The 56,775-nt window shown below is 57.5% G+C and carries 55 protein-coding genes, 1 tRNA gene, 2 pseudogenes and 1 riboswitch (1 of these 59 only partly in view); of the genes and pseudogenes, 20 read left to right on the top strand and 38 right to left on the bottom strand.

Annotation, left to right across the window (positions count from 1 at the left end; genetic code table 11):
• Positions 1–114: pseudogene (locus ACR0IU_RS18695) on the bottom strand (Na+/H+ antiporter NhaC family protein); the annotation flags it as partial.
• Positions 115–382: 268 nt separating this feature from the next.
• Here ACR0IU_RS18695 and ACR0IU_RS18700 point away from each other — a divergent pair.
• The 8 genes from ACR0IU_RS18700 to thiD all read left to right on the top strand — a co-directional run bounded on the left by ACR0IU_RS18700 (position 383) and on the right by thiD (position 7,104).
• Positions 383–754: a hypothetical protein gene (locus tag ACR0IU_RS18700; protein ID WP_480717292.1), complete on the top strand. Its 372-nt coding sequence runs from the start codon at positions 383–385 to the stop codon at positions 752–754.
• A gap of 145 nt (positions 755–899) precedes the next feature.
• Positions 900–1,020: riboswitch (TPP riboswitch) on the top strand.
• Positions 1,021–1,121: 101 nt separating this feature from the next.
• Positions 1,122–2,921, top strand: coding sequence for a phosphomethylpyrimidine synthase ThiC (gene thiC / locus ACR0IU_RS18705; RefSeq protein WP_480717293.1), 1,800 nt, complete (start codon positions 1,122–1,124; stop codon positions 2,919–2,921).
• Complete coding sequence (locus ACR0IU_RS18710) at positions 2,918–3,886, top strand: FAD-dependent oxidoreductase (protein ID WP_480717294.1); 969 nt, start codon at positions 2,918–2,920, stop codon at positions 3,884–3,886. The genes thiC and ACR0IU_RS18710 overlap by 4 nt, the downstream gene beginning before the upstream one ends.
• On the top strand, positions 3,855–4,052 hold the full coding sequence (gene thiS / locus ACR0IU_RS18715; RefSeq protein WP_170475699.1) for a sulfur carrier protein ThiS: 198 nt from the start codon (positions 3,855–3,857) through the stop codon (positions 4,050–4,052). The genes ACR0IU_RS18710 and thiS overlap by 32 nt, the downstream gene beginning before the upstream one ends.
• A gap of 1 nt (position 4,053) precedes the next feature.
• Positions 4,054–4,821: a thiazole synthase gene (locus ACR0IU_RS18720; protein WP_480717295.1), complete on the top strand. Its 768-nt coding sequence runs from the start codon at positions 4,054–4,056 to the stop codon at positions 4,819–4,821.
• Positions 4,821–5,414, top strand: a complete 594-nt coding sequence (locus ACR0IU_RS18725; RefSeq protein ID WP_480717296.1) for a thiamine phosphate synthase — start codon at positions 4,821–4,823, stop codon at positions 5,412–5,414. The genes ACR0IU_RS18720 and ACR0IU_RS18725 overlap by 1 nt, the downstream gene beginning before the upstream one ends.
• Complete coding sequence (locus ACR0IU_RS18730) at positions 5,411–6,376, top strand: ThiF family adenylyltransferase (protein WP_480717297.1); 966 nt, start codon at positions 5,411–5,413, stop codon at positions 6,374–6,376. Before ACR0IU_RS18725 ends, ACR0IU_RS18730 begins: the two co-directional genes overlap by 4 nt.
• Entirely contained in the window at positions 6,373–7,104 is a 732-nt protein-coding gene (gene thiD, locus ACR0IU_RS18735; RefSeq protein WP_480717298.1) for a bifunctional hydroxymethylpyrimidine kinase/phosphomethylpyrimidine kinase, read from the top strand. The genes ACR0IU_RS18730 and thiD overlap by 4 nt, the downstream gene beginning before the upstream one ends.
• Before the next feature lie 80 nt (positions 7,105–7,184).
• Here the strand turns inward: thiD and ACR0IU_RS18740 are convergent, their stop codons facing one another.
• From ACR0IU_RS18740 to ACR0IU_RS18770, 7 genes are all read right to left on the bottom strand, one after another.
• A complete protein-coding gene (locus tag ACR0IU_RS18740) occupies positions 7,185–8,696 on the bottom strand; it encodes a mannitol dehydrogenase family protein (RefSeq protein ID WP_480717299.1) in 1,512 nt (503 codons plus the stop codon).
• Positions 8,696–9,469 (bottom strand): L-iditol 2-dehydrogenase, encoded by a 774-nt coding sequence (locus ACR0IU_RS18745; RefSeq protein ID WP_480717300.1) that lies wholly within the window; start codon positions 9,467–9,469, stop codon positions 8,696–8,698. Before ACR0IU_RS18745 ends, ACR0IU_RS18740 begins: the two co-directional genes overlap by 1 nt.
• Positions 9,466–10,470, bottom strand: a complete 1,005-nt coding sequence (locus ACR0IU_RS18750) for an ABC transporter ATP-binding protein (RefSeq protein WP_170775173.1) — start codon at positions 10,468–10,470, stop codon at positions 9,466–9,468. Before ACR0IU_RS18750 ends, ACR0IU_RS18745 begins: the two co-directional genes overlap by 4 nt.
• Before the next feature lie 12 nt (positions 10,471–10,482).
• Entirely contained in the window at positions 10,483–11,313 is an 831-nt protein-coding gene (locus ACR0IU_RS18755) for a carbohydrate ABC transporter permease (RefSeq protein ID WP_480717301.1), read from the bottom strand.
• A 12-nt stretch (positions 11,314–11,325) separates the two neighbouring features.
• Positions 11,326–12,192, bottom strand: a complete 867-nt coding sequence (locus tag ACR0IU_RS18760; protein ID WP_010443327.1) for a carbohydrate ABC transporter permease — start codon at positions 12,190–12,192, stop codon at positions 11,326–11,328.
• Between the two features lie 107 nt (positions 12,193–12,299).
• Positions 12,300–13,604 (bottom strand): ABC transporter substrate-binding protein, encoded by a 1,305-nt coding sequence (locus tag ACR0IU_RS18765; RefSeq protein WP_170775169.1) that lies wholly within the window; start codon positions 13,602–13,604, stop codon positions 12,300–12,302.
• A gap of 94 nt (positions 13,605–13,698) precedes the next feature.
• Positions 13,699–14,724: a LacI family DNA-binding transcriptional regulator gene (locus ACR0IU_RS18770; RefSeq protein ID WP_170780687.1), complete on the bottom strand. Its 1,026-nt coding sequence runs from the start codon at positions 14,722–14,724 to the stop codon at positions 13,699–13,701.
• Between the two features lie 283 nt (positions 14,725–15,007).
• Between ACR0IU_RS18770 and ACR0IU_RS18775 the strand changes: the two genes are divergently transcribed.
• A complete protein-coding gene (locus ACR0IU_RS18775) occupies positions 15,008–15,838 on the top strand; it encodes an FGGY family carbohydrate kinase (RefSeq protein ID WP_480717302.1) in 831 nt (276 codons plus the stop codon).
• Positions 15,826–16,281, top strand: a complete 456-nt coding sequence (locus ACR0IU_RS18780) for an FGGY-family carbohydrate kinase (protein ID WP_480717303.1) — start codon at positions 15,826–15,828, stop codon at positions 16,279–16,281. The genes ACR0IU_RS18775 and ACR0IU_RS18780 overlap by 13 nt, the downstream gene beginning before the upstream one ends.
• A 290-nt stretch (positions 16,282–16,571) precedes the next feature.
• Here ACR0IU_RS18780 and ACR0IU_RS18785 read toward each other — a convergent pair whose 3' ends face one another.
• Positions 16,572–18,167 (bottom strand): GMC family oxidoreductase, encoded by a 1,596-nt coding sequence (locus ACR0IU_RS18785; protein ID WP_480717304.1) that lies wholly within the window; start codon positions 18,165–18,167, stop codon positions 16,572–16,574.
• A 109-nt stretch (positions 18,168–18,276) separates the two neighbouring features.
• Here ACR0IU_RS18785 and ACR0IU_RS18790 point away from each other — a divergent pair, with 109 nt between their 5' ends.
• The 4 genes from ACR0IU_RS18790 to ACR0IU_RS18805 all read left to right on the top strand — a co-directional run bounded on the left by ACR0IU_RS18790 (position 18,277) and on the right by ACR0IU_RS18805 (position 22,395).
• On the top strand, positions 18,277–19,515 hold the full coding sequence (locus ACR0IU_RS18790; RefSeq protein ID WP_319546398.1) for a TRAP transporter substrate-binding protein: 1,239 nt from the start codon (positions 18,277–18,279) through the stop codon (positions 19,513–19,515).
• A 65-nt stretch (positions 19,516–19,580) separates the two neighbouring features.
• Complete coding sequence (locus tag ACR0IU_RS18795) at positions 19,581–20,246, top strand: TRAP transporter small permease (protein WP_319546399.1); 666 nt, start codon at positions 19,581–19,583, stop codon at positions 20,244–20,246.
• Positions 20,246–21,604: a TRAP transporter large permease gene (locus ACR0IU_RS18800; protein ID WP_480717305.1), complete on the top strand. Its 1,359-nt coding sequence runs from the start codon at positions 20,246–20,248 to the stop codon at positions 21,602–21,604. Before ACR0IU_RS18795 ends, ACR0IU_RS18800 begins: the two co-directional genes overlap by 1 nt.
• An 11-nt stretch (positions 21,605–21,615) precedes the next feature.
• On the top strand, positions 21,616–22,395 hold the full coding sequence (locus ACR0IU_RS18805) for an IclR family transcriptional regulator (RefSeq protein ID WP_480717306.1): 780 nt from the start codon (positions 21,616–21,618) through the stop codon (positions 22,393–22,395).
• Positions 22,396–22,702: 307 nt separating this feature from the next.
• Here the strand turns inward: ACR0IU_RS18805 and ACR0IU_RS18810 are convergent.
• The 9 genes from ACR0IU_RS18810 to ACR0IU_RS18850 form a co-directional block, all read right to left on the bottom strand.
• A tRNA-Phe gene (locus ACR0IU_RS18810) sits at positions 22,703–22,777 on the bottom strand.
• Between the two features lie 79 nt (positions 22,778–22,856).
• Positions 22,857–23,039: a DNA gyrase inhibitor YacG gene (locus ACR0IU_RS18815; RefSeq protein ID WP_170475659.1), complete on the bottom strand. Its 183-nt coding sequence runs from the start codon at positions 23,037–23,039 to the stop codon at positions 22,857–22,859.
• Positions 23,036–24,058: a ribonuclease E/G gene (locus ACR0IU_RS18820; protein WP_480717307.1), complete on the bottom strand. Its 1,023-nt coding sequence runs from the start codon at positions 24,056–24,058 to the stop codon at positions 23,036–23,038. Before ACR0IU_RS18820 ends, ACR0IU_RS18815 begins: the two co-directional genes overlap by 4 nt.
• Positions 24,055–24,633, bottom strand: a complete 579-nt coding sequence (locus tag ACR0IU_RS18825) for a Maf family protein (protein ID WP_480457260.1) — start codon at positions 24,631–24,633, stop codon at positions 24,055–24,057. The genes ACR0IU_RS18820 and ACR0IU_RS18825 overlap by 4 nt, the downstream gene beginning before the upstream one ends.
• Before the next feature lie 10 nt (positions 24,634–24,643).
• Positions 24,644–24,862: a translation initiation factor IF-1 gene (infA, locus tag ACR0IU_RS18830; protein ID WP_005978431.1), complete on the bottom strand. Its 219-nt coding sequence runs from the start codon at positions 24,860–24,862 to the stop codon at positions 24,644–24,646.
• A gap of 90 nt (positions 24,863–24,952) precedes the next feature.
• On the bottom strand, positions 24,953–25,828 hold the full coding sequence (locus ACR0IU_RS18835) for a carbon-nitrogen hydrolase family protein (protein WP_480717308.1): 876 nt from the start codon (positions 25,826–25,828) through the stop codon (positions 24,953–24,955).
• A gap of 292 nt (positions 25,829–26,120) precedes the next feature.
• Complete coding sequence (locus ACR0IU_RS18840; protein ID WP_480717309.1) at positions 26,121–26,465, bottom strand: DUF427 domain-containing protein; 345 nt, start codon at positions 26,463–26,465, stop codon at positions 26,121–26,123.
• Positions 26,466–26,528: 63 nt separating this feature from the next.
• Positions 26,529–28,319: an aminopeptidase P family protein gene (locus ACR0IU_RS18845; protein ID WP_480717310.1), complete on the bottom strand. Its 1,791-nt coding sequence runs from the start codon at positions 28,317–28,319 to the stop codon at positions 26,529–26,531.
• A gap of 71 nt (positions 28,320–28,390) precedes the next feature.
• Positions 28,391–29,563: an alpha/beta hydrolase gene (locus ACR0IU_RS18850; protein WP_480457264.1), complete on the bottom strand. Its 1,173-nt coding sequence runs from the start codon at positions 29,561–29,563 to the stop codon at positions 28,391–28,393.
• 139 nt (positions 29,564–29,702) lie between these two features.
• On the opposite strand from ACR0IU_RS18850, the gene ACR0IU_RS18855 reads away from it, so the two are divergent.
• Positions 29,703–29,864, top strand: a complete 162-nt coding sequence (locus ACR0IU_RS18855) for a hypothetical protein (RefSeq protein ID WP_480717311.1) — start codon at positions 29,703–29,705, stop codon at positions 29,862–29,864.
• On the opposite strand, the gene cobT is transcribed toward ACR0IU_RS18855, so the two are convergent.
• From cobT to ACR0IU_RS18895, 8 genes are all read right to left on the bottom strand, one after another.
• Entirely contained in the window at positions 29,861–31,738 is a 1,878-nt protein-coding gene (gene cobT / locus ACR0IU_RS18860) for a cobaltochelatase subunit CobT (protein WP_480717312.1), read from the bottom strand. The two genes, ACR0IU_RS18855 and cobT, sit on opposite strands and share 4 nt — an antisense overlap.
• On the bottom strand, positions 31,735–32,436 hold the full coding sequence (locus tag ACR0IU_RS18865) for an aspartate/glutamate racemase family protein (protein WP_480717313.1): 702 nt from the start codon (positions 32,434–32,436) through the stop codon (positions 31,735–31,737). Before ACR0IU_RS18865 ends, cobT begins: the two co-directional genes overlap by 4 nt.
• A 13-nt stretch (positions 32,437–32,449) precedes the next feature.
• Entirely contained in the window at positions 32,450–33,436 is a 987-nt protein-coding gene (gene cobS, locus ACR0IU_RS18870; RefSeq protein WP_010437533.1) for a cobaltochelatase subunit CobS, read from the bottom strand.
• Between the two features lie 145 nt (positions 33,437–33,581).
• Positions 33,582–36,929, bottom strand: a complete 3,348-nt coding sequence (locus tag ACR0IU_RS18875) for an error-prone DNA polymerase (protein ID WP_480717314.1) — start codon at positions 36,927–36,929, stop codon at positions 33,582–33,584.
• Entirely contained in the window at positions 36,926–38,401 is a 1,476-nt protein-coding gene (locus ACR0IU_RS18880) for a Y-family DNA polymerase (protein WP_480717315.1), read from the bottom strand. The genes ACR0IU_RS18875 and ACR0IU_RS18880 overlap by 4 nt, the downstream gene beginning before the upstream one ends.
• Positions 38,402–38,501: 100 nt before the next feature.
• Positions 38,502–39,233: an amino acid ABC transporter ATP-binding protein gene (locus ACR0IU_RS18885; protein WP_480717316.1), complete on the bottom strand. Its 732-nt coding sequence runs from the start codon at positions 39,231–39,233 to the stop codon at positions 38,502–38,504.
• Positions 39,233–40,066, bottom strand: a complete 834-nt coding sequence (locus tag ACR0IU_RS18890) for an amino acid ABC transporter permease (protein WP_010437538.1) — start codon at positions 40,064–40,066, stop codon at positions 39,233–39,235. The genes ACR0IU_RS18885 and ACR0IU_RS18890 overlap by 1 nt, the downstream gene beginning before the upstream one ends.
• A gap of 1 nt (position 40,067) precedes the next feature.
• Positions 40,068–40,883, bottom strand: coding sequence for an ABC transporter substrate-binding protein (locus tag ACR0IU_RS18895; RefSeq protein WP_480717317.1), 816 nt, complete (start codon positions 40,881–40,883; stop codon positions 40,068–40,070).
• Positions 40,884–41,122: 239 nt separating this feature from the next.
• Here ACR0IU_RS18895 and ACR0IU_RS18900 point away from each other — a divergent pair.
• Positions 41,123–41,659: pseudogene (locus tag ACR0IU_RS18900) on the top strand (AAA family ATPase).
• A 234-nt stretch (positions 41,660–41,893) separates the two neighbouring features.
• Here the strand turns inward: ACR0IU_RS18900 and ACR0IU_RS18905 are convergent.
• The gene (locus ACR0IU_RS18905) at positions 41,894–43,285 is read right to left on the bottom strand and encodes an aminotransferase family protein (protein ID WP_480717318.1); all 1,392 of its coding nucleotides are present in this window, start codon (positions 43,283–43,285) and stop codon (positions 41,894–41,896) included.
• Positions 43,286–43,504: 219 nt separating this feature from the next.
• Here ACR0IU_RS18905 and ACR0IU_RS18910 point away from each other — a divergent pair, with 219 nt between their 5' ends.
• A complete protein-coding gene (locus ACR0IU_RS18910) occupies positions 43,505–45,133 on the top strand; it encodes an acyl-CoA synthetase (protein WP_480717319.1) in 1,629 nt (542 codons plus the stop codon).
• Here ACR0IU_RS18910 and ACR0IU_RS18915 read toward each other — a convergent pair.
• From ACR0IU_RS18915 to hmgA, 9 genes are all read right to left on the bottom strand, one after another.
• A complete protein-coding gene (locus ACR0IU_RS18915; protein WP_170475707.1) occupies positions 45,130–45,462 on the bottom strand; it encodes a DOPA 4,5-dioxygenase family protein in 333 nt (110 codons plus the stop codon). The genes ACR0IU_RS18910 and ACR0IU_RS18915 overlap by 4 nt on opposite strands.
• 88 nt (positions 45,463–45,550) lie before the next feature.
• On the bottom strand, positions 45,551–46,189 hold the full coding sequence (gene maiA / locus ACR0IU_RS18920; RefSeq protein WP_480717320.1) for a maleylacetoacetate isomerase: 639 nt from the start codon (positions 46,187–46,189) through the stop codon (positions 45,551–45,553).
• Positions 46,190–46,196: 7 nt separating this feature from the next.
• A complete protein-coding gene (locus tag ACR0IU_RS18925) occupies positions 46,197–46,739 on the bottom strand; it encodes a VOC family protein (protein ID WP_480717321.1) in 543 nt (180 codons plus the stop codon).
• A gap of 4 nt (positions 46,740–46,743) precedes the next feature.
• Positions 46,744–46,941, bottom strand: coding sequence for a DUF2783 domain-containing protein (locus ACR0IU_RS18930; RefSeq protein WP_480717322.1), 198 nt, complete (start codon positions 46,939–46,941; stop codon positions 46,744–46,746).
• 5 nt (positions 46,942–46,946) lie between these two features.
• The gene (locus tag ACR0IU_RS18935; protein ID WP_480717323.1) at positions 46,947–48,557 is read right to left on the bottom strand and encodes an FAD-dependent oxidoreductase; all 1,611 of its coding nucleotides are present in this window, start codon (positions 48,555–48,557) and stop codon (positions 46,947–46,949) included.
• Between the two features lie 134 nt (positions 48,558–48,691).
• The gene (locus ACR0IU_RS18940) at positions 48,692–49,642 is read right to left on the bottom strand and encodes an MBL fold metallo-hydrolase (RefSeq protein WP_480717324.1); all 951 of its coding nucleotides are present in this window, start codon (positions 49,640–49,642) and stop codon (positions 48,692–48,694) included.
• 3 nt (positions 49,643–49,645) lie between these two features.
• Positions 49,646–50,002, bottom strand: a complete 357-nt coding sequence (locus tag ACR0IU_RS18945) for a VOC family protein (RefSeq protein ID WP_480717325.1) — start codon at positions 50,000–50,002, stop codon at positions 49,646–49,648.
• A gap of 3 nt (positions 50,003–50,005) precedes the next feature.
• Positions 50,006–51,262 (bottom strand): fumarylacetoacetase, encoded by a 1,257-nt coding sequence (fahA, locus tag ACR0IU_RS18950; protein WP_480717326.1) that lies wholly within the window; start codon positions 51,260–51,262, stop codon positions 50,006–50,008.
• A gap of 66 nt (positions 51,263–51,328) precedes the next feature.
• Positions 51,329–52,684, bottom strand: coding sequence for a homogentisate 1,2-dioxygenase (gene hmgA / locus ACR0IU_RS18955; protein WP_480717327.1), 1,356 nt, complete (start codon positions 52,682–52,684; stop codon positions 51,329–51,331).
• Between the two features lie 58 nt (positions 52,685–52,742).
• On the opposite strand from hmgA, the gene ACR0IU_RS18960 reads away from it, so the two are divergent.
• Complete coding sequence (locus tag ACR0IU_RS18960; protein ID WP_480717328.1) at positions 52,743–53,195, top strand: MarR family winged helix-turn-helix transcriptional regulator; 453 nt, start codon at positions 52,743–52,745, stop codon at positions 53,193–53,195.
• A gap of 62 nt (positions 53,196–53,257) precedes the next feature.
• The gene (locus tag ACR0IU_RS18965; RefSeq protein ID WP_480717329.1) at positions 53,258–54,493 is read left to right on the top strand and encodes an adenylate/guanylate cyclase domain-containing protein; all 1,236 of its coding nucleotides are present in this window, start codon (positions 53,258–53,260) and stop codon (positions 54,491–54,493) included.
• 64 nt (positions 54,494–54,557) lie between these two features.
• Here the strand turns inward: ACR0IU_RS18965 and ACR0IU_RS18970 are convergent, their stop codons facing one another.
• Together ACR0IU_RS18970 and ACR0IU_RS18975 are read right to left on the bottom strand one after the other, a co-directional pair.
• The gene (locus ACR0IU_RS18970; protein ID WP_480717330.1) at positions 54,558–55,355 is read right to left on the bottom strand and encodes a class II glutamine amidotransferase; all 798 of its coding nucleotides are present in this window, start codon (positions 55,353–55,355) and stop codon (positions 54,558–54,560) included.
• 153 nt (positions 55,356–55,508) lie between these two features.
• Positions 55,509–56,318: a division plane positioning ATPase MipZ gene (locus ACR0IU_RS18975; RefSeq protein WP_010437571.1), complete on the bottom strand. Its 810-nt coding sequence runs from the start codon at positions 56,316–56,318 to the stop codon at positions 55,509–55,511.
• A 217-nt stretch (positions 56,319–56,535) separates the two neighbouring features.
• On the opposite strand from ACR0IU_RS18975, the gene ACR0IU_RS18980 reads away from it, so the two are divergent.
• Positions 56,536–56,775 carry the beginning of an AEC family transporter gene (locus ACR0IU_RS18980; protein ID WP_480717331.1) on the top strand. The gene runs 648 nt beyond the window's last position, so 240 of the gene's 888 nt are visible here — the first part of the coding sequence; its start codon is at positions 56,536–56,538; its stop codon lies beyond the right edge, outside the window.

Raw genomic sequence — 56,775 nt, forward strand, 5'->3', positions numbered from 1 at the left:
CGCTCCGCCAAACCCCAAAGCCAGCAGCACCAGTGAAATCGTCCACATCATAGACTGAATACCGCCGCGGTTCAGCAAGGGATCGATCTCCGGAACCCCAGTATCGATCGAGTAAAGCCCCAGATGGAAAACCCCGTCTGGCCGATAGGGCTGTTACTGTCCGGGATGCAAGACCTCAAGTAAATCGACGGTCAAGATGCACAGCTCGCACGGCGGGTTGGTCCTCGACGCTTTGGTAGCGCATTGGCGCGCAGCAGGCAAAACCGCCCGGTGACCAATCCATCCGAAAGCGGCGCTTGCAATCACTGCCCCCAAAGTCCCCCGTGTGAAATTTCGTCGCATCTTCAACAACTGGCGCATTTGCTGGGACACGCAGATCAAAATGCCCACTCAGGCCAACAAGACCTTCGCTGCCAAACAGAAGGAAGCAGGTATCGATGTAGCCGAAAATGACGCGCTCATTGACGTTTACAGGGACGCCGACGGAAAACGGCACAAACTGACCCTCAATTTGGACCATATTGATCGATTGGCAGACGCGCCGCAAAAGGCTCTTAGCCCACGCAATCTACACCTAACTTCCCCGCGGGAGAACTTGGTGGTGTTGGAAGCAATGTGCAAGATGTTTCGCAAATTAGGCCAAGAAATCCCGCTTGAGCAGATCAGGAGAGTATTGGGCGACAAAATCTTGGATGTTTTGGAAGAACCCGTCGAGAAAGTCCTACACAATTTTGGTCGTATACGTGACCCGTGAGCGACCTAACAAGCAACTCCGTTGATTGCTGACATTCGCGGCACTAAAGTCGAACTGTTGTTCAGTAGACGGAGTGCGCTTTCACTACCATTGCGCGAACGGTCGCCTCTTGAGGCTTTACAAACGCTCTGTTCCATCCTATCGCAAACCTACGCAGGGGAGTCCCGCCCAAGGGACTGAGAGGCTGATTGGGTGAAAACCCGGTGATGCGACCCTTTGAACCTGACCCAGTTGACACTGGCGTAGGAAGCTAAGGTCGCACAGCCCATTCTGGCTTGCGCAACCGGAACACAAGGCACGTTTTGCCTTTGCCTCCTCCCAAACTCTTCTGGTGTCTTTTTGAGACCTGAGCTTGAGGAGCGCCAAAGTGAACGTACCAAACCCAAAAATTACCACCGATGAAATGCCCGCATCGCGCAAAATCTACGTCGCTGGCGAGTTGCATTCCGACATCCGCGTACCGATGCGCGAAATTTCGACACATCCGACAGCCGGTGAAGCTCCGCTACCTGTCTATGACAGTTCAGGCCCTTACACCGATCCGAAAGTGCTGACGGACATTAGGCAGGGTCTGGCACCAGTGCGCGCCGAATGGATCAAGGCGCGCGGGGATGTCGAAAAATATGAAGGGCGCGAGATCACTGATGCCGATAACGGCTTTGTTCACAAGGACAAGCTGACACCTGAATTTCCAATCAAGCCACGACCGCTGCGTGGTAAGGATGGGTTGGCTCCGACACAGTTGGCCTACGCACGGGCCGGGATCATCACCCCGGAAATGGAGTTTGCAGCGATCCGCGAAAACCAGTTGCGGGAAACGTCTCCTTGCCATCGGGACGGGAACGATTTTGGGGCCAATATCCCCGACTATGTGACGCCGGAATTTGTCCGCTCTGAAATTGCCGCAGGGCGTGCGATCATCCCGGCCAATATCAACCACCCAGAAACCGAACCGATGATCATCGGTCGAAACTTTCTGGTAAAGGTGAATGCCAATATGGGAACGTCCGCCGTGACCTCCAGTATGGAGGAAGAGGTCGACAAGATGGTCTGGGCCATCCGCTGGGGTGCCGATACGGTTATGGATCTCTCAACCGGGCGCAACATCCATAACACCCGCGAATGGATCATTCGCAATTCCCCAGTGCCGATCGGGACTGTCCCGATGTATCAGGCGCTGGAAAAGGTGAACGGTTTTGCCGAGGATCTGACCTGGGAAGTCTTTCGCGATACTCTGATCGAGCAGGCCGAACAGGGCGTGGACTATTTCACCATCCACGCGGGTGTACGCCTGCATATGGTCCCCATGACGGTCAACCGTGTGACTGGCATTGTCTCGCGCGGCGGCTCGATCATGGCCAAGTGGTGCCTGCATCACCACAAGGAGTCGTTTCTTTATGAACACTTCGAAGAGATTTGCGACATCTGCCGTCAGTATGATGTTGCCTTCAGCTTGGGTGACGGGTTGCGCCCTGGCTCGATCGCCGACGCCAATGATGAGGCGCAATTTGCTGAGCTAGAGACCTTGGGTGAGCTGACGAAAATTGCCTGGGCCAAAGACTGCCAGGTGATGATCGAAGGGCCGGGCCATGTGGCCATGCACAAGATCAAGGAGAACATGGATAAGCAGTTGGAATGCTGCCACGAAGCGCCTTTCTATACGCTTGGGCCGCTTACCACCGATATCGCGCCGGGTTATGATCACATCACGAGCGGTATTGGCGCTGCGATGATCGGTTGGTTCGGTTGCGCCATGCTATGCTACGTCACGCCCAAAGAGCATCTGGGCCTACCAGACCGCGATGACGTCAAAACTGGAGTGATCACATACAAAATCGCCGCGCATGCCGCCGATCTGGCCAAAGGGCTGCCTGGCGCACAGCGACGCGATGATGCGCTAAGCCGGGCGCGGTTCGAATTCCGCTGGGAGGACCAGTTCAACCTGTCGCTTGATCCTGACACTGCACGCGATTTTCATGACCAGACCTTGCCCAAACAGGCCCATAAAGTAGCGCATTTCTGCTCCATGTGCGGGCCTAAGTTCTGCTCGATGCGGATTTCCCATGACATCCGTGCCGAAGCGCAAAGAGAGGGGATGGAGGCCATGGCTGCAAAATACCGCGAGGGGGGCGATCTTTATATGCCCGTCAAGGAACCGAGCGAATGATTACCATCGCAGGGGCCGGTCTCGCCGGCCTCACCTCGGCCTTGGAGCTTGCGCGGGCGGGGGTCCGGGTACGCGTGTACGAAGCCCGCACTGAGATCGGAGATGGGAGCGTTTCCCGGTTCGCCGGTGGCATGTTGGCTCCGTGGTGCGAGCGTGAAAATGCCGAGGAAGAAGTAATCACTCTTGGTGCGGGGGCGGCTGATTGGTGGGCGGACATCACACCCGTCACCCGTCTTGGTACGTTGGTGGTCGCCCCGGCCCGTGACAGGGCAGAGTTGACGCGCTTTGCCCGGCGCACCTTCGGGTATCGTGAGATGGACGTCGCTGACATCAGCGCCTTGGAACCGTCTTTAGCAGGCCGGTTTTCGCGCGGGTTGTTTTATGAATCCGAGGCCCACCTGGATCCGCGACGCGCCCTGCGGGATCTGGCCAAGGCAGCGCAAGCTCTGGGTGTTGAGATCCTTCTTGGAACCAAAGCACCGGGGCATGTCGATCTGGATTGCACAGGTATTCAAGCCGCTCTGTCCGATCTGCGCCCTGTGCGCGGTGAGATGGCGATACTGCATTGCCCGGAGGTCACGATCAGCCGAACCATCCGCCTATTGCATCCGCGCATTCCGCTCTACCTCGTCCCGCGTGGGGACAACCACTTTATGATCGGCGGCACAATGATCGAAAGCTCGTCCGAGCGTCCGGTAACCCTACGTTCGCTTTCCGAACTACTTGCTGCGGCCTTTGCCATCCACCCTGGTTTCGCAGAAGCCAGCGTCATAGAGACCGGTAGCGGGTTACGCCCGGCCTTTCCTGACAACCTTCCTCGCGTTGTTCAGTTTGGCGACACTCTGCATCTGAACGGTCTTTATCGTCACGGCTTCCTTCTAGCCCCGGCAATGGCGGCCAGGGTGGTCCAACATCTCATTCCGGAGACAAAACATGCACATCACAGTGAATGCCAAAGCGCATGAAGTATCTGCCGAAACGCTGGACGCGGCGCTTGTCGAGCTTGGCTTTATCAGTCCCTCCATCGCAACGGCGCTAAATGGCCAGTTTGTACCGGCGTCTGCGCGCAGCGTAACCGTGTTGAACATAGGCGACCGGCTGGAAGTTCTGGCCCCGATGCAAGGGGGCTGACATGAAAATCTACGATGTCGATATTACGGTGCCTATGTTTCTAGGCACTGCGCAATACCCATCTCCCGCAATTCTGCACCAAGCGATCCGCGCCAGTGGTTGCGAGGTGGTCACTGTCAGCCTGCGTCGCGAAACAGCGGATGGGACAGGTGCAGGGTTCTGGGACATGCTACGCGCAACGGGTGCCCACATCCTGCCCAACACTGCCGGGTGCCATTCGGTGCAAGAGGCCGTGACAACCGCACAAATGGCTCGTGAACTTTTTGCAACCGATTGGATCAAGCTGGAGGTGATTGGCCACGCGGATAATCTTCAGCCGGATGTCTTCGCCTTGGTCGAAGCCGCACGTATTCTGACGACCGATGGTTTCAAAGTTTTCCCATACATGACGGATGACCTGATTGTGGGTGAGAAGCTGCTGGAAGCGGGATGCGAAGTCCTAATGCCTTGGGGAGCGCCCATCGGTTCAGGCCAAGGGTTGCGCACGCCTGATGCTTTGCGGACGATGCGTACGCATTTTCCGGATGTTCCTCTGATCGTCGATGCCGGAATCGGACGGCCCTCTGATGCGGTACAGGCCATGGAATTGGGTATGGATGCGATCCTGCTCAATACCGCGGTGGCCAAGGCGGGCGATCCCGTCGGCATGGCACGAGCCATGGCGCTGGCGGTCGAGGCCGGGCGTGCGGGTATTACCTCTGATCCAATTGATCGGAGAGATGTGGCCGTGCCTTCCACTCCCGTACTCGGCCTCGCGGAGTTGATGTGATGGAACGGTTCTATCTGATCACGGGCCATGTGGGGCGGTTGGAACTGTTGGTGCCTCAGGGCGTGAAGCTTGTGCAATTGCGCATCAAGGATATGCCAGAGCCCGAAGTTCGTTGTCAGATCGCCCGAGCCCGCGACATCTGTGCCGTCCATCAAGCCCAACTTGTGGTGAATGACTACTGGCAGGTGGCGTTGGATCTCAAGTGTAACTTTGTCCATCTAGGGCAGGAGGATATGGACACTGCCGATTTTGCAGCCCTTCGTCGTGCGGGCGTGCGTATTGGACTCTCAACTCATGACGAAGCCGAACTTGACCGTGCCTTATCCTCCGATCCAGCCTATGTGGCGCTTGGCCCGGTCTATTCGACTCTACTGAAAAAAATGAAATGGAAGCCGCAGGGATTGGACCGTGTGACCCGATGGAAAACAAGGGCCGGAACCGTCCCGTTAGTCGCAATTGGCGGTCTGACCCCAGAGCGTGCGCCCGGTGTTTTTGCCGCCGGTGCGGATAGTGCCGCGGTGGTGACAGACATTCAACAGGCCGCCGACCCCGAAGCCCGCACGCGCGAATGGTTGCGGGTGTGCAACACATGAGCAGGTATACCCGCCAGATGCAGTTGCCCGAAATCGGCGAGGCCGGTCAGACCAGATTGGGCAAAGCCCATGTCGCGGTCGTCGGGGCTGGCGGGTTAGGCTGCCCTGTCCTGCAATACTTAGTCGGTGCAGGCATTGGGAAGATTTCAATCTTAGATCCGGATGAGGTCGAAGAAAGCAACCTGCACCGCCAACCTCTTTATGGCATGCCGAATATCGGCAGGCCTAAAGCACTTGCCGCGCGCGATGCTCTGCGCGCGCTCAATCCACAGGTGGAAGTTTCAGCAAATGTAGAGTCGATCGGCCCAACTAGAGCACCAGAGATCGCAGCCAAGGCGGATCTAGTGATCGACGCGGCGGACAGTTTCGCGGCCTCATATATCTTGTCAGATGCCTGTCTGGCTGAAGATACGCCGCTCGTCTCAGCAAGCGTTCTGGGGCAAACCGGATATGTCGGCGGGTTTTGCGGGGGCGCACCGTCTCTACGTGCCGTGTTCCCTGAATTGCCCGCAACCGGAGCGACCTGCGCAACTGCAGGTGTGCTGGGGCCCGTGGTAGGCGTCATCGGCGCATTGCAGGCACAGATCGCGATCAAAGTCCTTTTGGGTGCACAGCCAGCATTAGGGCAGATGATAACAGCAGATCTTTCTGGAATGCATTTTGGTGGGTTCAGCTTTCTGGGTAACCCAGAACCCGAAACTGCAATCCCCTTCATCGCAGAACCGATGTTGCAATGTTCTGACCTGATCATTGAACTGAGGAGCCATCACGAAGCACCTAAGAAAATCCGCCCAGAAGCTGAGCGCATTTCCGAAGCCGAGTTACGCGATCAGTTTCCGGCTTCAAGGCAAAGAGTAGTCTTTTGCTGCCAAAGCGGATTGCGAGCTTGGCGGGCGGCAAAAGGCTTGCAGGCGCAGGGTGAAACCAACCTCGCTTTGTTGGCTGCGAGGGCATGTAAATGAAGCCGATCATGATAATCGGCGGAACCGACAGTAGCGGGGGCGCAGGCCTGATCCGAGATGCCTGGGTGGCCCAAAAACTTGGTTGTCAGGTCCTTCCCATTGTCACGGCGGTGACCGCTCAATCAGATGATATGGTATTCAATACCCAACTCATATCGACGGAAATGATCGCCAGCCAGATCAAAGCCGCATTGGCCACAACCGCTCCGACTGCCATCAAGATCGGCATGCTTGGCAATGAAGAAATCGCTGATGCGGTTGGCAACGCCATCCAAAGTCAATCGTGCCCCATTGTCCTGGACCCAGTGCTAAAATCCAGCTCGGGGCGTCAACTCATGTCAGGGCAGTTTCCCAGAACGCTGCTGTCGCAGGCCCAACTTGTCACCCCGAACCTACTCGAAGCAGCTGCGCTTTCAGGATATCCTGTGGCGGAGACCGATGACCAGATCGCGGCGCAGGCAGATTGGTTTTTGTCCCATGGAGCACAGGCCGCGTTGATCAAGGGAGGCCATGCATCGGGTGAGACCTCCGTCGATCATCTGTTCACACTTAAAGAGCAGAATATCCTGACGGCACCGAGGTTAGAAGTAGCAACGATACGCGGCACAGGCTGCGCAATGGCCACGGCGATCACCTGCTGCCTGATCCAGGGGAACGATCTTCTTTTAGCATGCAAAAGGGCAAAATCATTCGTCCATAACTACCTCCGCGAGGCAATCAGCTTGTGATGCCGTCGATCCAAGGCTACGGTGCTGATTTTCGAATACAGCAAAATGAAATCACGAGCGATCATGCTTTACAGAAGCTGCTAGCGCGATTTCGAACCGTTGGTAACGTATTCAACTATAACCGCCCGGCTCCCATACCGCCAGATCGCGGTCAGATAGGAGGCGAAGGCCGTGCAAAAGTGTGTAGCGCTGCCAACGTCTCCATAATACTGGCGTTGGTTGAGCCAGAGTTTGGGATCATGTTTGGACACCAATGCGGCTTTTTGAAGGTTATCCCATTGAGGATCATTTGCGGCTATATGAGAGCCATCTTCACGAATCCCCGCACACATCCGGCACCAGAATGCCTCTGCCAGCGCGAGCCCGTCGACAGAAGCACCCAATGCGAGTGCATCGCGCAACGATGGTAGCAGAAACCCTGGATGCCGCGCCGATCCGTCGAACGCGACCCTGCGCGTTGTGTCATGAATCGCTGTGTTTGCAAATCGCCTCTCAACCAACTCAAGGTACTCTTTCGCTGTCGTTTCGGGGACAGCTTCGACATGAGGCAGAATCTCTTCGATCTGAACCGTTCTGAAGAATGCCAGGATGTCCGGATCCTGCATGCAGGATGAAATCGTCGGGACATTCAAAATTTCCCCAACGTTTGCGAGAAGCTGGTGACCTCCGTTCAAAATGCGGAGTTTCATTGACTCATAGCTGTGAACATTCTGGGTCAGCGTTACCCCGACCTGCTCGAGGGGTGGTCGCCCGGCGCAGAATTCATCCTCGATCACCCATTGACGAAAGTTCTCGTGCGAGACAGGAGCGCGGTCATCCACACCAAGGATTTGGCATTGCGATACCAACTCGTCAGTCGTTGCTGGCACGATGCAATCTACCATCGAGTTGGGAAACGCGCTGTTTTGATCAATCCAGTTGGCCAGATCAGGATCAGACATGCGCGCCAAGCCAACTACGCAGTTTCGCAGGATTGTGCCGTTGCCCTGAAGGTTGTCGCAGCTTAGCGCGGTGAAGGGTTTGAGGCCATTTGCTCGGCGCTCTTTGAGTGCCGCGACTATGGAGCCAAAGGCCGTTCGAGGCAGGTTGGGGTTTGCGGCATCGTAGCGGATATCTTGGTGATCGGTGTTAAGCGCACCGGTGTTGGAGATCAGATAGTACCCGCCTTCGGTAACTGTGAGAGAAACAATACGAATGGCAGGGTCGGTCATCTTCCGGATTAAGGCAACATTACCTGCCTCAATCGGTAAATAGTCAACCATCGGGCCAATGACCTCGGCGGTTGTCCTTGTGGGATCTAGTTCAATCAACGTGGTCAGACAGTCCTGTGCCAGCAGACGCTCTCTCATCTCCGCGTCGTAGTTTCGCATGCCGGCCCCGATGATCGCCCAATCATGGGCTTGGCCTTGCTGCATTAACTGGTGAATGTACCACGCTTGATGCGCACGGTGAAAATTGCCAAGCCCGATATGGACGATGCCCGGCGTCAGATCCGACCGCCGATAGGCAGGGTGCCTGACGTTAGCGGGCAGGTCTGCAAGGCTGTCGAGTCGCAGTCGCACCGGAGTTTTTGCATTCGCTGCAGGATCCATCAGCTCATCCAGTTTCCGCCGTCTACATTGTAGGTTTGTGCGACGATGTAATTGGCATCGTCAGAAGCCAGGAATACCGCCATCCCGGTCAGGTCATCTGCCCGGCCCATGCGACCATAAGGGACGGTTGCGGCGACTTCGCGTTTCTTTTGGCCGGGGGGTTTGCCTTCGTGTTTTGCAAAGAACGCATCTACGCCGTCCCAGTGTTCGCCATCGACGACACCGGGGGCAATCGCGTTCACGTTGATACCGTGAGATATCAGGTTCAGCCCCGCCGATTGAGTCAGAGAAATGATTGCCGCCTTGCTGGCGCAGTAGATAGCGACCAAAGGTTCACCCCTTCGCCCGGCCTGCGACGCCATATTGATGATCCGGCCTCTGGTCCCATTTTCAATCATGTGGCGCGCGACAGCCTGCATGGTGAACAAGGTACCAGCAACGTTGATGTCAAAGACGCGGTCATAATCCATGCGCTTGATCTCAACGACTGGTGCGGCGGTGAAGATGGCTGCGTTGTTTATCAAGATATCAATGAGACCGAAATGGTCAGCTGTGTTTGCTACCGCCTCATCTATGCTCTGCTGGTTGGTCACATCCATCTCGATGGCCAAAGCAGCCTCACCGATCTCAGAAGCTGCGTCTCTCGCGCGCTGGATGTCGATGTCTGCGATGGCGACACGCGCACCTTCGTTCACATAGGCCTTGGCAAAGGCCAGTCCGATGCCACGTGCGGCCCCGGTGATCAGGGCGGTTTTGCCCGCAAGGCGTGTCATTCGATCCGCAAGCCTTTCGCGTCGAACCGGTGGATTACGTCAGCCCGCGGTGTCATGTGAATGCGATCCCCGTGGCGGAAGCCCACTTCGCCATCTGCACGGACTGTGATTGTCTCAGCCAGGCCAGTCTCGTGGACGTGAAAGAAGGTGTCCGAGCCAAGGTGCTCAGAGACGCTGACCACTCCTGACCATTCACCTTCGGTTTCGGAAACGGTGATGTGTTCAGGGCGGATGCCAATGGTCTGGGCACCGTGTATCGCGGCCTCTTCACCTTCTATGAAGTTCATCTTGGGCGAACCGATGAATCCCGCAACAAACAGGTTGCGTGGCGTACGGTAAAGCTCCAGAGGGCTGCCGACCTGTTCGATCACACCGGCCTGAAGCACGACGATTTTGTCGGCCATGGTCATTGCCTCAACCTGATCGTGGGTCACGTAGATCATCGTTGTCGCCAGGCGTTCGTGAAGTTCGCTGATCTCCAACCGCATGCCAACGCGCAAGGCTGCGTCGAGGTTCGAAAGGGGCTCGTCGAACAGGAATGCTGAGGGCTCACGAACAATTGCACGACCAATGGCGACACGCTGACGCTGCCCACCCGACAGCTGCCCCGGGCGACGATCCAGATAATCGCTCAGATTCAGGACGCTTGCCGCACCCTCGACACGTTTGTCGATTTCGGCCTGATCCAGCTTGGCCATGCGCAGAGGAAACGCGATGTTTTTGCGCACCGTCATATGCGGATACAGAGCATAAGACTGGAACACCATGGCCAGGCCACGTTTGGCGGGCGGCACGTCTGTTGCATCCGCGCCATCAATGTCGATGGAGCCCGACGTGATATCCTCCAGCCCTGCAATGAGCCGCAGCAGGGTGGATTTGCCGCAACCCGAGGGGCCGACGAAGACGGTGAATTCTCCGTCTCCTATGGTCAAGTCCAGCGGTGGAATGACCTCAACGTCGCCGAAGCTTTTGGTCACTGACTTGAGTTGAATACGTCCCATAAGTCGTCTTCCTTATTTCACAGCGCCGAAAGTCAGGCCGCGGACAAGTTGTTTCTGGCTGAACCAGCCAAGGATGAGGATTGGTGCAATCGCCATGGTCGATGCCGCGCTGAGCTTGGCGAAGAACAGGCCCTCGGGGCTGGAGTAGCTAGCGATAAAGGCCGTCAGGGGGGCCGCATCGACAGCGGTGAGGTTGAGTGTCCAGAACGCTTCGTTCCACGCCAGGATGAAGTTCAGCAAGACAGTTGAGGCGATGCCGGGGATGGCCATCGGCGTCAGAACATAGAGGATTTCCTCTTTCAGCGTTGCCCCATCCATCCGCGCGGCTTCCAGAATCTCACCGGGGATTTCGCGGAAATAGGTGTAAAGCATCCAGACGATGATCGGCAGGTTGATCAGCATCAGCACGACGACCAGCCCTCCGCGTGTGTCCAACAGCCCAAGACGGATGAACAGCAGGTAGATCGGGTACAGCACGCCTACTGCAGGCAGCATCTTGGTCGACAGCATCCACAGCAGGATGTCCTTGGTGCGCTTGGAGGGCACAAAGGCCATCGCCCATGCGGCAGGCACAGCGATGATCACCCCCAGCAGGGTCGATCCGCCCGCGATGATGACTGAATTCCACAGGAACCGCATATAGTCGGACCGCTCCTGCACGATGGCGTAGTTCTCAAGTGTCCAGTCGAAGTTTAGGAACAGCGGCGGGCTTGCAATGGCCTGTGCCTCGGTCTTGAAGCTGGTCAGGATGGTCCAGAGGATCGGGAAAAAGATCAGCAGACCGACAGCCCATGCGAGGGCAGTGTTCAGCGATTTGCGGCGGGGTGTAACGGCGCGGGCCATGGTCTTATCTCCTCACGCGTCCAGGTTCTTGCCGACGATGCGCATCAGAAAGATGGCAACGATATTGGCAAGGATGATGGCGTAGACACCTCCGGCTGATCCAAGGCCGACATTCTGGCTTTCCAACACGCGCTGGAAGATCAGGTAGGTGAGGGTGCGGGTGCCGAATGCACCGCCGGTGGTCACGAAGATCTCGGCGAAGATCGACAGAAGAAAGATCGTCTGGATCAGGATCACGATGGTTATCGCGCGGCTGAGGTGCGGCAGAACGATGTGATAGAACCGCTTCAGCACCGGGGCACCATCCATTTCGGCTGCTTCCAGCTGCTCACTGTCCAGCGACTGAATTGCGGTCAGCAGGATCAGCGTCGCGAAGGGTAGCCACTGCCATGAGACGATCATGATGATCGACGTCATCGACGCCTCGGACAGCCACGAGATCGGCTCGGCCCCGAAAAAGCGCCACAGATGGGCCAGCAAGCCATTGACTGGGTCCATGAACATGTTCTTCCAGACCAGCGCGGACACGGTGGGCATGACGAAGAACGGTGCGATTACGAGGATGCGAACAACGCCCTGACCCCACATCGGCTGGTCCAGCAGCATCGCCAGCAGGATGCCCAGCACCACTGTGATCACCAGCACACCGCCTACGATCACCAGCGTTGCCTGCACAGCGGGCCAGAAGGAGCTGGACGAGACGAACCGGACATAGTTGTCGAACCCGACCCAGCCTAGATCCCCACCGCGCAGCGGTAGGTATTTCTTGAAGGAAAAATACAGCGTCATCGTCAGCGGCACGAGCATCCAGCCAAGTAGCAGGACCACTGCAGGTGCCATCATCAGGCGAGCAACGGATCGGGAATGTTGAGTAGCCATAACGCAAACCCTCTCTGTTCAGGCGTAACCCAGCCTGCGAGAAAAACGCGAGTTGTGGAAGGGCGGAGCGGGGGGCAGACCTCTGCCCGCCCGCGGGGAGGGATGCCTCAGTAACCTGCGGCTTCCATTTCTTCTGCGGTGAAGGCCTGCGCCTTGGCCAGCGCTTCATCCACTGATTGCTGTCCGGCATAGACTGCCGAGAACTCCTGGCTTACCTGCGTGGCGATACCTGCAAATTCCGGGATAGCGACGAACTGGATGCCAACATAGGGCGTCGGTTGCGCGCAGCAGTTATCCGGGTCGGCTGCAAGGATCGAATCCAGTGTTTTCTGGGCGAACGGAACCTTCTGGTATTCGGGGTTCTCATACAGCGAAGTTCGCGCGCCCGGAGGCACATTGGCCCAGCCTTCGTTTTCGGCCACCAGTTCGATGTAATCCTTGGATGTGGCCCATTCGATGAACTGCTTGGCTGCATCTTCTTGCTGCGTACCTGCAGGGATGGCCAGAGCCCAAGCCCAGAGCCAATTGGCGCGTTTGTCGACACCTTCTGAATTCGGTGCCAGCGCAAAGCCAACCTGATCGGCCACGGTCGAGTCGTCCGGGTTCGTCACGAAGGACGCCGCAACAGTGGCGTCGATCCACATGCCGCACTTGCCCTGCTGGAACAGCGACAGGTTTTCGTTAAAGCCGTTGGTTGCATACCCAGCAGGGCCTGACTCGTTCATCATATCGACAAAGAAGGTCAGAGCCTCTTTCCACTGAGGCTGATCGAACTGCGGCTTCCAATCTTCGTCGAACCAACGGGCGCCAAAGGAATTCCCGGTCACTGTGATGAAGGCACCACCTTCGCCCCAACCAGCTTTACCGCGCAGGCAGATACCGTTGATGTCGTTGTCCCGGTCAGTCATCGCCGCAGCGGCTTCGCGGATGAACTGCCATGTAGGCGCGTCGGGCATCTCAAGCCCGGCCTTTTCCATCAGGTCGGTACGATACATTACCATCGAGCTTTCGCCATAGAACGGGGCGGCATAGAGAGTGCCGTCATTGCTGAGCCCGTTGCGCATGGCAGGCAAGATGTCGTCCACATCATATTCAGCAGACATACCATCCAGCGGCACCAACCAACCATTCGCCCCCCAGATCGGTGTCTCGTACATACCAATGGTCATGATATCGAACTGACCGCCTTTGGTGGTGATGTCGGTGGTGACGCGCTGACGCAGCACGTTTTCCTCCAGCGTCACCCACTCAACATCAATGCCGGTCGCTTCAGTAAATTTGTCGGTGTAGCCCTGCATCCGGATCATGTCACCATTATTCACTGTGGCGATCGTGATGGATTGCGCGTGGGCTGCTGCCGTGGCGACGAATGTCAATGCAGTCGCCGCGCGAAGTGCGTGCTTCAGATACATCCCTGTCCTCCCTGAGCTTGGATGTCGTGCAGGGAGCGTAGAGTGAAAGTTGTCGCGCAGTCAATAAAAACTTTACGCGCGTTAAGATTATAGCCTACGCAGAGTCCCTTAAAACAAGTCGAGCGGGGAAAAGTGTCTCAGTTCGTGTTTCAAATTTCCCACCGTTTTCAATAAGTTCGAACAAAGTCTCGACGCTTCGGCTGGCCACGTTGTCATAGTCGTGTGCGGCTGTTGTGAGAGAAGGGCAGGTAAACTTTGCGAACGGATGATCGTCATTTGAGGCCACGCGCAGCGTGCAGCCCTCCTTCCGACCGACCCGAATCCCCTGTTCATAGCAGGCCGCAAGAAAGCCAATAGCCAGCCGGTCATTGCTGCACAGAACGGAGTTCGTTCTCAATTCACGCTCTTCAAGAACTTTCAGCGCGCCTCTGTGCCCAATCTCTTCGAAAGCCCATCCTTTCCCGTCGACTTTGATGATATGCGGCTCGAACCCGAGGCGCTCCATCATGGCGACATAAGCCTTCCTTCGTTTGTTGGCGTTTGGGTTCGCGGGTGTGCGCATTTCAAAAAATGATGGAGGCTCGCCCGTCCGGGTCATGTATTCAACGGTCTGAGACACAAAGCTGAAATTGTCCGATCCGATAAACGCGGCACCCAGCCCATCAAGGTTACTGTCAAACAGAACAGTCGGTACGTTGGCGCAGAACTTCTCAATCGCCGATCGGTCTGAAATCCGGCCCAGGGGTGCCAACAAAACCCCGGCGGGCTTCATGGATTGCAGCCCATCCAGAATTTCGTTTTCCAGCTTTTGTTCTCCGTGGGCGCTAAAGAGGGAAGGGCGATAGCCTGCCGCAATACAGCTTTGCTCCAGATAGCGCGCGATTTCGGCAAAGAACGGATCGGCCAGATAGGGCACGACGATGCCGATATTCTTGGTCAGCTTCCGATTCTGGTTCACAGCATAGATATTCGGGCGATAGTCAAACCGTTCGAGCGCCTCTTCGATACGCGCCCTTGTCGTTGGGCGAACGCTGTCGGGATCGTGGAAGTATTTGGATACCGTGGGCCGCGAGATGCCGCTGAGGGCCGCGAACTCTTCCATATTCTTAATCTTGGTCATGCCAGTCTGCCTGCGGATCATAGCCGTCTTGATCTTATCCTATTTTTACATATTCTTTACGCGCGATAAAAAATCAAGAGTCAGACAAGTTCCGGACGTTTGTGCAGGTCGAGGTTTAAAAATGCATCTCGGGATTGATATCGGAACGTCGGCGGTCAAGATTGTCTGCGCGGATACTGATCGTATTCTTGCGATATCTTCTGCAGGGATCGAGACGTCCTCGCCACAACCCGGTTGGTCAGAGCAGCACCCAGACCTTTGGTAGCAGGAGACGCGTGACGCGTTGAAGCAGCTTGCAGAGCAAATCCCACTGTCAGAGACGAAGGCCATCGGTTTGTCCGGACAGATGCACGGGGCCGTTTTGCTGGACGGTAAGCTGTGCCCAATCCGCCCGGCAATACTCTGGAATGGCAGCAGGGCCGCTATCAAATGCGATGAACTGCGTGTAGCGCTGCCGCAGATTGGTCATATCACGGGTGTTCTTCCGTTGCCCGGTTTTACCGCCCCCAAAATTGCATGGCTGAAACGGTATGATCCCAGTCACTATGCTCAGCTTGCCTATATCCTGCTACCCAAGGAGTACATCGGTCTACGCCTGCATGGTGAGCTGGCAACTGATACGTCCGATGCCGCGGCAACAATGTGGCTCGATCAGGCATCGCGCAAATGGCATAACGGGATCGCGGAAGCCACTGGTGTGGCGCTCGACTGGCTGCCGCAAGTGTTTGACGGCCACAGTTTCGTTGGGACTGTGACGTCACAAGCTGCAGAAGCGACCGGGTTGAAGCCTTGCGTGCCCGTTATAGCCGGAGGAGGGGATGCGGCGATTGGGGCGATATCTCTTGGTGCGACGGAACCGGGACGGGGCTTCATCTCCCTTGGGACGTCGGGCCAGTTGTTCGTGGCGGATCGTAAGTACAAGCCCAACCCCGAACATTATGTGCACGCTTTTGCGCACACACTGCCCGATCGCTGGTATCAAATGGCAGCAATGCTAAACGGTGCTAGGCCGATCTCATGGATTGGTGGTCAATTGGGGCTCTCCGCAGCCGAAGTTGTTGCGCTTGCCGAAACGGTCAGCGGTGATCGGGTTCCGATTTTTTGCCATATCTGACGGGTGAACGGAGCCCCCTCGGAGACCCGAATATACGCGCGTGTTTCTTTGGGCTCGAGGACTCAACGACACGCGCAGACATCTGCCGGCCCGTCTTGGAGGCAATAGCATTTTGCTTTGCTGATGCGGCACAGAGTATTGGTGACACGATGGACAATTCGCCTGAACTGGCTGCAATCGGAGGGGGTGCTCAATCAGATCTTTTCCTGAAGCTGATCGCAACTGCGATCGATAAACCAATCGTGCGATCGGAAGGGGCCGAAGCTGGTCCTGCATATGGTGCGGCTCGGCTGGCAGCTTGCGGTGATGGTGCGCTTGCCCAAGTCGATCTGGCGTTTCAGCCGCCAGCGACGGTTAGGTTCGAGCCAGCCGAAGAGAGAACGTTCTTCGAGCGACTGACGCAATTTCGCCGGCTTTATGCCGACATCAAAAACGTTAACTAGCAGCGATCATACAATTTTTCGCAGCCAATCTGACTGAGCGTGTTGGAAGAGCCTTGTGCCGCAGATACCAAATTACCCGTCGCTCAACTTTCTTTTCGGATGTCTCACAAATCTTGCGAACTGTTATTAGCGGAACAGAACAACGTGATATCCGAAGCCAGCACGTGTCTCCTGTGTTGGAACAGCCACGTTGGGCGGACCAATTCAAGCCCGGTACTGCGTGCGCACCGGAATATGGTTGGCAGTAGTATTCGCAGTTTTAATTGGCGTTCAGATCGCGGCGCGATGTGTCAAGCATCCGAGATTATTAGATTGCTTGCCTTTTCGCCAATCATGATCGCAGGCGCATTGGTGTTGCCACTGACGATTTCCGGCATGATCGAACAATCTGCCACCCGTAGGTTTGCTATGCCGTGGACCTTCAGTTTCGCGTCCACTACAGACTTCTCTGATTGTCCCATCGCGCAGGTGCCGGTGGGGTGATAGATTGAGGTGGTGTTTGATCTGGCCCAATCCAGTGTGCCTTCGTAATCGTCGATGCTAAGCTCTGCCGTCGGTCGAAACTCCTCTGAAATCTTCGAGGCGAGAGGATTTTGTTTAGCAATTCTGCGCGCGATGTTCACACCGTCGACGATGGTTCGGCAATCTGTTTCCGTAGAAAGGTAGTTCGGAATGATTTTAACATGCTTGGACGGATCCGGACCGTTCAGGCGCAGCTCGCCTCGACTTTCCGGGCGCAGCTGACAGACCGACATAGTGAAGGCAGAAAACGGATGCACACCTTCACCGGGGCTGTCAGCTGACCAGGGTTGGACGTGGAACTGAATGTCCGGAGTTTCAACATCGGGCCGGGTTTTCATGAATCCTGTGGCTAGGCTGGCAGCCATGGTCATTGGACCTGCGCGGAACAACGCATATTTCAACGCGATGCGGGCTTGATTGAGCAGGCTGCGGACTTCATCATTCAGTGTTGGTTCATTGCATTTGAACACAAGTCGTGCCTGCAAGTGATCCTGCAAACCCTTGCCGACGCCAGGCAGGACATGAAGCGGTTCTATTCCATTTTCTTTGAGATGGTCCGCGTCTCCAATCCCCGACAACATCAGGATCTGGGGCGAATTGATCGCGCCGCCAGACAGGATGATCTCACGCCGGACCTTCAGAGTTTGCTCAACCCCCGACTTGTCCCGGTAAACCAACCCAGTCGCCTTTTTCCCATCCAAAACCACGCGTGTCACCAATGCTTTGGTGATGATGTTCAAATTCTGACGATTTCGAATAGGTTTGAGATATGCCACAGCCGCGCTGCAGCGACGGCCGTTGCGGGTGGTTAATTGAAAATAACCCACGCCTTCTTGTTCAGCGCCATTATAGTCGGGGTTGTACGGGTAGCCTGCGGCCTGTGCTGCCGCTACCCAAGCGTCGCAGATTGGGCGTTGAATGCGCATGTTTGACACCGACAAAGGCCCACCAACACCGTGAAACTCATCTTCACCGCGTTCTTGATCTTCACAGCGTTTGAACAGGGGCAAGACATCGTCCCACCCCCAACCTTCATTGCCCATTTGCCGCCAGCGGTCGTAATCTTCTTTCTGGCCACGTACATAAAGCAACCCGTTCAACGAGGAGGAGCCGCCGAGCACTTTACCGCGCGGCCAGTCGATGGACCGGCCATTTAGGCCTGGGTCGGGCTCGGTCCGATAACACCAATCGACTGACGGGTTATGCATCGTTTTGAAATAACCGACGGGGATGTGAATCCACGGGTTCGTGTCGCGGCCGCCGGCTTCAAGAAGCGCGACCGATGTATTGGGATCAGCACTTAGTCGATTAGCAATGACACAGCCCGAAGACCCCGCGCCGACAACCGCATAATCCACCTCCATGACCGCCTCCTTCCAACGTCGCTGAAAAAAACTCTATGCAAGATGCAAGAATTATACTAGCCTTTTTTGATACAAAACGTCTCAATAATTGCGATCAGGGAGGTAAGCAATGGAGATCGGTAAGAAACTAAGTGGCATTTCCCGGCGAGATTTTTTTCGCGTAGCCGGGCGTTATGGCATGAGTTCGACACTGCTGGCGGCAGGCGGGTTTGGTGGCGCGATGAGCCTGGCGAATCTGGCGCAGGCGGCCGAATCGACCTATGAAAAGCGCTTTTCTAAGGAGCCGAAGCACACGTTGAAATTTGGTGCTTCAGGTTTCAACACCCGCAATCTGCTAATCGAGCGCGCCGGCGCGATCGAATTCGCTCGGGATCTGGAAGAACGCACTGATGGTGAGATTCGGATCGAGTTCATCGGCGACAATCAGATCTGTGGTCAGCTGAGCTGCGTGGAAAAAACCCAACAGGGTATCGTCGATATTTACGCGGCCTCGACCCAGAATTCGGCAGGTGGCGCACCCTACCTGAACGTGCTGGACTATGCTTACATGTTCCCTAGCCGGGCAGCGCAATATCACTTCTTTTATAGCCCCGCGAGCCAGCGCATCCTGCGTGATCCGTTGGAGAAACGTCATGGTCTGAAGTTCCTGTTCACGCACTGCGAATTGCGCGGGCTGCAGATGGGTTCGACCTTTGCCGACAAACCGACCGTGACCAAGCTGGAAGAGCTGTTTGGCACCAAGAACCGCGTGACAGGCACGCAACTGGGGCGGATTGCGATGCAGTTACTGAACCTGAATCCGGTGCCGGTGGCATGGGAGGAAACGCTGGATGCGCTAAAAACTGGCCTAATCGACGGTGCCGAAACATGGGCGTCGGCCGTTGCATACGCCAATATGGCGCCCGTTGTTTCGCAGTCGGTCAACCTGAAGTTCTTCTGCGGTACAGAACATACCTCAATGTCTGCAAAGGTTTTCGACAGCCTCGGTGGTGAGCTGCAGGACGCTGTGATGGAGTCTTCCTACTTCACTCAGGCATTGATTCAGGGTGCAAATGAAGCCGCATTGCTGAATACGGTCGGTTTCTCGGAGCCGCAGCTGCCTGATACTATCTTTGCCGAAAATGGAGTACGTCCGGCCTTCCTGGCTGACGATCAGATCAAGCTGGCCGAAGAAATGTGCGCCCCGAACTATAACCCTGAGCCTTGGGCGCAGTGGCGCGAACGTCTGAACAAATGGGCAGGCGGCATCGATACCTATCAGGAGATCTTCGACATCGCGCGCGAGATCCCGGCAGACACCCTGCCGGAGAACGTTGAACCGCGCCGTTGGTGGAAAGGCGAAGCCTGATACTAAAGACGAACCGGCCCCAAGCGGGCCGGTTCTAATACACACCGACTGGGAGGACGGAGTTCATGTCGTTTTGGGCAGACATCGGCGCGATTTTCAGCGCCTTTCTCAGCCAGGATTCGTTCGAGATTCAATCTGCACTCGAATCCGACGCCACTTGGGTGTTGGGCGCAGTAGTCTCGGCAATTGGCGGGTTCGTGATCATGCTGATTTATCGGGCAGTGCCCTTTGTCGAACGCCATCTGGAACGGTCGGTGATGGTGTATTCCTACCTCGCGATTGCGTTGATCATCTTCTGGGGCGTGATCGACCGGTTTGTGTTCAACGACCAAGAGCCGTGGTCAACCACCATTCCCCCCCTTTTGTTCATGGTGATGGCGTGGTTCGGAGCGTCCTACAATGTCCGCCTGCGCACACATCTGAGCTTTAGCGAGTTTCGCACCGCCATGCCGCGCGGCGGGCAACTGGCCTGCCTGATCCTCGATGCGGTGCTGTGGTTCATCTTCGCGGTTATCGTCATCGTGACGACGACGCGACTGGTCGCGCTTTCGGCGTCCAATTTCCAGATCGTACTCGGTACTGACAATATCATGCAGTGGTGGTTCCTTCTGGCCGCGCCGCTGTCTTTCTTTCTGATGGTCGGACGCGTGTTTCAGAACCTCGCTGACGATCTGCACAACTGGAAAACAGGCGAGCCGCTGATCAAGCAGGCCGTGATCGGAGCAGACTGATGGCAGATGGAACTTTGGTTACACTGATCTCGCTTGGGGTCACGTTTCTGTTCATGCTGGGCGTACCTGTTTTTTTGGTCATCGGATATTGGGTGATCGGTTGCTCGTTCGTCCTTGGTTTGACGCTGGATAACATGGGTGCCGAACTGTTGAATGTGTTCAACAAAGGCTTTGCCCTACTGGCGATGCCGCTCTTTATCCTGACCGGAGATCTGATCAACAAGTCCGGCATTGCCCGGAGGCTCAGCGATTTTGCCTATGCCTGTTTGGGCTGGATACGCGGGGGGTTGGCCATGGCGTCTCTGGGCGCTTGTGGACTTTTCGCCGCAATCTCAGGTTCGAACTCCGCAACGACTGCAACCATCGGGTCGATGCTTCATCCCGAGATGGTCAAAGGTGGTTATGACGAACGCTTCAGCGCGGCGACCGCTGCCGCGGGCGGAACGGTGGGGATTATCATCCCTCCGTCGATTATCTTCATCGTCTATGGCTTCTTGATGAACCTGCCGATTTCCGAGCTGTTCGTCGCGGGTATCCTTCCGGGTGCGCTGATGGTCTTTGGTATGCAATTTGCGTGCTGGATCATCTGTCGCATGAACGGTTGGGGTCATCTGATACCGCTGCAATTGAACCGGGTGCTGAAGACCGCATTTGGAGCATGGCTTGGTTTTTTCGCCATTGGCTTGGTTCTGTGGGGCATCTACACCGGCAAGTTCTCCCCGACCGAGGCAGCAGGCGTGACGGTCGGCTTTTGCGTAATCGCAGGGTTGGTCAGCTATCCGATCAACCGGTTCATGGGCGCGCGGAACGACATACTGCCAACCGAAAAGAGCTTTGCTGAGATGTTCGTCGTCGAAGGTTTTACGATACCTGAAATACCCTCCATCGTGATCCGCTCGGCCCAGATCACCGGCATCCTTGCGCCATTGATCGCCATTTCGGTGGTGATGCAGCAGATCCTGTCTCTGCTAGGGGCGCAGCAAACCATCGGGGATTTTGTAACCTCGATGGGCGGGTACTACGCGGTGTTGTTCACATCGATGGTGATCGTATTCTTCTCGGGCATGGTGCTGGAAAGCCTGCCTGTCACGATAATCCTGGCTCCGATCCTTGCACCGATTGCGGCCTCTGTTGGGATCGATCCAATCCATTTCTCAGTGATATTCCTTGTGGGGGCATCCATCGGGTTCATCACGCCGCCCTATGGGCTGAACCTCTATGTGGCCTCGGGAGTGACAGGTGTGCCCTATTTCCGGTTGCTTCGGTATACTGTGCCCTATCTGGTAGCGCTTCTTTCGGTCTGGATATTAGTGTCGCTTGTGCCCGATCTGGCCTTGATCCTGCTGCCAAATAGCTAGACTGTTGCGGGATGGCAGAGACGGAAACACAAGACAAAGAAACTCAAATCCCGACCAACCTGCGCCTCCTTCTGATCCTCGAGGAGGTGGTGCGACGTGGTGTTGCGGTCAAACCCTCAGATTTGGTTGAGGCACTTGGCCTAGCCAAGCCGACCGTCCACCGCCTCCTGCATACCGCAGAAACCGAAGGCTTCCTGCAACGCGATCTTGATGGGCGTTCTTATGGCCCAGGGCGCCGGTTACGACTGCTTTCGGTCAATACCATGTCTTCTGAGCACCTGCGTACGGCCCGATTGGCAATCTTACGCAGCGTTGCAGAGGAAGTTGGTGAGACCTGCAATCTCGCCATCCCTGACCGAGAAGGTATGATCTATCTAGACCGGGTGGAAACGAAGTGGCCGCTAAGAATTCAGCTGCCTGTCGGTACACAAGTACCTTTTCACTGTACCGCAAGTGGCAAGATGTACCTGTCCACACTGCGGCAGAAAACGTTGGATGGTGTCCTTTCAGCAGGAAACCTGCAACCAAATACTGAACGTTCTCTGACTGATCCCAAAGTCTTGCGAGCAGAGATCCAAAACATCGCCGTGAATCGTTTTTCCACGGATGATGAGGAATTTATGGCCGGAATGACGGCACTTGCTGTGCCCGTTCTGGACGGGCAGGGCAGGTTGGTTGGCACACTCTCAGTTCACGCCCCAACCCAACGTCATGACGTCAACAGTCTAATGTCGTTTCTTGGAATTCTGCAAAAAGGGGCGGATGAACTTTCGGCGCTATTGAACGAGTGATTAGGGTCTGAGATGGCGACCAATTCTGAGCAGCTAAAACTTCAATTATCGGCTGGTTTCGGGGAATTTTGATCGAAAGCCGATGCGTGCGTGATCAAAATCCAGTGTGGACGTTTACTCAGCTTGAAAAGTTAAATTCCAGCACAATACGATCTACGCAAAAACAAGCCCGCGGCAAAATTATAGATGCCGTTCTTGGTGAACGAAAAATACACTGATTTGTCCTATGCCATGAACTACGCCCTCACTGTTTCCACAAGTAAACTGTGAGTGAACAATGGGTTAGATATAGAATTAGATATAGAAGTGGTGCCCGGGGGCGGAATCGAACCACCGACACGAGGATTTTCAATCCACTGCTCTACCCCTGAGCTACCCGGGCACGGGAATGGCGTTTGCCATTGGGTGGAGGCCTTCTATGACTTGCCACAGGCAGTGTCCAGAGGCTTTTTGACATTTTTTCAATGCGGGCGTGGCGTGGGGCTTTCGGTTGGTTCCGAAGTCGTCTCGGCGTCTTCTTCACGTTGCGATGGCACCGCATAGGAGCCGTTCAGCCACTTTGCCAAATCGATATCCGCGCAGCGTTTCGAGCAGAATGGGCGAAAGGCTTGCAGCGTGTTTTCTCCGCAGATGGGGCAGCTCATTTCAGGATCTCCGTCAATGGGATACGACCACGTTTGCGCTGAAGTTCGAAATGTCCCAGGGGTGTCCAACCGGCCAGGATTGTCTCGTCAGGATCGGACTTGAAAGCCGACCGTAAGGCAGATTCGAAACCTCTCCGGTCTTTCTTGGGCATCGGTGCGAGGTCCAGGGTGATTTGACCGCCTAACCCGCGTACGCGTAGGGCGCGCGGCAGGGTTTTGGCGCAGGCGAAGTTAGCCTTGGTCCCAGCGGCCAGAGACGTGTCGGCACCGGTGTTTACATCAACCGCAACCAGGGCGCGGGTCGGTTGGATATAGAGGTGTCCCCCACCGGGCAGCGCTTCGGAAATCCCCTGTGCGGTGTCAAGCGCGTCCAGCACGCCATGGTCTTCGAAACCACCAGATGCGGTCACGACCTCGGCCGGATCCGTCCAATCGCGCCAAGCCAGGATATGTGGGCCATCGCCCGCACTGAGCAATTCGGGTTCTGTGCCTGAGTCACTTAGCACCTGCTCGGCCAGCGCAAGCATGGCCGAGATATCCTCAGCGATCTCACCTGGCTCGGCTCCTTGGCAGCATGAGCGTAAGATCAGGCCGTGCGGGCTGTCGCCCATCTGTTCATGAGCGATTTCAAGCAGTTGGTCGCGTACATCTTCATCCCGGATACGGCGCGAGATGTTCAAGCCGGGAGCGTCGGGTGTCACGATTGCATAGCGGCTTTTGAACAGGATGCGGTTTGTGACGGGGATGGCTTTGCCGGGCTCGGCATACCCAGTCACCTGCACCAAAAGCAGCGCGCCGGGGACCAACCCTTTGACCTGTCTCAGAAACATCGGGCCATCGGGGGTGGTCAGAAACATGCCGCCCTGACCTTTGACCGGGCGATCCGCACGGGCACGGTAGATCGTGCCGGGTGCCGGAGCATCTGCGGCGATAAGGAAATCGTCGAGGATGCCATCTACCATCAGGGCTGCAGCTTCGTGTCCCTGAATGTGATCCAGAATGATGGTACGGCCCTTCATGATGCCTCGCGATATAGGGGATAGCCGATGCCTTGCAGCAGTGCGGCAGTTTCGGACAAAGGCAGGCCGACGATACCGGTGAACGAGCCTGAAATCCATGGGATGAAAGCACCAGCAGGGCCCTGAATTGCATAGGCTCCGGCCTTGCCCTGCCAGTCATCCGTCGCAAGATAGGCATTGATTTCGGTATCTGACAGCCGCTTCACCTTGACCTGAGAAACCACGTCGCGCTGGAGAATTTTGTCGCCGCGCCGCACCGCGACCGAGGTGATCACCCGATGGCGTCGGCCGGATAGTGCGTGCAGAAATTCGGCAGCCTGTCCTGCATCTTCGGGTTTGCCAAGAATACGGCGGCCCAGTGCGACCGTTGTGTCGGCGCATAGGGTGATATCATCACTATCTGCCTGAACAGCCTGAACTTTTTGCCGTGTGATGCGGCCGCAATAGGGGGCTGGCAGCTCGCCTTTCAGCGGCGTTTCATCGATATCCGGCGCACGGATCGCATCGGGCTGAACGCCAAGCTGCGCCAGCAGGTCCAGCCGCCTTGGGCTGCCCGATCCGAGGATAAACGCCATGTGTCGGGCGTTACTTGAAGCGGTAGTTGATCCGACCCTTGGTCAGATCATAAGGGGTCATTTCGACCTGAACTTTGTCGCCGGCCAGAACACGGATGCGGTTCTTGCGCATCTTGCCTGCCGTATGTGCGATGATCTCATGGCCGTTTTCCAGCTCGACCCGAAACGTCGCATTAGGCAGGAGTTCCTTCACGACACCGGGAAATTCGAGCGTATCTTCCTTGGCCATGTTGTCTCCATCATTACGTTGCACCTGCAGAATCTGCAGTTCGTGCGCTTAAATGAGCCTATTCCGGCCTTATTTCAAGGGTGAAGTCACCTAAAGAGGTGATATTGTGACTGAATCGACTCGGGCATCTTGCTCGGCCCAATGGGTGCGGTTCAACACGCGCCCGTCTGCACGGACGTTTGCGATTGCGGAAAGGTCAACCTCGGCATAGGTCCAGACGGGTGTATTCAAAGTGCCCTCGGCAAGCACACCCGTCGGCGGGAACCCGATATCGGGCGGGCCAAACACGCCGCCCATACCGGTATTCATGTCTACCGCTTCAGACCATTCATTGCCGCCAACCAATGATGACATTACCGTAACGCATTGATTCTCAAGAGCGCGGGACATGGCGCCGATCCGTACGCGCCAATAACCGGACAGGGCTTCGGTGCAGGATGGAACGAGGATTAGATCGGCCTCGCTCAGCGCGCGACCCAAGAGCGGGAACTCACTGTCATAGCAGATCAGAACGCCGATTTTACCCAAAGCGGTATCGAACAGTTTCAACGGACCACCTGGGGCGATGTCCCAGACCTCGCGTTCAAACCGTGTCATGATCTGCTTGTCCTGATGGTCGCGGCGACCATCAGGCGCGTAGAGGACTGCGCGGTTCACTGGACGGCCTGATCCGTCGATCACCGGGGCTGACGCACCCAGAATGTATGCATTGTACGTCATCGCCAGGCGGGAATGTATGTCTTGTACATCTTCCATCCGGTCGGAAACGGCGTGGATAGAACGTTCAAGATTACCTGCCACCTTGGGACCATCGAGTGTCGACAACTCCATCGCACCATACTCGGGGAACACGAGAAGATTGGAACCATGACTTACGGCTTCGGAAACCCACGCCTCAACTTTGTCTTCATATTGCGCCCAACTGTCGAGCCAATTCAGGTTGTAAGCAGCAGTTGCGATTTTCATTCATTTTCCCCGTTTTGCAGCGTGTCGGATCTCTGGGCCGCAAATTACGGCGGACCAATACAAGCATTATGTTGCTCGTTACGGATCATCAAACCTCAGGAGCCTCGAGGCCAGATCCGGACCAAAGCATTCCCTACTAGATCGTAGAACCGGCCGCCAACATTCCACGAGCAAGAATATCGATGCTCTGGCTATCTTCGAGTACGCTTGATCTTGGCACCAAGATGGAGTGGACAGTCAGCTTTGGTGGGCATCGAACACATCAATTGTAAAGTAAAGGCAAATTTTGAACCTAAATTCGTTCAACTTTGACCGAGTCTTCGGGATAAAACGCCAGATGGTTCTTAATTTCGGCGATGGTATCGAGTGGGTTCTCATAGCTCCACGCCGCGTTTTTAGTGACCGATGATTTGTTCACGATCGAGAAATGCGTGGCCTCCCCCTTGCCTTCGCATTGGGTAACTTTGTCGGTGCGATCCAGAAAAGCCATAGCGATATCCGTGCGCGGGAAATAGATGACCGGGTCTTTATCACCCTCAAGCAATTCCATCGCAGCTGTGGTTTCACCTAGAATTGCGCCGCCTGAACGCACGCTCCATTTACCCGGCGCTTTGCGAATTGTGATGGTGTCTGTCATTCCTGTTCCTTCCCTTGTCGGTTCGGGGCTTCTCCGCTGCCCAATCCATGTAACATCCCGGTGTCAAACCGGCGCAGTTGCGGCATCCAACCACAGTTGGGCGGCGTCGCCCAGCCTTGGCCGGATTTTTTCCGTGACCTCGCCATGATAGGCGTTCAGCCAGGCGCGTTCCTCGCGTGTCAGCATGTCGACCACGATCAGGCGGCGGTCAATCGGTACATAGGTCAGCGTGCGCCAGTTCAGCATGGCACGTTCGTCGTCACCGCCGGGCAGGGCGGGGGCGTCTTCCACGACGACGAGGTTTTCCAGACGGATGCCAAAGGCACCCTCGCGGTAATAACCCGGTTCGTTCGACAGGATCATGCCCGGCTCAAGCGGGACGTGGCTGACCCGCGACAGGCGCTGAGGGCCTTCGTGGACGCTGAGATAAGTGCCGACCCCATGTCCGACCCCGTGGTTGAAATCCTGCCCGGCCAGCCACAGGGGCAACCGCGCGACACACTCGATGTCGCGCCCGGCTAGGCCGACGGGCCAGCGGAGCATGGACATGGCGATCATGCCTTTGAGGACGCGAGTGAAACACTTCTTTTCCTCATCCCCCACATCGCCGATTGCAATCGTGCGGGTGATGTCGGTTGTGCCGTCCAGATATTGCCCGCCGCTATCCAGTACCAGCAGGTGACCGTTTTCCAGCGCGCTGTCGGTTTCCTCGGTCACGCGGTAATGCATGATGGCCCCGTTTGGGCCGGTGCCTGCGATGGTGTCGAACGAGATATCCTGCAGGGCGTTGTCGCGGCGGCGGCTTTCTTCCAGCTTGGTGACCACTTGGGTCTCGGTCAGGGTGCCGGGTGCCTGCGCATCGAGCCAGCAGAGCAGTTCGACCACGGCCACCGCATCGCGCAGATGCGCCTCGGCCGTGCCAGCGATTTCGGCCGGATTCTTGCGCGCCTTAGGCAGGGCGCAGGGATCACCGCCGCCCGCCATCCTGTCCCCCAGCGCATCAGCCACGATGTGCGGAACGGTGCCCGGATCGACCTGCACCTTGCCTTCAAGTGCCCCAACGGCTTCCAGAAACGCATCGGGTTCGTGTTGGGTTACCTGATCGCCCAGGTGGTCCTGCAACCCGGTCAGTTTGGCGGCGGCCATGAACAGGTCAAGGCGGCCATCGCTGTGCAAGATGGCGAACCCATGCGCCACCGGATTATACGCGATGTCCGAACCCCGAATGTTCAGCAGCCACATGATCGAATCCGGGAGGGTGATCACCGCTGCCGCGTGCCCCGCATTCTGCAATTCGGCGGCGAGGCGTTTGATCTTGTCTTCGGCGCTTTCACCCGCAAATTCAATCGGATGCACTCTGACTGGGTTCATGGGAGGGGCGGGTTGATCTGCCCAAACCCGATCTACGAGGTTATCGCTGCGCAGCAGCTCGACCCCGCTGCCCTCAAGCTCTTTCTGTGCAGATGAAATCTGGCCAGCCGCGTGAAGCCATGGGTCAAACCCGACCTTGCCGCCATTTGGTAGCTGTTCTTTCAACCATGCGCTCAGGCTGACATCGGGCCACGGGACCGGCGTATAGTCTTCAGCGACCTGCGCTTTCACCTGCGTGCGATAACGTCCATCAATGAAGACCCCCGCAACATCCGTGAGTGCCGCACAAAATCCGGCAGACCCCGTGAATCCGGTGAGCCAGGACAGACGTTCATCCCGAGGGGCCACATATTCCCCCTGATGCGCATCTGCACGGGGGACCAAAAAACCCTGCAAACCTTCGCGCGCCAATTCTTCGCGCAGGGCCGCCAGTCGCGGGGGGCCTTGTTCCGGGCGGGCGGTCACTTCGAAACTTTGGAACATGGGCGGCCTCTTCGGGTGGATTTGGATGCGGTGAAACCTGAGGGCTGCGCCAAAGAATGTCCAGCGCCAGATCAGCTTTGCGAAGTCGCTCCAAGAAATTCGATGAGGCTTTGCATGTAGATCTCGTAGGCGGGGTTTCCGGGCAGCGGAATTTGATTGGCGGTTTCAAGGATAACAAGCGAGGCATTTGGAATACCTGCAGCCAGTTTTCGTGCCTCGGTCAGAGGGTGAACTTCGGTGTGGCGTCCGTGCAGGATCAGGGTTGGGCAAGTGACCTCGGATAGCAAATGCAGGGCGGATGTGCTGTTTCCGATGTCTCGATACAAAAGCTTTTGCTCACGCGAATAAAGCGCCTGCATCTCTTGCACCATGTGCCGAACATCATCGAGCGGACCGTCGGGAAAGTAACTGAGCGTTGAGCCGATTGCGTATCCGCCGCCCGGTGTTTGCCAACCTTCTGCAATGAGTGTTCGGATCGAATCGGGTTGTTTCGTATCACCCCGGTGGTCTCGCCCTTCGGCCCAGCCGCCAGCGATCACCAGCTTATCAACTCGATCCGGATGCCGCGCTGCAAAATGCAGGGCAGGGAAGGTTCCCCCAAACTCGCCGATGATCGAGAAACGCTCGAACCCGGCGGCATTGGTCACGGCCAGAATTTCCTGGATCCTGAGGTCAAAGACGGCTTGATGGTCCGAGTTGGAGCTTACTCCGTGATCCTTGTTGTAGCGCAGCAGGCGGAATTGCTTGGCCATATCCATCAACCGGGTGCGTTCAGAGGACAAGCGCCATTCGGCTTCCAGATCATGAATGACCGAGCCGATGCGAAGAACGGGGTGACCACTGCCCGAGAGCGCGTAGGGGATTGGTCGTCCATCGTTGCCTTGGGCATAACGCAATTTTTGGGTCTGGCTGTTCTCGTCCGAGTTTGAACCAGCGTCGCTTTTGACCTCGGCAGTCATCTGCAATCCGCGCCGAACGATTGTTCGGATGATCCGTTGTGACTTGCCATCATCGCCAACGGCGCGACGGGCTGCCGCAATGCGTGCACTGATCGTTGAATCCGAGACAAACCGGCCGTTCCAGACCCGATCAATGATCTCCTCTCGAACAACCAGTTTACCGGGGCTTTCAGCCAGCAATTCTAGCAGATCAAAGACCTGCGGTTCTACCCGCACGGTCTCGCCGCCTCGCAGCAATACGTGGCGGTCCACATCAAGAACACAGTCTGCAAACTCATATCGCATGGGCTGAATACACTCTGTTTCGGCGCAGGCCTCAAGTTTCAATGATTATCCCAAGGAATTCTCGGGGGTTTCTCAGGATCGCCTTCAAGCAGGCGCGCGGCATAGTGACCACATTGGAAGCAACAGACAGGAGATACAGATGATGCTTCCCTTCGATACCGCGTTACTGCGCTACACGGCTGTCCGTCACCGGCCAGGCTGCAGCCACCCGCGCGCTGAACCCTTGGGCAAGGCAATACCCATGCCCAATTGGCTGGTAAATCTGATGCTTTGCCTGACGGCGCAGGAGCGGCGGGCTTAGCTGGCCCGCTTCATCCCCATGACACGCGCCCGCGCCCTCGGATCGCTGTCGAACAGCGCCGCCAATTGCTCGGTCATTGCCCCGGCCAGTTGTTCCACATCGGTGATGGTCACGGCGCGGTCGTAATACCGTGTCACGTCGTGGCCGATGCCGATGGCCAGCAGTTCCACCATCTTGCGTTTTTCGACCATGGCGATCACGTCGCGCAGGTGCTTTTCAAGATAGTTTGCCGGGTTCACGCTGAGGGTGGAATCATCGACAGGCGCGCCATCGGAAATCACCATCAGGATCTTGCGGGCCTCGCGCCGGGCCAGCATCCGGCGATGCGCCCATTCCAGCGCCTCACCGTCGATGTTTTCCTTCAGCAAGCCCTCTTTCATCATCAGACCCAGATTGGGCCGCGCGCGCCGCCACGGAGCATCGGCACCCTTGTAGATGATGTGGCGCAGATCGTTCAGTCGCCCTGGTTGCTGCGGGCGGCCATCGTTCAGCCATGCCTCACGCGCCTGGCCGCCTTTCCACGCGCGGGTGGTGAAGCCCAGAATTTCAACCTTCACGTTGCACCGTTCCAGCGTGCGGGCCAGAACATCGGCGCAAATTGCGGCGATCGATATCGGACGCCCGCGCATCGAGCCCGAATTGTCCAGCAGCAGCGTCACCACTGTGTCGCGGAACTCGGTATCTTTTTCGACCTTGAAGCTTAGCGGCGTGGTCGGGTTGGCCACGACACGCGCCAGACGTCCCGCGTCCAGAATGCCTTCTTCGCGGTCAAACTCCCAAGACCGGTTCTGCTGTGCCTGCAAGCGGCGCTGCAACTTGTTGGCCAGACGGCTCACCGCACCCTTCAGCGGTTCCAGTTGCTGGTCCAGATAGGCGCGCAACCGTTCCAGTTCGGCTGGTTCTGCCAAATCTTCAGCCGCGATTTCTTCATCATGGGTGTTCAGATAGACCTTGTAATCCGGATCAGCCTCTGACGCAGGGGGCGGGGCAGGTGGCTCCAGCGGGGCCTCGCCTTCGGGCATTTCAGCCTCATCGCCCATCTCATCCTCGGCCATTTCGTCCATCGAGACCTGGGCCTGAGATTGGTCCTGCTGTTCCTCCTGAGTTTGCTCAGGGGTTGCGTCGGCGTCCTGTTCGTCCTGATCATCCTGGCCGGTGCTGTCGGGATCGGGCTGTTCTTCGGCGTCTTCCTCGGCCTGATCTTCCTGCTCGTCGTCCAGCTCATCAGGGTCTTCGCCCAGCTGGTCGCCATATCCCAGATCCTTGATCATCTGGCGGGCGAACTTGGCGAACTCGGCCTGATCCGAGAGGATTTCGTCAAGGTTCTCCAGCGTCCCGCCGGCTTGCTCTTCGATGAAGCCGCGCCATAGGTTCATGACATTCTCGGCGGCAGGCGGCATGTCGCGCCCGGTGGCCAGATGCCGAATCAGATAGCCCGCCGCCACAGCCAATGGCGCATCCGCGGGCTGCTTGCACTGGTCATAGCCACGCCGGATCGCCTCTTGCCCGATCTTAACGTCGATATTCGATGCGGTACCGGGCATATCGCGCGCGCCCATCGCTTCGCAGCGGGCGGTCTCCATCGCCTCATAGAGATCACGCGCCATATCGCCCGGAGGCGCATAACGCGCATGGGTCGCGTCGTCGTGGTACTTACGCTGCAATGCCAGAGCATCTGCCGTGCCGCGCGCCAACAGAACCTCTTCGCGTGTCATCCGGCGCGACACCTGCGGCAACCGCATCGACTCGCCCGATAGGCCAGAGGGGTCGACTGTGTAACTTACCGACAATTCGGGGTCATCGGCCATGACTTTAGTGGCTTCGGCCAGCGCCTTCTTGAACGGATCAGCAGGGTTGTCGTTTGGTTTACTCATCTGTCCGCCCCTGCTTCTTCAAGCGTCATTTCATCACTTGCCAGACGCGCCAGCATCTCCACATGCACATCCAGCGCATCAACAACTCTATAGCCGGGATCTCGCCCGTCAAAGGCGAGGTTCAGATCTGTCCCGGCCAAAACGATGGCATCGGCATTCAAATCATCCATCATACGGCGACCTGCGTCCAGAAACAGCGCGCGATCCTGATTGGAGCAAACCCCGGCAACGGCCATATCCTGATAGGTTTGTCCCAGCACTTCGATCTCATCTTCCAACACAACCGCCCGGGTCTGCCCAAGCTGACCATAAAGTTTGGTCTGCATCACAACACGCGTTCCCAGCAGCCCAACAGTGCCAAACCCCTGCGAGGCGAAATGCGCATCCAGAGGCTTTAAAGCCGAAACAAGGGGCAACGAAGACAATGGCACGGTTTCATCATAGCAGAAATGCCCACCCAGCGACGTGATTGCTGCACAATCCGCACCTGCCGCCTTCAGGCGATCAATGAGCCCTGCGTAGACCTGCGCCTGTGCATCCCGTTCGTCCGCCAGATTGTTGCGGATCAATTCCTGCACATCCGCATGCACGATGGTCAGTTCCATCGGCTTTCCACGCGCCGCCATCGCCGCACTCAGCCGCTGATAATAAACCACCGTTGCAGCAACACCGATCCCGCCAATCAATCCGATATGCATGGCGGCCCCCCTGTCACCCCAGGCTGGCGCTCGCCGCGCTTTCCGGCAGTTCCTCATCAAAACAACGCTGATAGAACTCAGCTACGGTCTGGCGTTCCAGTTCGTCGCATTTGTTCAGGAAGGACAGGCGGAAGGCATAGCCGATGTTGCGGAAAATCTCGGCGTTTTGGGCCCAGTTGATCACGGTCCGCGGGCTCATCACGGTGGACAGATCGCCGTTCATGAAGGCGGTCCGGGTCAGGTCAGCGACGGTAACCATCTGGCTGACGGTCTTGCGGCCTTCGGCAGTGTTGTAATGCGGGGCTTTTGACAGCACGATCATCGTCTCGGCATCGTGGCTGAGGTAGTTTAGCGTCGAGACCAGAGACCAGCGGTCCATTTGCGCCTGGTTGATCTGCTGCGTGCCGTGATAGAGGCCGGTGGTGTCGCCCAGACCCACGGTGTTTGCAGTCGCAAACAGGCGGAAGTTCGGGTTCGGCGTAATGATCTCGTTCTGGTCCAGCAAGGTCAGCTTGCCGTCATGCTCCAGCACTCGTTGAATCACGAACATCACATCCGCACGGCCCGCGTCGTATTCGTCGAATACGATTGCAACCGGGTTGCGCAGAGCCCAGGGCAGGATGCCTTCGTGGAATTCGGTGACCTGCTTGCCGTCGCGCAGTTTGATCGCGTCCTTACCGATCAGGTCGATCCGGCTGATATGGCTGTCGAGGTTCACACGAACGGCGGGCCAGTTCAGACGGGCAGCGACCTGTTCGATATGGGTCGATTTCCCGGTGCCGTGATAGCCCTGAATCATCACCCGGCGGTTATGGGTAAAGCCGGCAAGAATCGCCAATGTGGTTTCGGGGTCGAACTTGTAGGTCGGGTCGATGACCGGCACGCGGTCGCTGCGCTCGGCAAAGCCTTTGACTGCCATATCGCTGTCAATGCCAAACACCTCGCGAACCGAAATGTCCTCGGTGGGTTTTGCGTTGATGTCGATCGATCCGTCAGCCATGCGCCTTGTCCTTATCCTTTGGCCCGTTCACCGGGTTTGAACCCGTGTGTGGTGCAACATATTGCGGGCAAGGGCAAGGGAAAGAGGTGACCGGATCACGCTAGCCGGATGTTTCTTTGAAACTGGCCTTATGATGGCGCGGGTTCTAGTGAAAATCCCGGCTTGGGAACAGACGCTTGGCCTGTTCGCGCGGATGGCGGGCGCTTGGGCCGTTCTGCCGGGGGCGCGGGGTGTCATCCGCTTGCGGTTGGGTGATGCCGATGGCCTCATCCAGCGGATGCCCAAGCTCGGACAGTTTATGCGACATATCGGTGATTTCCTGCGCGATCAGATGCACGACGATCCCCTCGCGCTGCAGATACCCGCGGACCTGCAGCAACCGCCCGCCCATCACGATGCGGCGAAACCGTTCATAGACCTTGGGCCAGACAACCACATTGCTGACCCCGGTTTCATCTTCAAGCGTCAGAAAGATCACGCCCGAGGCGGTTCCCGGCCGCTGGCGCGTAATCACCAGCCCGCAGACGCTGTAACGGCCCAACGGGATGTCCTGCAGCGTGGCATGCGGCACAAGGCCGGGGATGGATGGGCGCAACAGCTCCATCGGGTGCGAGCGCAGGGTCAGACGGGTCGAGACGTAATCCTCGACCACTTCCTCGCCCAGATGCATGACCGGCAGGTTCACCGGTGGCTCGTTGATGCTTTCGCCATCGATGGGGTCATTGAACAGCGGCAGAGCGGTTCGGCTGCGGATGGCTTTGACATGCCACAGGGCGTCGCGCCGGGTCAGGTCCATGCCGGAAAACGCATCCGCCTCGGCCAGACGCGTCAGAACATCGGGGCGCAGCCCGGCCCGCAACCACAGCGTTTCGGGGTCCGGATACCCATTACCCCGCGCGGCCACGATCCAATCCGCATCCTCCTGCTTGAACCCTTTGATCTGGCGAAAACCCAGCCGCAGGGCCAGCGCCCCGTCGGCGCGGCGTTCCAGCAGATTGTCCCAGGTCGAGGTGTTAACGCAGACCGGGCGGATCTCGACCCCATGCTCGCGCGCGTCCCGCGCGATCTGGGCCGGGGCGTAAAACCCCATGGGTTGCGAATTCAACAGCGCGCAGGCAAAGATCGCCGGGTGGTGGCATTTCATCCAGGCCGAGACATAGGCGAGCATCGCAAAAGCCGCCGCGTGGCTTTCGGGAAAGCCGTAATCGGCAAAGCCTTCGATCTGGCCAAAGCAGCGGTCGGCGACCTCGGGCGTATAGCCATTGTTCAGCATCCCCGCGATGAACTTGTCACGATATGTGCCAATCGTCCCCATGCGCCGGAACGAGGCCAAGGAGCGGCGCAGGTGGTCGGCCTCTTCCGCCGAAAAACCTGCGCCTACCACGGCGATTTGCAGGGCCTGTTCCTGAAACAGCGGCACGCCCAGCGTGCGCCGTGTCACCTCTTCCAAGGCAGGGCCGAAGGGCTCGGATTTTTCCAGCCCGTTGCGCCGCCGGATATAGGGCTGCACCATATCGCCCTGAATGGGGCCGGGGCGGACGATGGCAACCTCAATCACCAGATCGTAGAATTCACGCGGTCGCATCCGGGGCAGGAAATTCATCTGCGCCCGGCTTTCGACCTGAAACACGCCCACCGCATCAGCGGCGCACAGCATGTCATAGGTCGCCGTGTCCTCTTGCGGGACGGTGGCGATGCTGAGGGTTTCGCTGTTGTGTTGCTGCATCAGGTCAAACGCCTTGCGGATGCAGCTGAGCATCCCCAGCCCCAATATATCCACCTTCAGAATGCCAAGCGCATCGATGTCATCCTTGTCCCACTCGATCACGGTGCGGTCTTCCATAGCGGCGTTTTCGATCGGGCATAGCTCATCCAGCCGTCCTTTGGTGATGACGAACCCGCCCACATGCTGCGACAGGTGGCGCGGAAAGCCGATGATCTCGCCAATCAGGCGGACCGTCTGCATCAGCCGCCGGTCTTTGAGGTCGAGGCCCAGTTCCTGCAGCCTTTCGGCGTCAACGCCGCCATTGCTCATCCCCCAGATCTGGCCGGACAGACCTGCGGTGACGTCCTGAGACAGGCCCATCACCTTGCCCACCTCGCGGATTGCCGCGCGGGATCGGAAATGGATGACCGTGGCACAGAGGCCCGCGCGGTGGCGGCCATATTTCTCATAAATCCACTGGATCACCTCTTCGCGCCGCTCGTGTTCGAAATCCACATCGATATCCGGCGGCTCGCCTCGGTATTTCGAGACAAAACGCTCGAACACCATGGCGATCATGTCGGGGCTGACATCGGTGATGCCCAGCAGATAACACAGGATCGAATTGGCGGCTGATCCGCGCCCCTGGCACAGAATGCCCTGCGAGCGGGCGAATTGCACAATGTCATGCACGGTCAGGAAATAGGCCGGGAAATCCAGATCGGCGACCAGGGCCAGTTCCTTTTTCATCAGGCTGATGGCCCTCTCGGTCGGGCCATCGGGATAGCGCCGTTTCAACCCCTCGCGCGCCAGACGTTCTAGCCGCGCCAGCGGGGTTTCAGTGCTGGCGATCTCGTCTGGGTATTCGTAAGACAGCTCGCTCAGGTCAAAGCTGCAGCGGTCGGCGATTTCCAACGTGCGGCGCAGCGCGCCGGGGTGATCCTGAAACAGCCGGGCCATATCCGCATAGCCTTTCAGCCGCCGTTCGGCATTGGGCAGGGCGCGGGTGCCGATCTGGTCAATCGTGATGTGCTCGCGCATACAGGTCAGCACATCGGCCAATTGGCGACGGTTGCCACGGTGCATCAGCACATCGCCCACCGCCACCATCGGGGCCGAGGCCGGCAGAGCTGCCTGCGCACAGGCCGCCAGATAGGCCCGATCACTGCCGTCATAACGGGGCACGGCCCCCAGAAAGACCGAATTGGGGAACTGCCGCCGGACGGTCTGAATATCGGGGATGGCCTGTTTCAACCCGGCCTGAGGCAGCGCGATCAGGATCATCCCCTGACAGGCCGCCAGCATGTCTTTCAGGTCCAGATGGCATTCCCCTTTCTCGGCCCGTCGTTTGCCCAGCGTCAGCAGCCGGGTCAGTCGCTGATAGGCTGCGCGGTCGCGGGGCAGGGCCAGCCAGTGCACCGCGCTGTCGCGCAGAACCAGACGGCAGCCAACGATCAGCTTAGGCAGGGCGGGCACATCCGGTTTATCGATCGGCTGCACATGCCCGACCTCTTGCCGGGACGAGGAATCGAGCCGGTGTTGCGAGCGGATTTGAACCGCGCCTTCCGCCTCGCGCCGCAGTTCTTTCAACGCGCTCCAGCCCCGGACCACCCCGGCCAAGGAGTTCCGGTCGGTGATCGCGATGGCCTTCAGGCCCAGCTCTGCCGCGCGGGTCACCAGCTCTTCGGGGTGCGAGGCTCCGGTCAGGAAGGTGAAATTTGTGGTCACGCCCAGCTCGGCATAGCCGGGGTCCTGCGCGTGTGAGCTGGGCGGGTTCGGTTTGCTCATGCGAATTCCCCATGCACGAACCATCCCGGATTTTGCGGCGTGTAATACAGCCACAACCGCCGCCCCTGCCGGGTTTCGACCTGCCAGTAATCGCGCAAGCCCGTGCGCCAGTTCTCATCTTCCAGCCACCATTCGGGGCAGATGCGTTCGGGGCCGGTTGAGCGGCCTGTGGTCAGTGACATGCGCCGCCAGCGAAAGCGGCGCGGCGGGTGCGGGCCTGATCCGGCGATGGGTTCCGGCGGAAACAGTTGCAGGGGGCGGGGGCGTATTGCGACCCACCCGCCTGCAGGGTCGGAATAGGCGGCGGGCGAGATGATAAAGCTGCGTTCGGGGATATGGCTTTGCGCGGGCAGCAGGCGGTGGACCTGTTCCAGCCCGATCCGGGTGCCGATGCGGGTGATCAGGTCATCCAGTTGATCTTTGCCCCGGCTTGCGGCGCGGCTGATCTGGCGCACTGGCAGGGGTTCCACCAGCGTGGCCTCCAGCCGCAGTTGATCGACACCAAAGCCTGCATCCACCTCGGCCAATCCACGTTCGAACAGGGGCAGGATGCGATACGGGTCACGCAAAGGGCGGGCCAGGCGCAGCTCGACCTGCTGATGGTCCTGATCCACACGGCGCAAGGTCATGCACAGCTTGCGCGCGCCCATTTCCTGCGCTTTCAGCTTGTCGCAGAGCCGTTCCAGTAACCGTTCCGCCCCGGCCATCATGTCAGACAGCAGGCCAATGGGCTCGGGCAGGGTCATGCGCACACCGTAATGGGGCGGATCGGCCAGCGGCGTGATCTGTTCGGGCTGATCCCCCAGCGCTTGATCCAGCCGCATCAGCACCTCGGGGCCAAACCGGCGTGTCAGCGGCGCGCGCGGGGTTTGCGCCAGCTCGCCAATCCGGCGCAGGCCCAGCCGTTGCAGCGCGACCGAGGTATCCTCATCCAGCCGCAGCGCCGCCACCGGCAGGGCGCGGATGGCCTTCAGCGTATCTTGGGTCGCGACCCCCTCGCCATAATGCGCCAAGGCCCACGCCGCACCGCGTGTCGGGGCCAGACCGATCTGCACCGCAAGCCCGGCCCGGGCCAGACGCCTGCGCATATCCGTCAGCATCATCTCTTCCCCGCCTGCAAGATGAGTTGATCCGGTGATGTCCAGAACCAGCCCATCCTCACCCTCGAGCCCGACCCAGGGGCAATAGCGCGTGGCCCAGCGGCGCAGGGCGTGCAGAAACCGCTGATCCCCTTGCGGGTCGGCGGGGTGACTTTGCAGATCGGGGCAAAAGGCGCGGGCATCGGAATAGGGCATGCCGCTGTGCAGGCCTTGCCGCTGTGCCTGCGTGTTCAGGCAATACACCCGGTTTGCATTATTCTGTTTCAGCGTCAGAACAAACGGGCCATCGACCGGGCGCAGGCGCAAAGCCCGGTCGCTTGCCAGCCGGGGAAACCAGAGTGAAACGATGCGGCGCTGCATCCCGCCGAACATATAAACCCCCAAATGTTCTACATTTGTTCTTATATGTTCTTGACCCTCAATGAGTCGAGTCCTTGAGGGCCAGATCGTCAGGGTTTCAGAGCCGGGGCGCTTACTTCAGCGCCCGCGCCAGAAAGGCCTGCGTGGTCTGGTGCGAAGGGTGGTCAAACACCGCCTCGGGCGGGCCTTCTTCAATGATCCGACCGCTGTCGAGGAAACAGATCTTGTCGGCGGCCTCGCGGGCAAAGCCCATTTCATGCGTGGCCATCACCATCGTCATGCCCTGTTTCTTCAGCATCAGCAGAACATCCAGCACCTCGCCCACCAGTTGCGGGTCGAGGGCCGATGTGATCTCATCAAACAGCATGACCTCGGGCTGCATGGCCAAGGCGCGCACGATGGCGACGCGCTGCTGCTGACCGCCCGACAGCTGGTCGGGATAGTTGTGCATCCGGTCGGCCAGCCCGAACCGGCTGAACAGCGTCTCGACCTCGGGCTGCAATTCGGCGCGCGTCAGCCCACGCACCCGGCGGGGGGCGAGCATGACATTTTCCAGCGCGGTCATATGCGGAAACAGGTTGAAGCTTTGAAAAACGATCCCAATGCGGGCGCGAACCGATTGCGGGTTCAGACCGGGGATCGAGATATCCTCGCCATCCAGAAAGATCGTACCGTCCTCGATGGGTTCCAGCAGGTTGATGCAGCGCAACAGGGTGGATTTTCCCGACCCGGACGCGCCGATCAGACAGACCATCTGGCCCTCATCCACGGTCAGGTTGATCCCGTCACAGACTGTACGGTCGCCAAAGCGCTTGACCACGCCCTGAAGTTCCAGTTTTGGCATCAGCGCCTCTCTCGCATTTGGCGGGCCATCAGGTGATCGGCATAGCGGGTGGCCGGAATGGTGACGATCAGGAAGATAATCGCGGCCCCCACATAAGGGGTGAAATTCGCCAGCAGTGATTTGAACACCCCGGCCTGACGGAAGATTTCGACCGGACCGATGAAGCTGAGCAGCGAGACGTCCTTTTGCAGTGCAATCAGCATGTTCATCTGTGATGGCACCACGTTGCGGATGGCCTGCGGCAACACCACGTCGCGCATCACCTGCCGTTCCGACAGACCCAGCGACAGGGCGGCGGCGCGCTGGCTGTGGTGAACGCTGTCGATGCCGGAACGGAAGATCTCGGCCACATAGGCCGAATAGGTCAGGATCAGCGCCAGCGAGCCCCAGATGTAAGGCGAATTCCATGGACGCGGCAGGCCCAGCCCCGGGATACCGAAGCCGATCAGATAGACCGTCAGGATCACTGGCACGCCGCGGAAAATGTCGGTGAACGCCGCGCCAAAGATGCGCAGCGGAAACAGGGCAGGTGATTTGGCATCCCGCGCCAAGGCAATCAACAGGCCAAGCACGGCGATCGCCGGTGCGGACCATAAAAAGATCATCACGTTGATCCGAAACGCCTCAAGCAATTTCGGGAAGGTTTTGACTAGTGTCTCGCCGTTGAAAAAGCTCTGCTGAACCTTCGACCAGCCCGGAGCGAGCGGCACCAGAAAGTAAATCGCGGCCACAACAGTGACCGTGCTTATTGTGGCGATCACCAACGAGCGTCGTCGTTGGTGCGCCTCGTACCGTTCGCGGCGGGTCATCCCCGCCGCCTTGTGATCTGCCATGTTACTTGATCAGAGGGACACCGGTGGTGTCCTGCAGCCATTTGGCCTCGATGTCAGCCAATTTGCCGTTCGCCATCAGCGCTGCCAGCGCCTCGTCCACGCATGCCTTCAGCGGGTTGCCTTCTTCCATCAGCATGCCGAAATGATCGGGATTGTCATTTTCATCCGCCGGGAACTGGCCGATGACTTTTGAGCCTTCGATCATCACCGCGCTCAGGAACAGGGCAGTGGGCAGATCGAATAGGGCCGCATCGATCTGGTTGGCCGACATGGCGGCGTTGACGTCCGCATTGTCGCCATAAAGCAGCGGATCGCTGTCGGGTTGGATGATGCTTGCCAGTTTTGGCACCGCCGTGGTCGAGCCAACGGCCCCCCATTGCAGGCCTTTCAACGCTTCAAGCGTTGGGGCTGTCTCGGTTGAGTTAGGGCTCACCAGAACCGCCATCGGAGCGGTGTAGTAGGGGGTAGAGAAATCAACCACCTGATCGCGCTCAGGCGTGATCGAGTATTGCTGCATATTGACGTCAAATTCCTTGGCGCCGGGTTGGATCGCCTCGTCGAATGAAGATCGGACCCAGACGACATCATCAGCCGCGAACCCCATCTCTTCGGCGACCGCATAGGCCACTGCGGCCTCGAACCCTTCGCCGCTTTCGGGCGCGTCATCAAGTACCCAAGGGTAATAGGCAGGGTTACCTGTTGCGATGGTGAATTTGCCGTCTGTCAGTGTCTTGCCAGCGGCGCATTGGTCCTGCGCATATGCTGCCGTCGAGAGAAACAGAACCGTACTTGCCGCGATCGTGAGTGTCTTGGACATCCGAGTGAATCCTCCTGTTGGATCATTTTGCCGCTACGGTAGTTCTGCCGGTCGGGCCTGTCCAGCAGATGCGTAGCTATTGGGCTTCGACTGGATTCGATTTCTATCTTATTTCAGATGATCGAAAGCCCGCGTATCTAGCAGCAACCAGATTCGGAATTGAGCCCGGTGTCGCAAGTTTCGCCACCGCAACATCGAGTACTCAGATGGCAATAGACGTATGAGGGGAGGGCAGAAGATTGAAAGATAGATTTGTCCTGCTGACAGGTTGTTCTGGTGGTGGGAAATCGACACTACTCACCGCCTTGCGCGAGCTTGGGTTTGCCACGGTACGGGAACCAGGTCGTCGTATCATTGCAGAAGAGCTAGCTGGTATCGGAAAAGCGTTGTGTTGGGTGGATATGCGAGCCTTTGCGCGGCGAGCTGTCGAGATGGCAAAATCAGACTTAGAGGCTGTGCAAAACATTGATGGCATTGTATTCTTTGACCGAGGATTGATCGACGCAGCTGCCGCCTAGGCACACTCTCGCGGTTAAAAGATTGACGAAACACTCCGCGAATCTTCGTCATTCGAAGCGCAAGTTTTCGTGATCCCACTATGGCGCGAGTTATTTTCTAAAGACCAGGAACGACGCCGCGATTTCGATGCAGCAGTCCGTGAAAACCATCGCATTGAACAGGCGTTGAACACCCTCGGCTATATGCATATGGAATTGCCTAAAACGTCGGTCGAAGAACGGGTCGAGTTCATTCTTAGGGATTGCGGAGCACTTTGACTCAGAACTCCGCTTTATCCGTATGGGGGCAATCAGACGGGTTGTTCTGACGACAGTTTCAGATGGGTTTGATGCACTCAATAAGAGCTTTCGGAAATCGTATTGGCGAAGTCGAAAATAGTATCGACGCTTTACGGATCCGAGTCGCCTTTCTTTGACGGTACTGTCGGAAAAAGAAACCCGCCAAACATCTGGCGGGTTTCAATGCTTTGGTTGATTGGCTTTATACCCGGATCAACCGAAGACACGTCCCAGCGCGCCGTCTACGGCGTCGGTGATCTGGTCGATATCGTCCGCTGTTGCGATCAGCGCTGGCGAGAAACACAGCGTGTTGTTGCGGCTGGGGATCGAACGGTTGGTAACACCGATGATGACACCCTGCGCCATACAGTCAGCCACGACGGCCTGTGCCTGCTTTTCGTCCACCGGCTCTTTGGCACCGCGATCCGCGACCAGTTCGGCGCCCAGGAACAGGCCCTTGCCACGCACATCACCGATAACCTTGTGCTTTTCCATCAGCGCCTGAAGGTTGCCCATCATGCGGTCGCCCATATCGATGCAGTTCTGCAGCAGGTTTTCATCCTGAATGATGCGCATGTTCTCAACCGCCGCTGCCGGACCGGCAGTGCAGCCGCCAAAGGTCGAGATATCGCGGAAATAGCTCATCGGGTCTGACGCGTCGTCCTTGAACATGTCAAAGACTTCCTCGGTGGTTACCATGCAGGCAATCGCGGCATAACCCGAGGCAACGCCCTTGGCCATGGTCACGAAGTCAGGTTTGATGCCGTATTGCTGGTATCCGAACCAAGTGCCGGTCCGGCCAACGCCGCAGACAACCTCGTCAATGTGCAGCAGCACGTCGTATTTCTTGCAGATTTCCTGCACGCGGGGCCAATAGCCTTCGGGCGCTTCGATGACGCCACCGCCTGCGGTCACCGGCTCAAGGCACAGGGCGCCAACGGTGTCGGGGCCTTCGCGCAGGATGACCTCTTCGATCTGGTTGGCAGCCCATTCACCAAAGTTCTCTTCCGGTGCGCCGTCCAGCTCGTGCTTGCGGTATTCCATGCAATGCGGAACGCGCACAAAATCGGGTGCAAAGGGGCCGTATTGCGCGGTGCGCTCGTCCTGACCGCCTGCTGACATCGTCGCCAAGGTCGAGCCGTGGTAGTCGCGGTCTCGATACAGGATTTTGGTCTTCTTGCCGCCGTACTTCTTGTGCGCGATCTGGCGGATCATTTTGAACGCCTTCTCGTTCGCCTCGGAGCCCGAGTTCGTGTAGTACACGCGGCTCATGCCCGGCATCTTGTCGATCAGCATTTCCGCGAAATTCGAACCGGGGATCGAGCCTGCGGTATTGGCGAAATAGCACAGCTTCATCAGCTGGTCATAAACCGCCTTACAGATGGATTCGCGACCATAGCCGACGTTGACAGTCCAGACCCCGCCAGAGACAGCATCCAGATGCTCCTTGCCCTTCTGGTCCCAAACGCGCATCCCCTTGCCTTCGACAATGATACGGGGGTCATTGGTCTCAAAAGGCTTATGCTGGATCAGGTGATGCCAGATGTGGGCGCGGTCAGCTTCGACAACGCGGGAAAGATCGTTTTCGTTGAACGTGCCGTCCATGACATGTCCTTTCAAAATAGGGCGCACGGGAATCAGAGCATCCCTGTGGGCGCAAAGTGACGTGATACTGCAGATCAACGCGAATGGTGCGCGTGAAGTAGGGCCAGATTAGCCCATAGGATATCTCCAGTGTACCAGAAACGCGTATTAATACGGGTTTGTTATGACGTAAACTTTGTGCTCAATACGCCAATCTGTCGAGTTTGGGAGGATCGCCGGATGACAGCCACACCAATCTACCAGCAACATCTGGAAAAAACCCCTGCGAATTTCACGCCTCTGTCTCCGCTCAGCTATCTTGAGCGGACGGCGGCAGTGTATCCGGATTACCCATCCGTGGTGTATGGTGAGCGCCGGTATAGCTGGGCTGATACCTATGCGCGGAGCCGAAGTCTGGCCAGCGCGCTGAGTGCGCGTGGCGTGGGCGTGGGCGACACAGTGTCGATCATCGCGGCCAATATTCCCGAGCTTTACGAGGCACATTTTGGCGTGCCCATGGCGGGCGCAGTGCTGAATGCGATCAACACTCGGCTGGATGCGCCGATCATCACCTTTATTCTGAACCATGCCGAAACCAAGGTGCTGCTGGTTGATCCCGAATTCTCGGGCGTCGTGAAACAGGCGCTGACGCAGGTGGATCATGACATTCTGGTGATCGATATCGAAGATGCCAGCTTTGACGGTGGCGAACGATTGGGTGATTTGACCTATGAGGGGCTGCTGGCCGAGGGCGATCCGGAGTTCGATTGGTCTTTGCCCGCAGATGAATGGGACGCGATCACGCTGAACTATACGTCCGGCACCACCGGATACCCCAAAGGCGTGGTCTATCACCACCGCGGCGCGGCGCTGAATGCGACGTCGAACATCCTGACATGGGGCATGCCGCAGCATTCGGTCTATCTGTGGACGCTGCCGATGTTCCACTGCAACGGCTGGTGCTTTCCCTGGACGATGGCGGCCAATGCAGGCACGTCCGTTTGCCTGCGCGCCGTACGCGACGAGCCCATCTATCGTGCGTTCCGGGAAGAGGGCGTAACCCATTTCTGCGGTGCGCCGATTGTGCTGAATATGCTGGCCAATGCGCCGGATCACCTCAAGGATTTCACGCAGCAGATCAGGGCGATGACCGCTGGTGCTCCGCCGCCCGCCAAAGTGATCGAAGCGATGGAAGGGATGGGGGTCGAGGTTACCCATGTCTATGGTCTGACCGAGACCTACGGGCCGTCCGTTGTCTGTGCGTGGAAGGACGAATGGAACGAGAAAGGCGCGGAAGACCGCGCTGCACTGAAGGTGCGTCAGGGGGTGAAATACGTGGCACTCTCGGGCCTGATGGTCGCTGACCCCGAGACGATGGAGCCTGTGCCTTCGGATGGCAATACCATGGGCGAGATCTTCATGCAGGGTAACATCGTGATGAAGGGCTATCTCAAGAACGCCGAGGCGACGGAAAAGGCCTTCAAAGGCGGTTGGTTTGCTTCAGGCGATCTGGGCGTGATGCACCCGGACGGATATATCGCGCTGAAGGATCGGTCTAAGGATATCATCATCTCGGGCGGCGAGAATATCTCATCCGTTGAGGTCGAAGACACGCTTTATAAACACCCGGCCGTGATGGAAGCAGCGGTGGTGGCCCGCCCGGACGAGAAATGGGGTGAAACGCCGTGCGCATTTGTTGAATTGAAACCGCAGGCAGAGGCGAATGAGGCGGATATCATCACTTTCTGCCGGGATCATATGGCCCACTTCAAAGCGCCCAAGACGGTTGTTTTCGGGGCGTTGCCGAAAACGTCGACGGGGAAAATTCAGAAGTTCATCTTGCGCGACCGGGCGCGGGAGCTGGGTTAATCGAAGATCGACAGATCAAGTTCCAGCATCTCGCCCATCCAAATGGCGCGATCCCGGTGATCGGCCAAGTGATCGCCGGTTTCTGGATGGGTAAAGATAGTCAGCCCTTTCCGGTTCAGGATCAGCCAGGGAAAGACCTGATCAAAGGCTTCGGCGGGAAAGCCCAGCTGGCAACTCCAACGCGGATGAGGGCCAACGTTGCGCGCATGCATGCGGCCCATCTGCACGGCGGGAAACAGGCGCGCGGCTTCTTCGCACACTTGCTGTGCCGTGTCCTGTGTGTTGGCGTCGAAATAGACATGGGCATGGTAGCCGGTGATCTCGGGCATGGGGGTCTCCGTCTGACGTTGTACAGAAACCTAAGGGTGGCGCGAGGATTTGTGCACCCACACTGCCACACAGACCGTGTGCACCGGTTCAGAGCGGAGTATGCAGATCGGGATGGGCTGCGGCAAAGGCGGAATGCTCTGCGCAAACGGCCTCGACTGCTGTCAGGCGTGGCATGTTGGATAGATCAACTTCCCACCTGCGCGCATTATAAAGCTGTGGGATCAGGCAGATATCGGCCAGACCGGGGGTGTCTCCGGTGCAGAACGGGGATTGATCAAAGCCGCTCAGCAGCGATTCAAACGCCAGCAAACCCGGTCGGATGAAGTGGCGCATCCAGTCGCCGGGCATGTCGCCTGTGCCATTGCTAAGCGCGGTGGCATGTTTGGCAACCGACAGGTTGCAGACCGGATGGATATCCACCGCGATGCTGTGCGCCAATGCCCGCGCCGCGGCTCGCTTGGCCGGATCGGTTGGCAGCAGGCCCAGGTCGCGGGTCTCATCCAGATAATCGATGATCGCCAGCGATTGGGTCAATCGAACCCCATCGATATCCAGCACCGGGACCAGACCCTGCGGGTTGCGTTCCAAATGATCCGAGGCGCGATGCGCTCCGTTCACCAGATCGACCACAACAGGGCGATAGGTGATCCCTGCTAAATTGAGCGCAATTCGCACCCGGTAACTGGCGGAGGAGCGCCAGTAATCATACAGCACCACTTCGGACATATGATGGTCAGCCTTTGCTTAGTTCCTTGGCATGCAGCCAGTCGGCATGCTGAGGGGCTCGTTTGGTGCGCGACCATTCTTCGAGCATATCCCATTTCACCGAATCCAGCCGGGCCAGCATGGCCTCTTCCTCGGGGTCGGGGCAAGCCAGTTCAACGCGGTGGCCGTTTGGGTCGAAGAAATAGATCGAGTGAAAGATCGAATGATCCGTGACACCCAGAACTTCGACCCCATTGGCTTCGAGATGGTCCTTGAAGGCAATCAACTCATCACGGTCCTTCACCTTGAAGGCGATATGCTGCACCCATTTCGGAGTGTTTGGGTCACGCCCCATTTCGGGCTTGGTTGGCAGTTCAAAAAACGCCAGCACGTTGCCGTTTCCGGCGTCCAGAAACAGATGCATATAGGGATCGGGTTCGTGCGTCGAAGGCACATGGTCTTCGGCAATCGCCAGAATGAAATCCATGTTCAGCATCTTGCCGTACCATTCCACAGTCTCTTTCGCGTCCTTGCAGCGATAGGCGACATGGTGAATCTGTTCGATTTTCATGGGTTTACTCCTGTTTCAGGGCTGCAGCGCCCAGCGCCTGTTTCAGCACCGCGTTGTCGCCGATGTGGTTTGCCAGAACCAGCACAAGGCGCGCGTTGAACGCATCGCTTTCGGCTTTCTCAAGCCCTTCATGGGCGGCCACCAGATCGGCATAGAAATCGTCCGCCTGGGTCAGATTGGATGAGAGGATCAGTTCGGCCATATCGCTTACTCCTTGCCTGTGGCGCGGCGCACCGCGTGTCGGAATGCGTTTTCTTCGTAGGTGTCGCGGCGGGCGGCCACGTGCTGATCGGGTCGGATCAGATAGACCGCTCCGCTCGCATCGCCCAGATAGCGGCGCTTCAGCGTCAGGGTCGGGTCGTCCTTGATCGAGAGTGCAAGGCGTTTGACGGTGATCCCATCGACCTCGATCTCGTCTGGCGCATCGGCATCGATGGTCAGCAGCGTGAACTGTCCGGCCAGTTTTGGCAGCAGGAAGTCATCACCCAAAGGCGCATCGGGACAGGACGCACCGGGGCGCGTCTGCGATGGTCCGTTCAACGCATCCGCCGAATTCAGCGGCGAGCCGTCATAGACGCAAGGCACGCTCAAGCGGCCAGAATTCACCATCGGGCGGGCAAAATCGTAATGTTCGCTCAGGTCCAACACCGCGTCGCGCAGGATGCGTGACATCTGCGATTTCGGGGTGATGAAATCGGTCGAGCGAGTCGAGTTCAGGATGTTTTCGTCCGCGCCGTGAATGCGTTCCTGATCGTAGCTGTCCAGCAAAGATTCAGGTGCGCTGCCATCGATCACCAGTTTCAGTTTCCAGCACAGGTTGTCGGTATCCTGCACACCCGAATTTGCGCCCCGTGCGCCAAACGGGCTGACCTGATGGGCACTGTCACCGGCAAAAATCACGCGGCCATGGCGGAATTGCTCCATCCGGCGGCACTGGAAGGTGTAGATGCTGACCCATTCCAGCTCGAAATTTACCTCCTCGCCCAGCATGGCCTTGAGGCGCGGGATCACGTTTTCCGGGCGCTTTTCGCGCTCCTTGTCGATATCCCAGCCCAATTGCAGGTCGATGCGCCAGACGCCATCGGGTTGTTTGTGCAGCAACGCAGATTGGCCTTTGTTGAAGGGCGGATCGAACCAGAACCAGCGTTCCGAGGGGAAATCGGCCTCCATGATCACATCAGCGATCAGGAAGTTGTCTTCGAACACGCGGCCCACAAAATCCTTACCCATCATGGCGCGCATGGGTGAGCCCGCGCCGTCGCAGGCGATGACCCAATCCGCCTCGATGGTGTACGAACCCTCAGGCGTTTCGACCTCAAGCTTGACGTGATCGGGGTGGGTTCCAACGGCTTCGACCTTGTTGCGGCCGCGGATTTCGATCGGTGCGCCCTGCGCTTGCAATTCGCGGACGCGGTCGACCAGAAACTGCTCGAAATAGTATTGCTGCAGGTTGATGAAGGCCGGGCGCTGATCGCCGCTATCGGGCTGTAGGTCGAATTCATAGACCTGACGTTCATCGAAGAACACCTTGCCCTTGTTCCAAAGAACACCCTTGTCCACCATCGGCTGCCCGCAGCCCAGACGGTCAAGAATTTCTAGCGGGCGTTTGGCGAAACAGATCGCGCGGCTGCCAAAGCTGACTTTATCGTTGTCGTCCAGCACCAGCACCTCGACCCCTTGCTGGGCCAGATCGATGGCGGCAGCCAGACCAACCGGACCGGCCCCGACAATGATGACCTTGTGGCGCACGGGTGCGGGGGCGGATTGGTCCGGGCTGGCCTCGTAGGCGTAAAGTGGAACTTCGAAAATCTTGTTCACGGTCTCTCTCCCAGTTCTGGTGCAGCGGGCGCACCTCATCTGTTCTCCGGCAGTACAGCGCCGGAGGGGTGGTCTTAGCGTTTCACTGTCAAATCCGGGCCGCCACGATCTGGATCAAATCCGGCCAGGAATTCTTAGCCCTGCAGGGCCTCCCACATCTCGAGATCGCGCTGGGCGGTCCAGATGCGGGGTGTGTCGATGCCGCGCGCCTCGTCATAGGCGCGGGCAACATTGAACGGCAGGCAGTGTTCATAGATCGCATAGTCGGCGAATTTGGGGTCGCATTCGGCGCGGACCGCGTCCCATGCTTCCTTCAGGCTGCCACCGCGCGCCGCAACATTGGCCGCCGGGCGATAGGTGCTTTCTACGAAATCGCGGGTGTTTTCGATGGCCGCGTTGACCATGTCCTTACCGACCAATGCGTCGCCGCGTCCCGGAGCGATAGCGTCCACGTCAAACCACTTGATCTCATCCAGCGTATCTCCCCAGTCGCTGAAATGCCCGTCGCCGCAATAGCAGGCCGAGTGGTATTCAACGATGTCTCCGGTGAACATGACATTCTGATCGGGCACATGGATGACGATATCGCCTGCCGTATGGGCGCGGCCCAGATGCATCAGGTCGATCCGGCGGTTGCCCAGATAAACCGTCATTGTGTCGCTGAAGGTGGTGGTGGGCCATGTGAGGCCGGGGATGCTTTCGTGTCCTTCGAATAGGCGGGGGAAGCGTTGGAATTCGCTGTCCCAATCCTCCTGACCCCGTTCAACAACCATGGCGCGAGCCATGTCCGACATCAGGATTTGCTGCGCGCCAAAAGCGCTGGCGCCGAGCACACGAACTGCGTGGTAATGCGTTAGCGCCACATGGGTAATCGGCTTGTCCGTGACCGAGCGCACGCATTCGATCACCTTGTTGGCCAGACGCGGGGTCGCCTGCGCCTCGACAATCATCACGCTGTCATCGCCGATGATCACGCCCGAGTTTGGGTCGCCTTCGGCGGTGAAGGCGTAAAGCCCTTCGCCCACCTCGGTGAAGCTGATTTTCTTTTCCGACATGTCCCCCTGGGACGCGAATGCCTTGGCCATTTCTCAATCCTTTTGCAAAAACTCGAGCCGGTTTCCGAATGGGTCTTCGGTGAAAAACCGGCGGCGGTCATTTAGTGTTGTGTCCCAGCGCAATTTCTGACCGTAACTTTTGATCTGAGCGGCGATCGCCTCCAGATCATCGACGGCGAAACCCGGATGGGCTTTGCGGGCTGGTGAGAAGTCTTTCTCGACACCCAAGTGAAGTTCGCACTGACCCAGCGCCAGCCAGAGGCCACCACGCGCGCGCAGGGCTTCGGGCTTTTGCAATTCGTTCAATCCCAATGCATCACACCAGAAAATCCGCGCGGTGGATTCGCCACCTTCGGGGATCGCAATCTGGATATGGTCGAGTCGAAACATCAATCAGCGCGCATAAGGGTCGCTTAACGCAGGCAGCACAGTGCCCACGCAATCGCCGAAGCCGATGGTGTAGCCGTCGCCCTTGGCCGCGCCGGTCAGAGTCATGGTGTCACCATCTTCGATAAAACTGCGGGTTTCACCGGTGTCTAGCGTCAGCGGTTCTATCCCGCCCCAGCTGAGTTCCAGCAATGAGCCGCGTTCCGGTTTGGTCGGGCCCGAGATGGTGCCGGATCCCAGCAGGTCGCCTGTGTTCATAGGGCAGCCAGACGTCGAGTGATGCGCCAACTGCTGCGCTGCTGAGTAATACATCTCGCGGTAATTGGTCTGCGCGATGGTTGTGGTGTCTTTGCCTTCGGGTGCCATGGTCACGGCCAGATCAATGTCATACAGCATCGGTCCACAATCTTTCAGGTGATCCAACAGGGCAAACTCACGATCCGGCGTGTCGCAGCGAAATGGCTCCAGCGCCGCTTTGGTCACGATCCACGGGCTGATCGATGTCGCTGTCGCCTTGGCCTGAAACGGCCCCAGCGGTTGGTATTCCCACGCCTGAATATCGCGCGCGGACCAGTCATTCAGCAGGACGTATCCAAAGATGTTGTCATCGGCTTCCTGCACAGAAATCGGGCCGTCAGACGGTGTGCCGACGATCGCACCCATCTCAAGCTCGATATCAAAGCGGCGGCAGGGCAGGAAGGCGGGCAGGTCTTGATCGGGGGATTTCAGTTGACCCCAAGGGCGGCGGATATCGGTGCCCGAAACAACCACCGAAGAGGCGCGCCCATTATAGCCGATGGGGATGTGCAGCCAGTTCGGCGGCAGCGCATTTTCAGCGCCACGGAACATGGTGCCAACGTTCTGGGCGTGATGGCGTCCCGCGTAGAAATCGGTGTATTCGCTGACGGCAAAGGGCATATGCATCTCGGCCTCGTCCTGCGGGATCAGCAGGCCTTCGATCTTGTGCTGCGCGTCTGAGCCTTCGGCCAGCAGAGCGATCAGGCGGTCGCGCAAGGCGGCCCATACGGCAGGGCCTTCTTCCATCAACGGATTCCAAAACGGCAGATCAAAGAGCGGCTCGTCAGAGAGTGCGATTAGCCCATCGACCTCGGCGGCGGTGACGTCAAAGATCATGTCACCGATAGCCACCCCACAGCGGGGCTCGGTGCTTTCTGTAGAGAATACGCCATAAGGCAGGTTGTTCAGTGGAAATGGGTGATCGGCGGAATTGGCCGATGAGACCCAGGAATTAATTAAAGGCATCTTGTCTCCAAACCTTTGTTCGAGGCCAAGATTTTTCGACGAAAAATCTTAGGACTTGAGCGGTACTTACTTCTTGCCGGGGGTTCCGTCGAATTTCTTTTCGATGTCGCTCCAGCAATCGATGTAATCGTCCTGCAGCGGGGCCTCGGTTGCGGCAAAACCGGTCAGGTGCTGTGGGAAGCGGGTTTCGAACATGAAGGACATGGTGTTTTCCAGCTTATCCGGGCCGAGGTTCGAATTCGACGCCTTTTCAAATGCTTCCTTGTCGGGCCCGTGCGGGATCATCATGTTATGCAGGCTCATGCCGCCCGGGATGAACCCTTGCGGTTTGGCATCATACTGACCGTAGATGTTGCCCATCAGCTCGGACATGATGTTCTTGTGATACCAGGGTGGGCGGAACGTGTCTTCCATAACCATCCAGCGCTCGCGGAACAGAACAAAGTCGATATTGGCTGTGCCCGGCTGACCCGAAGGTGCGGTGAGAACGGTAAAAATCGACGGATCGGGATGGTCGAACAGGATCGCGCCGACCGGACAATAAGTGCGCAGATCGTATTTGTAAGGCGTGTAGTTGCCATGCCAAGCGACCACATCCAGCGGGCTGTGACCGATCTTGGTAGTGTGGAACTGCCCGCACCATTTAATTGTCACGGTCGAGGGCACCTCGCGATCCTCAAACGCCGCCACGGGAGCTTTGAAGTCGCGTGGGTTTGCCATGCAGTTGGCCCCAATCGGGCCACGCCCGGGCAGTTCGAATTTCTGTCCGTAATTCTCGCAAACAAATCCGCGCGCGGGGCCTTCCAGCACTTCGACGCGATAGAGCAGCCCGCGTGGGATAATCGCGATCTCCTTCGGCTCCAGATCGATGATGCCCATTTCAGTGGCAAAACGCAGGCGACCTTCCTGGGGCACCACCAGCAGTTCGGAATCTGCCGAGAAGAAATAGTCATCCACCATCGATTCAGTGACCAGATAGATGTGGCTGGCCATACCGACCTGAGTATTCACGTCCCCGGCCGTGGTCATCGTGCGCATGCCGGTCAGCCAGGTCAGGCCTTCATCCGAATGTGGCACTGGATCCCAGCGGTATTGGCCCAGAGAGATCACGTCCGGATCAACGCAAGGAGCTGATTTCCAGTAAGGCAGGTCGATTTTATCATACCGGTGCGAATGCTTCACAGAAGGCCGAATGCGATAGCACCACGTGCGCTCGGGCGGGTTGGCGGTGAAGGCCGTACCGCTCAGCTGTTCGCCATATAGCCCATAGTTACATTTTTGCGGACTGTTAATGCCCTGCGGCAGCGCACCGGGCAGGGCCTCGGTCTCAAAGTCATTGCCAAAGCCGGGCATATAGCCGGGATGGGTTCCGACAGGGGTGCTGGCCTGGGTCATCTTATGCGGATCGGTGGGGCGATTCATCGGGCGCTCCTTCAAGTTGCTGCTTGTCGGATAATAGTTGATTTTGTAACTAACAAGGATGACACAGCAGAATAATGATGAAAAAGATGAGTTTGATTTGCGAAATTTCCTGCCATTCCTGTTGAATCAGGCGGCCGAGGAAAGCTCGCTCGAATTTCAACGCGTCTACAAGAATCGATACGGGATGCTGCGCACCGAGTGGCGGGTGCTGTTTCACCTTGGAAATTATGGTGAGATGACAGCCAAGGATATCGGTCTGCGCGCGAAGATCCATAAGACCAAAGTCAGCCGCGCTGTGCGCAAGCTTGAACAGCGCCGATATCTGAAACGGACGCGGGACGAAAATGACCGCAGGGTTGAAAGGCTGACGCTGACAACCTCTGGTGAGAGTGTGTATCGTGAGCTACGCGGGATCGCGCGCGACTATGACGCCAAGCTTGCGGCCCATTTTACGACTGGCGAGGCGGCATTGCTGCGCATGATGCTGCGACGGCTTGCCGGAATGGAATAATACTCTGGTAATCCGGGGCCACGATCCCCAGATCAACGCCATAACAAACACAGGACTGTGAAATGACCAAGCCGGCGTCCCCAACGGCAAAATCCCATGATCTGATCAATTGGCTTGTTGCCCGCGGTCTGGAAGGGGCCGACAAAGAAGAGCTGCTGGACGGTTACTGCAACCGCCTGGTCGATCTTGGCGTGCCTTTGATGCGGTTCCACGCAGCGCAACCGGCATTGCATCCGGTCTACGGTGGCACCGGATACAGCTGGTATCAGGATCGGGGGGGTGATTTCCAAACTTTCGAATACTCCGAGGAGCCCAGCGAGGTTTGGACCAAAAGCCCGCTCTACGTCATTCTGAACGAGGACGTCGACGCGATCCGCGAACGTCTGGTCGATCAGAATGAGCCCAGTCGATTTCCATTGCTGAATGAATTGCGGGAAAATGGTGCCACGGACTATTACGCGACTGGTATTAGCTTTGATGTGCCCAGCCAAACCAACCCGCACGATGCAAAAATGTCAATTGATGGCGTGCTGATGTCCTGGGCCAGCAACGCGCCTGAAGGGTTCGGCGACGATGATCTGGAAGTGATCGAAACTGCGCTGCCGCACCTGGGTTTGGCCTTGAAGTCGGCCTCGAATGCGCGGGTGTCTAAGGACTTGATGCGGGTTTACCTGGGACGTGATGCCGGGCGGCGGGTCCTGTCCGGCGAAATCCGACGGGGGTCTTTGCAGCAAATCGATGCAGTGATCTGGAATTTCGATCTCGAAGGTTTCACCAGCCTGTCGGAAGAACTTCCGGGGATTGAAGTCATTGACATGTTGAATGACTACCTCGCTGCGGTGGTGGATGTGGTTCATCAATGTGATGGCAATATCCTGAAATTTATGGGCGACGGGGTTATGGCGATGTTTGATGTGGGCGAAATTGATGCCGACGCCCGTGCCGCTCTGGCTGCCGCGACAATGCTTCAGGAGCGTATGGCCGAGCTGAACACCCTGCGCAAAGAGCGTGGGCAGCCCGTTTCGAACTATACGCTGGCCCTGCATGCGGGCGAGATTCTTTATGGCAATATCGGTGCCGACAGCCGTCTTGATTTTACCGTCATCGGCCCGACCGTGAACCAGACATCCCGTATCGCCGGGATGCATCGTTCGTTGGGGCAGCGAATATTGATCTCGGATGATGTGGCCCGTGCGGCTCAGCCTTGCGATCAGGATCTGATTTCAGTTGGGCGCTATATGCTGCGAGGTGTGGCAGAGCCGAAAGAGCTGTTTACGGTCCATACTCCCTCAAAATAAGCGCTCTGCACTTTGGGGTGCGAAGCATTTTGGTTTCAGAGGGCTCGCCCGGTTCAAATCCGGGTTAGGCAACGTCACGTTTATGGTGTGTAGTCCTGGGTTGAAACGCGTGGATGCGAATATCGCATCCGTCGGTTTCGATTGCTGCGTTTGTCGCTACTTCATTCCAGTTTTCACACTCACCATCCAAGGGCTCTGATGACACGATGATACCATCGGTGCATTTTCGATAGTGAAGGCTGGGGGCGAAACGATCTGATGCGTATCTGGCCGCGAACAGGCGTTCTCCATTTGACCAGCACGCTGCAAATCGCAGATAAGGCAGATCACCGCTCTTCCTCGAGAGCTCCTCAACGCGCTTGACCGCGCGGAACATTGCGCCAATTGGATCGACTTCAAGACCTTCTCCATGGGCGATCAGGAAAATTGCCTCGCTTTCGGTTGCGCCCTGTCTGTGTTCATAAAGATCGGCGGGGATCATGGCATCAAGCCTTTGACGAATTTGATTGTGACCACCAGCTTGCCCGTTGTGCATAAAACTCCACCTACCGTATCCGAATGGGTGGCAATTGTTTCGCGAGGTAGCCGTTCCCGTCGACGCGCGAACATGGGCTAGAAAAAGATTGGATCGGGTGTGATGCGCGAGCTGCCGTAGATTGGCATCTGACCATGCAGGATTGGTATCTTTGTAGAAACACGGGTCTGTGCGATCCGAATACCAGGTAAGGCCAAAACCGTCAGCGTTTATGGGTGTCTTCCCGACAAGCGCATTTCGGCTTTGCTCAACCAGAGATTGCTCTTGCTTTAAGATCAACTCATCCAAATAGCGGTTCTCACCAATCCACGCCAGAAATCGACACATCAGCCTTTATCCAATTCTTGTGAAGTCTGGAAATAAATAGCATTGGTAATTGAAAAAAAGCACCCAAAGTTCAGGGGAATATGGCGTATCCATCTATCAAATGGTCGAAGTATCGCGGCATGTGCGGGTCAAGCTTACCATCCGATTCGGTAATCAGAAATCGATCTCAACGCCCGGCAGGTTCAATTCTTTCATCATGTCGCGCAATTCCTGCCGCGCGGCGATGTTCGAGATATTGAGCTGTTTGACGCCAATATCCTTGAGGTCCAGCAGGGTCAGCCCGCGCGGAAAAAGTTCGCGGAAGATAACCCGTTCAGAGAAACCAGATGCCACCCGGAAACCGATGCGCTGCGACAGCATCTCGATGGCGCGTTGCATCTTTTCCTTATTGACCATGCGCTGCGTCCCGACCCGGTTACGCACCACCACCCAGTCGATCGGTTTCAAGCCGGCCTGAGCACGCAATTGGCGGGCGTTCCAAACCATTTCGGAATAGACCGACGGACCAAGGATTTTCTCACCCTTGGAATCGATCCGCGCCAGCAAGTCGAAATCGATGAAACTGTCGTTCAGCGGCGTAACCAGCGTATCGGCCAGTGAATGGGCCACCTGGCTGAGGCGCGTATGCGATCCGGGGCAATCGATCAGGATAAAATCGCTGTCACTTTCCAGCTCTGCGACGGCAGCCGACAGGCGGTGGTCATATATATTCTCGCCGGGTTTCAGCGCGCTGGCGTCAATCTCGGGCAGGTCGTGATGACGCGGACTGGGCAGAGACAGGTCCGAGCCGTTGAGGAAGTTCAGGCGATTCTCGAAATACCGGCCCAGACTGCGCTGCCGCAAGTCGAGATCAAGCGTGCTGACCTTATGCCCCAGTCGGGCCAGGGCAGTGGCAACATGCATTGACACGGTCGATTTACCTGCGCCGCCTTTTTCGTTCCCGACCACGATGATATGTGCCATGCCTGTATTCCCAAGTCCCGCCGTGTTTATCTACACGTTGTGGCAGCCACTATATGTTGTGTGAGCGTGGAAGGGAAGAACCTCGGGCCGTCCCGAGTAGCTTTATCAGGCTCTATTTTGGAAAAACGCGTGATGGGTTGGGTTTAGGGTAACTCCTTGCCAAACAGACGCCCGTATTTCACTGTCGGGATCGAGGAATTGTGATTAAGGACAGCAATTGGACCATCTGTTTTTGAACGTCCTGAACGTGGTTCTGCCCGTCCTGATTTGTGCTGGAATCGGTTATTGTCTGGCACTAATCCGTGCTCCGTTCGACAATAAGGTCATTGGTGGAATCGTATCGAGGGTCGGATATCCAACCCTGATCATCTCGCACTTGTCGACCACCAAAATCGCGGTCGGCACGTTTCTTGACGTGATGACAGCAGCCGCTTTGGCGATCGCAGGATTTGGAGTG

The organism is Ruegeria sp. CL5 (assembly GCF_056536485.1).

Coding starts and splice junctions, on each gene's coding strand:
- ACR0IU_RS18965 (WP_480717329.1), top strand. CDS start 53,258: ATGACCAAGCCGGCGTCCCCAACGGCAAAATCCCATGATCTGATCAAT.
- cobT (WP_480717312.1), bottom strand. CDS start 31,738: ATGAGTAAACCAAACGACAACCCTGCTGATCCGTTCAAGAAGGCGCTG.
- ACR0IU_RS18760 (WP_010443327.1), bottom strand. CDS start 12,192: ATGGCTACTCAACATTCCCGATCCGTTGCTCGCCTGATGATGGCACCT.
- ACR0IU_RS18835 (WP_480717308.1), bottom strand. CDS start 25,828: ATGAAAATCGCAACTGCTGCTTACAACCTGAATTGGCTCGACAGTTGG.
- cobS (WP_010437533.1), bottom strand. CDS start 33,436: ATGGCTGACGGATCGATCGACATCAACGCAAAACCCACCGAGGACATT.
- ACR0IU_RS18930 (WP_480717322.1), bottom strand. CDS start 46,941: ATGGCCGAACTGATCCTCTCATCCAATCTGACCCAGGCGGACGATTTC.
- fahA (WP_480717326.1), bottom strand. CDS start 51,262: ATGCCTTTAATTAATTCCTGGGTCTCATCGGCCAATTCCGCCGATCAC.
- ACR0IU_RS18850 (WP_480457264.1), bottom strand. CDS start 29,563: ATGCGATATGAGTTTGCAGACTGTGTTCTTGATGTGGACCGCCACGTA.
- ACR0IU_RS18915 (WP_170475707.1), bottom strand. CDS start 45,462: ATGCCCGAGATCACCGGCTACCATGCCCATGTCTATTTCGACGCCAAC.
- ACR0IU_RS18855 (WP_480717311.1), top strand. CDS start 29,703: ATGATGCTTCCCTTCGATACCGCGTTACTGCGCTACACGGCTGTCCGT.
- ACR0IU_RS18910 (WP_480717319.1), top strand. CDS start 43,505: ATGACAGCCACACCAATCTACCAGCAACATCTGGAAAAAACCCCTGCG.
- ACR0IU_RS18765 (WP_170775169.1), bottom strand. CDS start 13,604: ATGTATCTGAAGCACGCACTTCGCGCGGCGACTGCATTGACATTCGTC.
- thiS (WP_170475699.1), top strand. CDS start 3,855: ATGCACATCACAGTGAATGCCAAAGCGCATGAAGTATCTGCCGAAACG.
- ACR0IU_RS18795 (WP_319546399.1), top strand. CDS start 19,581: ATGTCGTTTTGGGCAGACATCGGCGCGATTTTCAGCGCCTTTCTCAGC.
- ACR0IU_RS18880 (WP_480717315.1), bottom strand. CDS start 38,401: ATGTTCGGCGGGATGCAGCGCCGCATCGTTTCACTCTGGTTTCCCCGG.
- ACR0IU_RS18755 (WP_480717301.1), bottom strand. CDS start 11,313: ATGGCCCGCGCCGTTACACCCCGCCGCAAATCGCTGAACACTGCCCTC.
- ACR0IU_RS18805 (WP_480717306.1), top strand. CDS start 21,616: ATGGCAGAGACGGAAACACAAGACAAAGAAACTCAAATCCCGACCAAC.
- ACR0IU_RS18770 (WP_170780687.1), bottom strand. CDS start 14,724: ATGACCAAGATTAAGAATATGGAAGAGTTCGCGGCCCTCAGCGGCATC.
- ACR0IU_RS18730 (WP_480717297.1), top strand. CDS start 5,411: ATGAGCAGGTATACCCGCCAGATGCAGTTGCCCGAAATCGGCGAGGCC.
- ACR0IU_RS18840 (WP_480717309.1), bottom strand. CDS start 26,465: ATGACAGACACCATCACAATTCGCAAAGCGCCGGGTAAATGGAGCGTG.
- ACR0IU_RS18885 (WP_480717316.1), bottom strand. CDS start 39,233: ATGCCAAAACTGGAACTTCAGGGCGTGGTCAAGCGCTTTGGCGACCGT.
- hmgA (WP_480717327.1), bottom strand. CDS start 52,684: ATGAATCGCCCCACCGATCCGCATAAGATGACCCAGGCCAGCACCCCT.
- maiA (WP_480717320.1), bottom strand. CDS start 46,189: ATGTCCGAAGTGGTGCTGTATGATTACTGGCGCTCCTCCGCCAGTTAC.
- ACR0IU_RS18905 (WP_480717318.1), bottom strand. CDS start 43,285: ATGGACGGCACGTTCAACGAAAACGATCTTTCCCGCGTTGTCGAAGCT.
- ACR0IU_RS18875 (WP_480717314.1), bottom strand. CDS start 36,929: ATGAGCAAACCGAACCCGCCCAGCTCACACGCGCAGGACCCCGGCTAT.
- ACR0IU_RS18710 (WP_480717294.1), top strand. CDS start 2,918: ATGATTACCATCGCAGGGGCCGGTCTCGCCGGCCTCACCTCGGCCTTG.
- ACR0IU_RS18785 (WP_480717304.1), bottom strand. CDS start 18,167: ATGGAGGTGGATTATGCGGTTGTCGGCGCGGGGTCTTCGGGCTGTGTC.
- ACR0IU_RS18740 (WP_480717299.1), bottom strand. CDS start 8,696: ATGGATCCTGCAGCGAATGCAAAAACTCCGGTGCGACTGCGACTCGAC.
- ACR0IU_RS18750 (WP_170775173.1), bottom strand. CDS start 10,470: ATGGGACGTATTCAACTCAAGTCAGTGACCAAAAGCTTCGGCGACGTT.
- ACR0IU_RS18895 (WP_480717317.1), bottom strand. CDS start 40,883: ATGTCCAAGACACTCACGATCGCGGCAAGTACGGTTCTGTTTCTCTCG.
- ACR0IU_RS18700 (WP_480717292.1), top strand. CDS start 383: ATGCCCACTCAGGCCAACAAGACCTTCGCTGCCAAACAGAAGGAAGCA.
- ACR0IU_RS18720 (WP_480717295.1), top strand. CDS start 4,054: ATGAAAATCTACGATGTCGATATTACGGTGCCTATGTTTCTAGGCACT.
- ACR0IU_RS18925 (WP_480717321.1), bottom strand. CDS start 46,739: ATGAAAATCGAACAGATTCACCATGTCGCCTATCGCTGCAAGGACGCG.
- ACR0IU_RS18745 (WP_480717300.1), bottom strand. CDS start 9,469: ATGACACGCCTTGCGGGCAAAACCGCCCTGATCACCGGGGCCGCACGT.
- ACR0IU_RS18960 (WP_480717328.1), top strand. CDS start 52,743: ATGACACAGCAGAATAATGATGAAAAAGATGAGTTTGATTTGCGAAAT.
- ACR0IU_RS18890 (WP_010437538.1), bottom strand. CDS start 40,066: ATGGCAGATCACAAGGCGGCGGGGATGACCCGCCGCGAACGGTACGAG.
- ACR0IU_RS18820 (WP_480717307.1), bottom strand. CDS start 24,058: ATGAAGGGCCGTACCATCATTCTGGATCACATTCAGGGACACGAAGCT.
- thiD (WP_480717298.1), top strand. CDS start 6,373: ATGAAGCCGATCATGATAATCGGCGGAACCGACAGTAGCGGGGGCGCA.
- ACR0IU_RS18945 (WP_480717325.1), bottom strand. CDS start 50,002: ATGTTTCGACTCGACCATATCCAGATTGCGATCCCCGAAGGTGGCGAA.
- ACR0IU_RS18940 (WP_480717324.1), bottom strand. CDS start 49,642: ATGGCCAAGGCATTCGCGTCCCAGGGGGACATGTCGGAAAAGAAAATC.
- ACR0IU_RS18970 (WP_480717330.1), bottom strand. CDS start 55,355: ATGTGTCGATTTCTGGCGTGGATTGGTGAGAACCGCTATTTGGATGAG.
- ACR0IU_RS18865 (WP_480717313.1), bottom strand. CDS start 32,436: ATGCATATCGGATTGATTGGCGGGATCGGTGTTGCTGCAACGGTGGTT.
- infA (WP_005978431.1), bottom strand. CDS start 24,862: ATGGCCAAGGAAGATACGCTCGAATTTCCCGGTGTCGTGAAGGAACTC.
- ACR0IU_RS18815 (WP_170475659.1), bottom strand. CDS start 23,039: ATGAGCTGCCCCATCTGCGGAGAAAACACGCTGCAAGCCTTTCGCCCA.
- ACR0IU_RS18975 (WP_010437571.1), bottom strand. CDS start 56,318: ATGGCACATATCATCGTGGTCGGGAACGAAAAAGGCGGCGCAGGTAAA.
- ACR0IU_RS18825 (WP_480457260.1), bottom strand. CDS start 24,633: ATGGCGTTTATCCTCGGATCGGGCAGCCCAAGGCGGCTGGACCTGCTG.
- ACR0IU_RS18725 (WP_480717296.1), top strand. CDS start 4,821: ATGGAACGGTTCTATCTGATCACGGGCCATGTGGGGCGGTTGGAACTG.
- ACR0IU_RS18800 (WP_480717305.1), top strand. CDS start 20,246: ATGGCAGATGGAACTTTGGTTACACTGATCTCGCTTGGGGTCACGTTT.
- ACR0IU_RS18845 (WP_480717310.1), bottom strand. CDS start 28,319: ATGTTCCAAAGTTTCGAAGTGACCGCCCGCCCGGAACAAGGCCCCCCG.
- ACR0IU_RS18790 (WP_319546398.1), top strand. CDS start 18,277: ATGGAGATCGGTAAGAAACTAAGTGGCATTTCCCGGCGAGATTTTTTT.